Annotated in this window: 58 protein-coding genes (2 of these 58 cut by a window edge); 14 read left to right on the forward strand and 44 right to left on the reverse strand. The window is 71.3% G+C overall.

What is annotated here, in order from left to right; translation table 11 throughout:
* The 3 genes in view from ispG to dxr are tightly spaced (at most 22 nt apart) and all read right to left on the reverse strand, a layout consistent with a single transcriptional unit that may run on beyond the window.
* A protein-coding gene (gene ispG / locus AB0K14_RS15820; protein ID WP_360447288.1) for a flavodoxin-dependent (E)-4-hydroxy-3-methylbut-2-enyl-diphosphate synthase crosses the window boundary here: on the reverse strand, nt 1–811 show its 5' portion. 347 nt of this gene lie to the left of the window's left edge; 811 of the gene's 1,158 nt are visible here — the first part of the coding sequence; the start codon lies at nt 809–811; its stop codon lies beyond the left edge, outside the window.
* 22 nt (nt 812–833) lie between these two features.
* The gene (locus AB0K14_RS15825; RefSeq protein WP_360447286.1) at nt 834–2,036 is read right to left on the reverse strand and encodes a site-2 protease family protein; all 1,203 of its coding nucleotides are present in this window, start codon (nt 2,034–2,036) and stop codon (nt 834–836) included.
* A gap of 1 nt (nt 2,037) precedes the next feature.
* Nucleotides 2,038–3,258: a 1-deoxy-D-xylulose-5-phosphate reductoisomerase gene (gene dxr, locus AB0K14_RS15830; protein ID WP_360447284.1), complete on the reverse strand. Its 1,221-nt coding sequence runs from the start codon at nt 3,256–3,258 to the stop codon at nt 2,038–2,040.
* Between the two features lie 155 nt (nt 3,259–3,413).
* Between dxr and AB0K14_RS15835 the strand changes: the two genes are divergently transcribed.
* On the forward strand, nt 3,414–3,689 hold the full coding sequence (locus AB0K14_RS15835) for a GlsB/YeaQ/YmgE family stress response membrane protein (RefSeq protein ID WP_141981159.1): 276 nt from the start codon (nt 3,414–3,416) through the stop codon (nt 3,687–3,689).
* 71 nt (nt 3,690–3,760) lie between these two features.
* Here the strand turns inward: AB0K14_RS15835 and AB0K14_RS15840 are convergent, their stop codons facing one another.
* Both AB0K14_RS15840 and AB0K14_RS15845 read right to left on the reverse strand, forming a co-directional pair.
* The gene (locus tag AB0K14_RS15840; protein WP_360447282.1) at nt 3,761–4,411 is read right to left on the reverse strand and encodes a response regulator transcription factor; all 651 of its coding nucleotides are present in this window, start codon (nt 4,409–4,411) and stop codon (nt 3,761–3,763) included.
* Between the two features lies 1 nt (nt 4,412).
* Nucleotides 4,413–6,056 (reverse strand): histidine kinase, encoded by a 1,644-nt coding sequence (locus AB0K14_RS15845; RefSeq protein WP_360447280.1) that lies wholly within the window; start codon nt 6,054–6,056, stop codon nt 4,413–4,415.
* Nucleotides 6,057–6,281: 225 nt separating this feature from the next.
* Here AB0K14_RS15845 and AB0K14_RS15850 point away from each other — a divergent pair, with 225 nt between their 5' ends.
* Complete coding sequence (locus AB0K14_RS15850; RefSeq protein WP_360447278.1) at nt 6,282–6,539, forward strand: DUF2631 domain-containing protein; 258 nt, start codon at nt 6,282–6,284, stop codon at nt 6,537–6,539.
* Between the two features lie 77 nt (nt 6,540–6,616).
* Here AB0K14_RS15850 and rlmN read toward each other — a convergent pair whose 3' ends face one another.
* Complete coding sequence (gene rlmN / locus AB0K14_RS15855; protein WP_360447276.1) at nt 6,617–7,723, reverse strand: 23S rRNA (adenine(2503)-C(2))-methyltransferase RlmN; 1,107 nt, start codon at nt 7,721–7,723, stop codon at nt 6,617–6,619.
* A 151-nt stretch (nt 7,724–7,874) separates the two neighbouring features.
* Here rlmN and AB0K14_RS15860 point away from each other — a divergent pair, with 151 nt between their 5' ends.
* A complete protein-coding gene (locus tag AB0K14_RS15860; RefSeq protein ID WP_360447274.1) occupies nt 7,875–8,540 on the forward strand; it encodes a PadR family transcriptional regulator in 666 nt (221 codons plus the stop codon).
* A 1-nt stretch (nt 8,541) separates the two neighbouring features.
* Here AB0K14_RS15860 and AB0K14_RS15865 read toward each other — a convergent pair whose 3' ends face one another.
* Nucleotides 8,542–9,525 carry an aldo/keto reductase gene (locus AB0K14_RS15865; protein WP_360447272.1) on the reverse strand — a complete coding sequence of 328 codons (984 nt, stop codon included), beginning with the start codon at nt 9,523–9,525 and terminating at the stop codon, nt 8,542–8,544.
* A gap of 24 nt (nt 9,526–9,549) precedes the next feature.
* Nucleotides 9,550–10,296: a class I SAM-dependent methyltransferase gene (locus AB0K14_RS15870; protein ID WP_360447270.1), complete on the reverse strand. Its 747-nt coding sequence runs from the start codon at nt 10,294–10,296 to the stop codon at nt 9,550–9,552.
* Between the two features lie 55 nt (nt 10,297–10,351).
* On the opposite strand from AB0K14_RS15870, the gene AB0K14_RS15875 reads away from it, so the two are divergent.
* Nucleotides 10,352–11,170, forward strand: coding sequence for a VOC family protein (locus AB0K14_RS15875; RefSeq protein ID WP_360447268.1), 819 nt, complete (start codon nt 10,352–10,354; stop codon nt 11,168–11,170).
* Nucleotides 11,171–11,309: 139 nt separating this feature from the next.
* On the opposite strand, the gene AB0K14_RS15880 is transcribed toward AB0K14_RS15875, so the two are convergent.
* The 5 genes from AB0K14_RS15880 to rpsB all read right to left on the reverse strand — a co-directional run bounded on the left by AB0K14_RS15880 (nt 11,310) and on the right by rpsB (nt 15,529).
* Entirely contained in the window at nt 11,310–12,155 is an 846-nt protein-coding gene (locus AB0K14_RS15880) for a phosphatidate cytidylyltransferase (protein ID WP_360447266.1), read from the reverse strand.
* Nucleotides 12,156–12,238: 83 nt separating this feature from the next.
* On the reverse strand, nt 12,239–12,796 hold the full coding sequence (gene frr / locus AB0K14_RS15885; protein WP_053721506.1) for a ribosome recycling factor: 558 nt from the start codon (nt 12,794–12,796) through the stop codon (nt 12,239–12,241).
* Between the two features lie 46 nt (nt 12,797–12,842).
* Nucleotides 12,843–13,553, reverse strand: coding sequence for a UMP kinase (pyrH, locus tag AB0K14_RS15890; RefSeq protein WP_236595242.1), 711 nt, complete (start codon nt 13,551–13,553; stop codon nt 12,843–12,845).
* A 139-nt stretch (nt 13,554–13,692) separates the two neighbouring features.
* Nucleotides 13,693–14,508 carry a translation elongation factor Ts gene (tsf, locus tag AB0K14_RS15895; protein WP_360447264.1) on the reverse strand — a complete coding sequence of 272 codons (816 nt, stop codon included), beginning with the start codon at nt 14,506–14,508 and terminating at the stop codon, nt 13,693–13,695.
* Nucleotides 14,509–14,659: 151 nt separating this feature from the next.
* Nucleotides 14,660–15,529 carry a 30S ribosomal protein S2 gene (gene rpsB, locus AB0K14_RS15900; RefSeq protein ID WP_360447262.1) on the reverse strand — a complete coding sequence of 290 codons (870 nt, stop codon included), beginning with the start codon at nt 15,527–15,529 and terminating at the stop codon, nt 14,660–14,662.
* Nucleotides 15,530–15,880: 351 nt separating this feature from the next.
* Here rpsB and AB0K14_RS15905 point away from each other — a divergent pair, with 351 nt between their 5' ends.
* Nucleotides 15,881–16,414 carry a M23 family metallopeptidase gene (locus AB0K14_RS15905; RefSeq protein WP_360447260.1) on the forward strand — a complete coding sequence of 178 codons (534 nt, stop codon included), beginning with the start codon at nt 15,881–15,883 and terminating at the stop codon, nt 16,412–16,414.
* A 351-nt stretch (nt 16,415–16,765) separates the two neighbouring features.
* On the opposite strand, the gene AB0K14_RS15910 is transcribed toward AB0K14_RS15905, so the two are convergent.
* The 26 genes from AB0K14_RS15910 to allB form a co-directional block, all read right to left on the reverse strand.
* Nucleotides 16,766–17,764, reverse strand: coding sequence for a FliA/WhiG family RNA polymerase sigma factor (locus tag AB0K14_RS15910; RefSeq protein WP_360447258.1), 999 nt, complete (start codon nt 17,762–17,764; stop codon nt 16,766–16,768).
* On the reverse strand, nt 17,739–18,716 hold the full coding sequence (locus AB0K14_RS15915; RefSeq protein WP_360447256.1) for a tyrosine recombinase XerC: 978 nt from the start codon (nt 18,714–18,716) through the stop codon (nt 17,739–17,741). The genes AB0K14_RS15910 and AB0K14_RS15915 overlap by 26 nt, the downstream gene beginning before the upstream one ends.
* A 33-nt stretch (nt 18,717–18,749) precedes the next feature.
* Nucleotides 18,750–19,913 carry a DNA-processing protein DprA gene (gene dprA / locus AB0K14_RS15920; RefSeq protein ID WP_360447254.1) on the reverse strand — a complete coding sequence of 388 codons (1,164 nt, stop codon included), beginning with the start codon at nt 19,911–19,913 and terminating at the stop codon, nt 18,750–18,752.
* Between the two features lie 667 nt (nt 19,914–20,580).
* Entirely contained in the window at nt 20,581–22,092 is a 1,512-nt protein-coding gene (locus AB0K14_RS15925; protein ID WP_360447252.1) for a YifB family Mg chelatase-like AAA ATPase, read from the reverse strand.
* Nucleotides 22,092–22,445 carry a YraN family protein gene (locus AB0K14_RS15930; RefSeq protein ID WP_360447250.1) on the reverse strand — a complete coding sequence of 118 codons (354 nt, stop codon included), beginning with the start codon at nt 22,443–22,445 and terminating at the stop codon, nt 22,092–22,094. The genes AB0K14_RS15925 and AB0K14_RS15930 overlap by 1 nt, the downstream gene beginning before the upstream one ends.
* 195 nt (nt 22,446–22,640) lie before the next feature.
* Nucleotides 22,641–22,964, reverse strand: a complete 324-nt coding sequence (locus tag AB0K14_RS15935; protein ID WP_015104440.1) for a DUF2469 domain-containing protein — start codon at nt 22,962–22,964, stop codon at nt 22,641–22,643.
* Nucleotides 22,964–23,758, reverse strand: a complete 795-nt coding sequence (locus tag AB0K14_RS15940; RefSeq protein WP_360447248.1) for a ribonuclease HII — start codon at nt 23,756–23,758, stop codon at nt 22,964–22,966. The genes AB0K14_RS15935 and AB0K14_RS15940 overlap by 1 nt, the downstream gene beginning before the upstream one ends.
* 9 nt (nt 23,759–23,767) lie before the next feature.
* A complete protein-coding gene (gene lepB, locus AB0K14_RS15945; RefSeq protein WP_360447246.1) occupies nt 23,768–24,670 on the reverse strand; it encodes a signal peptidase I in 903 nt (300 codons plus the stop codon).
* Nucleotides 24,671–24,686: 16 nt separating this feature from the next.
* A complete protein-coding gene (gene lepB, locus AB0K14_RS15950; protein ID WP_360447244.1) occupies nt 24,687–25,589 on the reverse strand; it encodes a signal peptidase I in 903 nt (300 codons plus the stop codon).
* Between the two features lie 34 nt (nt 25,590–25,623).
* Nucleotides 25,624–25,983 carry a 50S ribosomal protein L19 gene (rplS, locus tag AB0K14_RS15955; RefSeq protein ID WP_053720493.1) on the reverse strand — a complete coding sequence of 120 codons (360 nt, stop codon included), beginning with the start codon at nt 25,981–25,983 and terminating at the stop codon, nt 25,624–25,626.
* A gap of 165 nt (nt 25,984–26,148) precedes the next feature.
* On the reverse strand, nt 26,149–26,883 hold the full coding sequence (gene trmD / locus AB0K14_RS15960) for a tRNA (guanosine(37)-N1)-methyltransferase TrmD (protein ID WP_360447241.1): 735 nt from the start codon (nt 26,881–26,883) through the stop codon (nt 26,149–26,151).
* Nucleotides 26,873–27,391 (reverse strand): ribosome maturation factor RimM, encoded by a 519-nt coding sequence (gene rimM, locus AB0K14_RS15965; protein ID WP_360447239.1) that lies wholly within the window; start codon nt 27,389–27,391, stop codon nt 26,873–26,875. Before rimM ends, trmD begins: the two co-directional genes overlap by 11 nt.
* Before the next feature lie 8 nt (nt 27,392–27,399).
* Entirely contained in the window at nt 27,400–27,639 is a 240-nt protein-coding gene (locus tag AB0K14_RS15970; protein ID WP_015104447.1) for an RNA-binding protein, read from the reverse strand.
* Nucleotides 27,636–28,076 carry a 30S ribosomal protein S16 gene (rpsP, locus tag AB0K14_RS15975; protein WP_360447237.1) on the reverse strand — a complete coding sequence of 147 codons (441 nt, stop codon included), beginning with the start codon at nt 28,074–28,076 and terminating at the stop codon, nt 27,636–27,638. Before rpsP ends, AB0K14_RS15970 begins: the two co-directional genes overlap by 4 nt.
* A 152-nt stretch (nt 28,077–28,228) precedes the next feature.
* Nucleotides 28,229–28,996 carry a 5-oxoprolinase subunit PxpA gene (locus AB0K14_RS15980; protein WP_360447235.1) on the reverse strand — a complete coding sequence of 256 codons (768 nt, stop codon included), beginning with the start codon at nt 28,994–28,996 and terminating at the stop codon, nt 28,229–28,231.
* On the reverse strand, nt 28,993–29,769 hold the full coding sequence (locus tag AB0K14_RS15985; RefSeq protein WP_360447233.1) for a type II CAAX endopeptidase family protein: 777 nt from the start codon (nt 29,767–29,769) through the stop codon (nt 28,993–28,995). The genes AB0K14_RS15980 and AB0K14_RS15985 overlap by 4 nt, the downstream gene beginning before the upstream one ends.
* A gap of 15 nt (nt 29,770–29,784) precedes the next feature.
* Nucleotides 29,785–30,495, reverse strand: coding sequence for a CPBP family intramembrane glutamic endopeptidase (locus tag AB0K14_RS15990; protein WP_360447231.1), 711 nt, complete (start codon nt 30,493–30,495; stop codon nt 29,785–29,787).
* A gap of 334 nt (nt 30,496–30,829) precedes the next feature.
* On the reverse strand, nt 30,830–31,906 hold the full coding sequence (locus tag AB0K14_RS15995) for an amidohydrolase family protein (protein WP_360447229.1): 1,077 nt from the start codon (nt 31,904–31,906) through the stop codon (nt 30,830–30,832).
* Nucleotides 31,903–33,444 (reverse strand): signal recognition particle protein, encoded by a 1,542-nt coding sequence (gene ffh, locus AB0K14_RS16000; RefSeq protein ID WP_360447227.1) that lies wholly within the window; start codon nt 33,442–33,444, stop codon nt 31,903–31,905. The genes AB0K14_RS15995 and ffh overlap by 4 nt, the downstream gene beginning before the upstream one ends.
* Before the next feature lie 55 nt (nt 33,445–33,499).
* Nucleotides 33,500–34,042, reverse strand: coding sequence for an AAA family ATPase (locus tag AB0K14_RS16005; RefSeq protein ID WP_360447225.1), 543 nt, complete (start codon nt 34,040–34,042; stop codon nt 33,500–33,502).
* A gap of 235 nt (nt 34,043–34,277) precedes the next feature.
* Complete coding sequence (locus AB0K14_RS16010; protein WP_360447223.1) at nt 34,278–36,644, reverse strand: [protein-PII] uridylyltransferase; 2,367 nt, start codon at nt 36,642–36,644, stop codon at nt 34,278–34,280.
* Between the two features lie 30 nt (nt 36,645–36,674).
* Nucleotides 36,675–37,013 carry a P-II family nitrogen regulator gene (locus AB0K14_RS16015; protein WP_123745943.1) on the reverse strand — a complete coding sequence of 113 codons (339 nt, stop codon included), beginning with the start codon at nt 37,011–37,013 and terminating at the stop codon, nt 36,675–36,677.
* Complete coding sequence (locus tag AB0K14_RS16020) at nt 37,010–38,353, reverse strand: ammonium transporter (protein ID WP_360447221.1); 1,344 nt, start codon at nt 38,351–38,353, stop codon at nt 37,010–37,012. The genes AB0K14_RS16015 and AB0K14_RS16020 overlap by 4 nt, the downstream gene beginning before the upstream one ends.
* A gap of 405 nt (nt 38,354–38,758) precedes the next feature.
* Nucleotides 38,759–40,300: an alpha/beta hydrolase gene (locus AB0K14_RS16025; protein ID WP_360447219.1), complete on the reverse strand. Its 1,542-nt coding sequence runs from the start codon at nt 40,298–40,300 to the stop codon at nt 38,759–38,761.
* Nucleotides 40,301–40,424: 124 nt separating this feature from the next.
* On the reverse strand, nt 40,425–41,423 hold the full coding sequence (gene alc / locus AB0K14_RS16030; protein WP_360447217.1) for an allantoicase: 999 nt from the start codon (nt 41,421–41,423) through the stop codon (nt 40,425–40,427).
* Nucleotides 41,424–41,509: 86 nt separating this feature from the next.
* Nucleotides 41,510–42,799: an allantoinase AllB gene (gene allB, locus AB0K14_RS16035; RefSeq protein WP_360447215.1), complete on the reverse strand. Its 1,290-nt coding sequence runs from the start codon at nt 42,797–42,799 to the stop codon at nt 41,510–41,512.
* A 173-nt stretch (nt 42,800–42,972) separates the two neighbouring features.
* On the opposite strand from allB, the gene uraD reads away from it, so the two are divergent.
* The 3 genes from uraD to pucL are packed head-to-tail and all read left to right on the forward strand — an operon-like array spanning nt 42,973 to nt 44,633.
* Nucleotides 42,973–43,458: a 2-oxo-4-hydroxy-4-carboxy-5-ureidoimidazoline decarboxylase gene (gene uraD, locus AB0K14_RS16040; protein WP_360447213.1), complete on the forward strand. Its 486-nt coding sequence runs from the start codon at nt 42,973–42,975 to the stop codon at nt 43,456–43,458.
* Nucleotides 43,459–43,460: 2 nt separating this feature from the next.
* Nucleotides 43,461–43,751, forward strand: a complete 291-nt coding sequence (locus tag AB0K14_RS16045; RefSeq protein ID WP_360447597.1) for a hydroxyisourate hydrolase — start codon at nt 43,461–43,463, stop codon at nt 43,749–43,751.
* A 3-nt stretch (nt 43,752–43,754) separates the two neighbouring features.
* The gene (gene pucL / locus AB0K14_RS16050) at nt 43,755–44,633 is read left to right on the forward strand and encodes a factor-independent urate hydroxylase (RefSeq protein ID WP_360447211.1); all 879 of its coding nucleotides are present in this window, start codon (nt 43,755–43,757) and stop codon (nt 44,631–44,633) included.
* A 53-nt stretch (nt 44,634–44,686) separates the two neighbouring features.
* Here pucL and AB0K14_RS16055 read toward each other — a convergent pair whose 3' ends face one another.
* The 3 genes from AB0K14_RS16055 to aceB all read right to left on the reverse strand — a co-directional run bounded on the left by AB0K14_RS16055 (nt 44,687) and on the right by aceB (nt 47,951).
* On the reverse strand, nt 44,687–45,145 hold the full coding sequence (locus tag AB0K14_RS16055; RefSeq protein ID WP_360447209.1) for an Imm1 family immunity protein: 459 nt from the start codon (nt 45,143–45,145) through the stop codon (nt 44,687–44,689).
* 75 nt (nt 45,146–45,220) lie between these two features.
* Complete coding sequence (locus AB0K14_RS16060) at nt 45,221–46,417, reverse strand: aldolase (protein WP_360447207.1); 1,197 nt, start codon at nt 46,415–46,417, stop codon at nt 45,221–45,223.
* Nucleotide 46,418: 1 nt separating this feature from the next.
* Entirely contained in the window at nt 46,419–47,951 is a 1,533-nt protein-coding gene (aceB, locus tag AB0K14_RS16065; protein WP_360447205.1) for a malate synthase A, read from the reverse strand.
* Nucleotides 47,952–48,034: 83 nt separating this feature from the next.
* Between aceB and AB0K14_RS16070 the strand changes: the two genes are divergently transcribed.
* On the forward strand, nt 48,035–48,787 hold the full coding sequence (locus AB0K14_RS16070) for an IclR family transcriptional regulator (protein WP_360447203.1): 753 nt from the start codon (nt 48,035–48,037) through the stop codon (nt 48,785–48,787).
* A 170-nt stretch (nt 48,788–48,957) separates the two neighbouring features.
* On the opposite strand, the gene ftsY is transcribed toward AB0K14_RS16070, so the two are convergent.
* Entirely contained in the window at nt 48,958–50,391 is a 1,434-nt protein-coding gene (ftsY, locus tag AB0K14_RS16075) for a signal recognition particle-docking protein FtsY (protein ID WP_360447201.1), read from the reverse strand.
* Between the two features lie 114 nt (nt 50,392–50,505).
* Between ftsY and AB0K14_RS16080 the strand changes: the two genes are divergently transcribed.
* Together AB0K14_RS16080 and AB0K14_RS16085 are read left to right on the forward strand one after the other, a co-directional pair.
* Nucleotides 50,506–51,660, forward strand: coding sequence for an anhydro-N-acetylmuramic acid kinase (locus AB0K14_RS16080; RefSeq protein WP_360447199.1), 1,155 nt, complete (start codon nt 50,506–50,508; stop codon nt 51,658–51,660).
* Nucleotides 51,647–53,206 carry a sodium:solute symporter gene (locus AB0K14_RS16085; protein WP_360447197.1) on the forward strand — a complete coding sequence of 520 codons (1,560 nt, stop codon included), beginning with the start codon at nt 51,647–51,649 and terminating at the stop codon, nt 53,204–53,206. Before AB0K14_RS16080 ends, AB0K14_RS16085 begins: the two co-directional genes overlap by 14 nt.
* 10 nt (nt 53,207–53,216) lie before the next feature.
* Here the strand turns inward: AB0K14_RS16085 and AB0K14_RS16090 are convergent, their stop codons facing one another.
* Complete coding sequence (locus AB0K14_RS16090; protein ID WP_360447195.1) at nt 53,217–54,149, reverse strand: GNAT family N-acetyltransferase; 933 nt, start codon at nt 54,147–54,149, stop codon at nt 53,217–53,219.
* 48 nt (nt 54,150–54,197) lie between these two features.
* Between AB0K14_RS16090 and AB0K14_RS16095 the strand changes: the two genes are divergently transcribed.
* From AB0K14_RS16095 to AB0K14_RS16105, 3 genes are all read left to right on the forward strand, one after another.
* Nucleotides 54,198–54,779, forward strand: coding sequence for a maleylpyruvate isomerase N-terminal domain-containing protein (locus AB0K14_RS16095; protein WP_360447193.1), 582 nt, complete (start codon nt 54,198–54,200; stop codon nt 54,777–54,779).
* A gap of 10 nt (nt 54,780–54,789) precedes the next feature.
* The gene (locus tag AB0K14_RS16100; RefSeq protein WP_360447191.1) at nt 54,790–55,956 is read left to right on the forward strand and encodes a cytochrome P450; all 1,167 of its coding nucleotides are present in this window, start codon (nt 54,790–54,792) and stop codon (nt 55,954–55,956) included.
* A gap of 129 nt (nt 55,957–56,085) precedes the next feature.
* Nucleotides 56,086–56,404: the 5' portion of a hypothetical protein gene (locus AB0K14_RS16105; RefSeq protein WP_123745931.1), read on the forward strand. It continues 17 nt past the right edge of the window; the window shows 319 of its 336 coding nt (coding positions 1–319); the start codon lies at nt 56,086–56,088; the stop codon falls past the right edge of the window.

The following is a 56,404-nucleotide window of genomic DNA, read 5'->3' on the forward strand; positions in this document are numbered from 1 at the left end:
TCAGCGACTGCAGGATCTGGTGGCCGACCTTGACCTCTTCGACCGGCGGGGCCGACAGCGAGACGCGGATGGTGTCGCCGATGCCCTGCCTGAGCAGCGCCCCGAACGCGACGGCGGACTTGATCGTGCCCTGGAACGCCGGACCGGCCTCGGTCACACCCAGGTGCAGCGGGTAGTCGCACTGCTCGGCCAGCAGTTCGTAGGCCCGGACCATCACGACCGGGTCGTTGTGCTTCACCGAGATCTTCAGGTCGTGGAAGTCGTGCTCGGCGAACAACGACGCCTCCCACAACGCCGACTCCGCCAGCGCCTCGGGCGTCGCCTTCCCGTACTTCGCCATCAACCGCGGGTCCAGCGACCCGGCGTTGACCCCGATCCGGATCGGGGTGCCGTGGTCACGGGCCGCCGCAGCGATCTCCTTGACCTTGTCGTCGAACTTCTTGATGTTGCCCGGGTTCACCCGCACCGCCGCGCACCCGGCCTCGATCGCCGCGAACACGTACTTCGGCTGGAAGTGGATGTCCGCGATGACCGGGATCTGCGACTTCTTCGCGATCGCCGCCAACGCGTCCGCGTCGTCCTGCGAGGGGCACGCCACCCGGACGATGTCGCACCCCGCCGCGGTCAACTCGGCGATCTGCTGCAACGTCGCGTTGATGTCGGCCGTGACGGTCGTGGTCATCGACTGCACCGACACCGGGAACTCACTGCCGACGCCGACCGAGCCCACCATGAGCTGGCGGGTCTTGCGCCGCTCCGACAACACCGGAGGAGGCATCGCCGGGAGACCGAGCATGACGCCGTCACTCATGAACTGGCACCTCTCACTGTGATCACTGGAAGAGCTTGATGGGGTTGACGATGTCGGCGGTGATCGTCAGCAGCGTGACCGACCCGCCGACGAAGATCACGAAGTAGGTCAGCGGCAATAGTCGCAGGTAGTTGACCGGTGCGCCCGCCGGAAGGCCGCGCAGCTTCCGAATCCAGTCTCGCACCCGTTCGTACAGGTTGACGGCGATGTGACCACCGTCAAGCGGCAGCAGCGGCAGGAGGTTGAACACACCCACGAAGAAGTTCAGCCCCGCCAGCATCAGCCAGAACAGCTGCCACAGGCCCCGGTCGACCGCCTCGCCGCCGAGCCTGCTCGCGCCGACCACGCTGACCGGGCTGTCGATGTCGCGCTCGGCGCCGCCGATGGCCTCGATCACGGCGGGGATCTTCTTCGGGAAGTTGATCAGACCGCGCCAGGTGTTCTCGAACATCGTGCCGGTGAACTGGGTGGCGCCACCGATCGCGGTGAACGCGTTGTACTCGAAGTTGCGCTGCTGGATGACGCCGATCGCGCCGACCTCTTCCTTGTAGCGCGTGCCGTCCTTGCGCTCCAGCTCGCGCTCGACCCGGGCGACGTCGGCGGTGAGGGTCAGCTCCTCGCCGTCGCGCAGCACCTTGAACTCGGTCGTGCCGCTCCGCTCGCGGGTCTTGGTCAGCACGTCGGCCCAGGTCGGCGTGGCCGCGCCGGCCACCGCCACGATCTCGTCGCCGACCTGGAAGCCCGCGTCCTTGGCCGGTGCCGGCGCGCCGGGCGCGCACTCGTCCTGGGCGCTGGTGCTGCTCTGCACGCACGGGGCCACCTCGGCGACCAGCGCGCTGTCGCGCAGGTTCGGGATGCCCATGGTGAAGGCCATGAAGTACAGGATGATGAAGCCCACGATGAAGTGGGTGATGGAGCCCGCGGACAGCACGACCACGCGCTTCCAGGTCTTCTGCTTGTTGAACGCGCGGTGCTGGTCCTCCGGCGCGACGTCCTCCAGCGCGGTCATGCCGGTGATCTCGCAGAAGCCGCCCGCCGGGATGGCCTTGATGCCGTACTCGGTCTCACCGCGGCGGAAGGACCAGATCTTCGGTCCGAACCCGATGAAGTACCGGGTCACCTTCATCCCGAACATCTTCGCCGTGGCCAGGTGCCCCAGCTCGTGCAGCGCGATCGAGATGCCGATGAGCAGGGCGAACAGCAGAATGCCCAAGAAGACGAGCACGTCAGTCCCTTCCAGACCCCACCGAAGTGGCCACGAGTTCCCGCGCCCGCGCCCGGGCCCAATCCTCCGCCGCGAGGACTTCGGCGACGTCGGCCGGCTCGTGCGCCCAGCCGTCCGCCTCCGCGAGCACTCGTTCGACAGTGTCCACGATGGAGGTGAACGACGTGCCGCCGCCGAGGAAGACCGCGACCGCTTCCTCGTTCGCCGCGTTGTAGACCGCCGGCAGGCAGCCCCCGCCGGAGCCCGCCTGCCTGGCCAGTCGCACCGCCGGGAACGTCTCCTGGTCCAGCGGCTCGAACGTCCACGCCGTCGCGACGTCGAAAGTACACGCGGCGGCGGCGCCGGCGATGCGGTCGGGCCAGCCCAGCGCCAGCGCGATCGGCAGCTTCATGTCCGGCGGGCTGGCCTGGGCGAGCGTCGAGCCGTCGGTGAAGGTGACCATCGAGTGCACGACGGACTGGGGGTGCACGACCACGTCGATGCGGTCGTAGGGCACGCCGAACAGCAGCTGCGCCTCGATCAGCTCCAGCCCCTTGTTGACCAGGGTGGCGGAGTTGACGGTGATGACCGGGCCCATCGACCACGTCGGGTGCGCCATGGCCTCACGGGCGGTGACGTCGGCGAGTTCGGCGCGGGTGCGGCCGCGGAACGGACCGCCGGAGGCGGTGAGCACCAGCTTGGCGACCTCGTCGGCCCGGCCGCCGCGCAGGCACTGGGCGAGCGCGGAGTGCTCGGAGTCGACCGGCACGATCTGGCCCGGCCCGGCCGCCTTGAGCACCAGGGGTCCGCCCGCGATCAGCGACTCCTTGTTGGCCAGGGCGAGCGTCGCGCCCGTCTTGAGGGCGTGCAGCGTCGGCGCCAGGCCGATGGAGCCCGTGATGCCGTTGAGGACGACGTCCGCGGGCGTGGAGTCGACCAGGTCGGTCATCGCGGTGGGACCGGCGAGGATGCGCGGCAGCTTGAACGCGCCCTGCGGGTAGCCGCGCCGCTGCGCCTCGGCGTACAGGGCGAGCGTGACGTCCTCGACCGCGGTGGCGCGGGCGACGGCCACGGCTCGCACGCCGAACTCGACGGCCTGCGCCGCCAGGGCGGCCGGGTCCGCGCCGCCCGCAGCCAGTCCGACCACGGTGAACCGGTCGCGGTTGGCGGCGATGACGTCGAGGGCCTGGGTGCCGACCGACCCGGTGGAACCGAGGACCAGGACGGTGCGTGGTGTGCTCATCACCGTCCATTGTCCCCGAGGCGTCCTGATAGCCCGCACAGCGGTACTTCGATAACGGAACGGTAACTAGCGCGTGGTCTCACTCGTCCGTGGGCATTCCTCGATCAAGCGCCCGACGGATCCGCCCGTCGCGGCCATCAGGAAGGAGAGCCCCCGTGGGCATCTTGGGTTGGATCGTCCTCGGCCTCATCGCGGGTGCCATCGCCAAGGCCATCATGCCAGGCCGGGACCCCGGCGGCATCATCATCACGATGTTGCTCGGCATTGTCGGCGCCATCATCGGCGGCTTCGTGGGCCGTGCCATCTTCGGGACCGACATCAACACGTTCTTCGACCTGAGCACTTGGCTGCTCGCCATCCTCGGCTCGCTGATCGTGCTCGGCATCTACCGCATGGTGACCGGCAACCGCGGGAACCGGGCGAGGGCATGACCTCGCGCTAGACGACCAGAGCCGGGCGTGGCCCACCGGGTGACCGGTGGGCCACGCCCGTTTCCGGCTCCTCAGCCGGCCAGCCCGGCGTCCCGCGCGAGCAGGGCCGCCTGGACCCGGTTGGTCAGCCCCAGCTTGGCCAGGAGCCTGCTCACGTAGGTCTTCACGGTCGCCTCGCTCATGTGCAGCCGCTGGCCGACGTCGGCGTTCGACATGCCGAGCCCGAGCAGGGCCAGCACCTCCACCTCGCGCTCGGTCAGCCCTTCGACCTGGCGCATCGCCGCCTGGCGGCGCGGCTGGCCGACCTGCGCCACCATCCCCACCACCCGGCTCGTCACCATGGGTGACAGGTAGGCCTCGCCGGAGTGAACCGCACGGACGGCGCGCAGCAGTTCCTCCGGGGCGGAGTCCTTCAGCAGGAACCCCGCCGCGCCGTCGGACAGCGCCCGGACGATGTTGTCGTCCTCCCCGAACGTGGTGAGCATCACCACCCGCACCGAGGGCGCCGCGGTGCGCAGCTCGCGTGCCGCGGCCAGGCCGTCCAGGCGGGGCATCCGGATGTCGAGCACGGCCACGTCCACCCGCCGTTCCAGGGCGACGCGCACGGCTTCCCGCCCGTCACCGGCCTCGGCGACCAGTTCGATGTCGTCGGCGGTGCCGAGGATGGCCTTGATGCCCGCGCGCATCAGCGGCTCGTCGTCGGCGATGAGGACCCGGATCACGTCACAACTCCTGCAGGTGGGTGTTCTTCTCGACCAGCGTGCCGTTCGCGAAGCAGAACCGCACGATCTTGGTCGCCCGTGAGGAGTACGTCTGGCCGTCGGCCACGCGGTACTCGCACGCCGCCCCGGAGGGCTCCGGCTCGGCGTCGGACCTGATGTCGCCCAGCGGTGGTTCGGCGCCCCCGGGGAGCTTGGCCATCACCTCGGCCTGCGACTGCCCCACCGACACCGAGTCGTACAACTCCTCGGACACCACCTTGGTGACGGGCTGTGACCCGATCCACGTGTAGCCGCCGACGACCACCAGCACCACGATCCCGGCCAGCACGATCGAACCGACGCCCGCCCACTTGCGGATGCCGGTCGGCTTCGCGGGCGCCTCGACGTCCGCGGGCTCGTCGTCGAGCGGCTCGTCGCCCGCCGCGGCGGTGTCCTCGTAGGGCAGCACGGCCGCGATCCGGAAGCCGCCGGTCGGCAGCTCGCCGACGTGCAGCATCCCGCCCGCCAGCCGGACCCGCTCACCCAGCCCGATCAGGCCGGACCCACCGCCGCTGGGCAGCTTGGCGCGGGGCGGGTTGTTGCGCACCTCCACCACCAGCGCGTCCGGCTCGTACTTCACGGTCACCTGCACGCTCGCGCCCGGCGCGTGCTTGTTGGCGTTGGTCAGGCCCTCCTGGGCGATGCGGTACGCGGCGTGGCTGACCTTCGCTGGAAGCGGCACGGACTGGCCGCCGCGGACCAGGCTGACCCGCACACCGGCCCGCCGCGCGCCGTCGACCAGCTCGTCGATCGCCTCCACGGTCCGCCGGACCTGGTCCTCGTCCGGTTCCTCGTCGCGCCGCAGCACGCCGATGACGCCGCGCAGCTCCTCCATCCCGGTGAGGGCCGCGCTGCGCAGCACCTGCACCGCCTCCCGCTGGCGGTCGCCGAGGCCCGCGTCCATGGCCAGGGCGCCCGCGTGCACGGAGATGAGGCTGAGCCGGTGGCCGAGGCTGTCGTGCATGTCCTGGGCGATCCGGTTGCGCTCGCGCAGCCGCACCTGCCGCGACACCATCCGCCGCTCGCGCACGACCCGTTCCTCGCGTTCCTGCAGGGCCGAGACCAGCGCGTTGCGCTGCGCCGCGTACCGGCCGACCAGGAACGGCAGGGCGACGACCATGCAGTAGACGGTCAGCATCACCCACTGGCCGAACGGCCCGGACAGGCCGGGTGCGGACACGCCCCAGGCGAACATGTGCAGGGCCAGCGCGAGGACGGCCGTGAGCAGCGAGCGCTGCCACGCCGCGATCCGGTAGCCGGCGGCGTAGGACAGCATGACCACCATCGCGATCCCGCCGTGCTCGGAGCTGAAGACCACCCAGGTGGCGATCAGCAGGGCGAGCGCGGGGAACAGCAGCCGGGTCAGGTAGATCGCCGCGTACCCGACGCCCAGCGCGATCAGCGTCCACCCGGACAGCCGCCAGTTGCCGGAGATCCAGCCGGGGAACACGTCCAGGCCGAGGAGCACGACCACGGCAAGCACCTCGCGCCCCACGCGCCAGGGCGTGACCTCGCGGAGGCGTTCGCCGTGGGTGCGCAGGAACGCGGCGGGAGCCTCCCGGAGATCCGGCAGGACGGGCCGGAGCCGTTGCACGAGAGACGTCACAGGGCACCACGGTAGGAGACCGACCCCGGCGCCGGCCGCGTTCCTTGGTCTCGACCGGTTCCGACGAAAGTTGACGCAGGTGAAGCAACGCGGGCCCGACCACGGGCACACCCCGCTGTGGCGGCGTGCACCTCACGTCCCGCGTGGCTCGCGCGTGTGCGACGATGACGCCGTCAGTGCACCTGAATGGGGTTGAACGTGATCGGGCAGGAAGGTCGTGCGGCTGTGTCTTCGTCCTCGGAGCTGGACAAGCGTTCGGCGGTCGACACCCACGACGAGCCGTCGGCCGACTGGGGTTGGCACGGCACGTTCCCCAAGGGCATCAAGATCGCGGGCTGGCTGTCCACCTTCGCCGTCTTCGCCCTGCTGATCGGCAACCACCACGGCCAGACCGAGAACATCTGGGTGGTCCTCACCGGCCTCACCATGGCCGCCCTGCTGATCTGGGACCAGGTCCGCAGCCGCACCTCCTGGCGCCGCTAGGTCGCCCGTGACCGGCCCCTCACCGGGGCCGGTCGACAGCCGCGCCCCGGTGGAGGACGAACCAGCCGGTAGGGGAATCAGCCCTCGGCGGCGAGCTGACCGCAGGCGGCGGCGATGTCCTGGCCGCGGGTGTCGCGGACGGTGCAGGCCACGCCCTGGTCGTTGACCCGGCGGACGAACTCCCGTTCCACCGGCTTCGGTGACGCGTCCCACTTCGAGCCGGGCGTGGGGTTCAGCGGGATCACGTTCACGTGCACCAGCTGGCCCAGGTGCCTGCGCAGCAGCTTGCCCAGCATGTCCGCACGCCACGGCTGGTCGTTGATGTCGCGGATCAGGGCGTACTCGATGGACACCCGCCGTCCGGTGCGGTCGGCGTAACCGCGCGCCGCCTCCAGCACCTCGGCCACGTTCCACCGGGTGTTGACCGGCACCAACGTGTCACGCAGCTCGTCGTCCGGCGTGTGCAGCGACACGGCCAGCCTGACCTGCAGGTTCTCCTCGGTCAACTTCCGGATCGCCGGCACCAGGCCCACCGTCGACACCGTCACCGAGCGCTGCGAGATCCCCAGGCCGTCCGGCGTCGGGTCGCAGATGCGGTGCACCGACTCGACCACGCGCTTGTAGTTGGCCAGCGGCTCGCCCATGCCCATGAACACGATGTTCGACAGCCGACCCGGCCCACCGGGCAGCTCGCCGTCGCGCATGGCCGCCGCACCGCGCCGCACCTGGTCCACGATCTCCGCCGTGGACAGGTTGCGGGTCAGCCCGCCCTGCCCGGTGGCGCAGAACGGGCACGCCATGCCGCAGCCCGCCTGCGACGAGATGCACAGCGTGGCGCGGTCGGGGTAGCGCATCAGGACGCTCTCGACCAACGTCCCGTCGTGCGCCCGCAGCAACGTCTTGCGCGTCGAGCCACCGTCGGCCTCGACGCTGCGCAGCTCGGTCCACAACGGCGGCATGAGGTCGGCCACCAGGCGGTCCCGGGCGGCGGCGGGGATGTCGGTCATCGCGTCGGCGTCGACGGTCAACCGGCCGAAGTAGTGGTTCGACAGCTGCGCGGCGCGGAACGGCTTCTCACCGAGCGCGGCGACGGCTTCTCGACGCTGGTCGGCGGAGAGGTCGGCGAGGTGGCGCGGCGGCAGCCCGCGCTTGGGCGCGTCGAAGACGAGGGGGAGGGCAGTCATAGCGCCTTCCAGTGTCCCACGAGCGCGCGGTGCCCAGGACCGCACGGCGGGTGTGCGTGGACACCCCCACCGTTATCGGCATCACCGTTGCATCGCGATACGTTCCGATATATCGTCGACACGTCGCAACCGATCGGAACAAGGAGTAGAGATGTTCAACCACGAACGCAATCACGGACACGGGCACCGCGAGCACAGGCATCACCGCGAGCACGACTTCGGCGGCCCGGGGCACGGCTTCGGCGGCGGTTTCGACCGCGGCGGCCCGTTCCCCGGTCCCCCGGTGGTGCCGCCGGAGCCGCCGGGCTTCTTCGGTCCCGGCCGGGGCCGGGGCAGGGGTCGCGGCGGCAGGCAGCCCAAGGGCAACGTCCGCGCGGCGGTGCTCACGCTGCTCGGCGAACGCCCCATGCACGGCTACGAGATGATCCAGGAGATCGGCCGCCGCACCGACGGCCTCTGGCGGCCCAGCCCGGGTTCGGTCTACCCGACCCTGCAGATGCTGGCCGACGAGGGCCTCGTCGCCTCCACCGAGGAGGCGGGCGGCAAGAAGCTGTTCACGCTGACCGAGACCGGTCGGGCGGAGGCCGCCAAGCTCGAAGGCGTGCCGCCGTGGCAGCAGGTCAACGACGACCTCGACGCGCACGCGGCGAAGCTGCGCACGTCCGCGCGCCACCTCGGCGCGGCGATGCAGCAGATGGCGCACGCGGGCACGCGGGAGCAGCAGGCGCGGGCCGTCGAGGTGCTCGGTGAGGCCCGCCGCAAGCTGTACGCGATCCTCGGCGAGTTCGACGTCGAAGAGGACAACCCGGAGGGCTGACCTACCAGCGGTCGTGGACCAGCGGCCGGATCAGCTCGTCGTACACCGCGCGCACCTCGTCCTGGGCCTGCGCCGACAGCGGGGCGAGGTCCGCGGCGGCCGAGTTGGCGCGAGCCTGCTCGGCGTTGCGGGCGCCGGGGATGACCACGGTGACACCGGGCTGGTCCACGATCCACCGCAGCGCGAACTGCGCCATGGTCGCACCGGCGGGCACCAGGGGCCGCAGTCGCTCGACCGCCTGCAAACCGACCTCGAACGGCACGCCGGAGAACGTCTCGCCGACGTCGAACGCGTCACCGTTGCGGTTGTAGTTGCGGTGGTCGTCGGCGCCGAACGTGGTCGACGCGCTGTACTTGCCCGACAGCAGCCCCGAGGCGAGCGGAACGCGGGCGATGATCGCCACGCCCGCCTCCGCCGCCGCGGGCAGCACCCGCTCCAACGGCTTGAGCCGCAGCGCGTTCAGGATGATCTGGACGCTCGCGACGCCCGGTCGGGCGATGGCGGTCAGCGCCTCCTCGACGGTCTCCACGCTCACGCCGTACGCGGCGATCCGCTCGGTCCGCACCATCTCGTCGAGCGTGTCGAACACCTCGTCGGTCGAGTAGACCGGGGTCGGCGGGCAGTGCAGCTGCACGAGGTCGAGCGTGTCGACGCCCAGGTTGGCGCGCGACCGGTCGTTCCAGGCCAGGAAGTTGGCGCGGGTGTAGTTCTCCGGCGTCTGCTCGACCCGGCGGCCCATCTTGGTGGCCACCGTGATGCCCGCGTCGCCGCGCTCGCGCAGGAACTTGCCGATCAAGGTCTCGCTGCGGCCGTCGCCGTAGACGTCGGCGGTGTCGAAGAAGTTCACCCCGGTGTCGGCGGCGGCGTGCAGCACCGCCAGCGCGTCGGACTCCTCGACCTGGCCCCAGTCCGCGCCCAGCTGCCAGCAGCCGAGCCCCACGACGCCGACCTGCCGACCGACCCTGCCCGCGTTCCTGTTCTCCACGGTCCGAATCCTATGTGAGCGTTCTCAGGGCAGCACGATGCCGGCCGGTTTGCGCCTCACGTGCAGGCGGTAGCCGACCTCGAACGACAGGCCGGGCGTGTACGCGAGGGCTTTCTCCGCGATCGCCTCGGAGAACTCGATGCGCAGCACGGCCTCCAGGTCCGCACGCCGTTCGAACCGCCAGAGCGCGCGCACGCGCCGCAACGAGAACCCCTGAGCGGCGAAGAACCGCTCCACGTCCACCGGGTTGTAGCGGGGTTCGTCGGCGCACAGCCACGGCCCGTACGGCTCGGCGAGGCCGTCGAGGTCCACGATCGCGAGCGCGCCGCCGGGCCGCAGCACCCGTTCGGCCTCGTGGATGCCCGGCTCGCAGCCGGGGCCGAAGAAGTACGCCGTGCGCGCGTGCACCAGGTCGGCGGTCGCGTCGCGCAGCGGCAGGCGTTGCGCGGGGCCGGCCACCGCCTCGGCGTTCGGCACCTCGGCCACCCGTGCCCGGGCACGCCGCACCAGCGGCGGGTGCGGCTCGACACCGATGACCGAGCGCGCCTCCCGGGCGAAGACCGGCAGGTGGAACCCGTCACCGCAGCCGACGTCGACCACGTCCCGCCCGGCCCAGTCGCACTCCTCGCGCAGCGTGTCCCAGATGGCTCCGTCGACGTCCTGGGCGCGGTTCTCGACCTCGTAGACCTCCGGCCAGTGCCAGATGTTCGGGCTCGGCAGCACGTCGACGGGGCGCACGGCGGCCAACGCGGCGCGGACGAATCCCTTCACGGAACGACTCTAGAGCCGTAGCGTGATCGAATAGGCGGCTGGCAGGAGGTATCAGGTGTCGATCGTCCCCAATTCTCCCGCTTTGGCCGAGTTGCACCACGGCGCACCGTGCTGGGTCGACATCGCCACCACGGACCTCCAGGCCACGACCGACTTCTACGCGGGCCTGTTCGGCTGGTACTTCTCGGACTCGGGCGGCAGCACGATCGCGCTGGTGGACGGCTTGCCGGTGGCCGAGTTGGTGGTCGCCGCCGAGCCGAGCGCGTGGACGCTGTACCTGAACACGCCGCACGCCCGGGCCACCGCCGAGAAGGCGCACGCGTTGGGCGGGGTGGTGCTCGGTGAGCCGTCGGACACCGTGACCGTGCTCGCCGACCCCACGGGGGCGGTGGTCGGGTTCCGACACGTTCCACCCGATTGGGTGTTCGGCACCGATGGGCACGGCGCGTACGCGTGGGCCGAGCTGAACACGCGTGACGGGCAGGCCGCGGACGAGTTCTTCGGCGAGCTGTGCGGGTACGAGATCACCCAGATCGGTGACGGTCAGGCGGTCGACTACACGATCTGGGGCGTCCACGGCCACACCGTGCTCGGGCGTCAGCGGATGGGCCGGGCGTTCGCGCCGGACACCCCGGCGCACTGGATGGTCTACTTCACCGCGGCGCCGGAGATCGGCACGGACTCCGCCGCCTCCAGGGTCCTGGAGCTGGGCGGACGCGTCACCGTGGAGCCGTACGACACGCCGTTCGGCCGGATCACCGTCGTGGCCGACCACACGGGCGCCGTGTTCTCGGTGATCGACCCCTCCCGCACCACCCCGCTGTCGGAAGAGGAAGACACCGACAGTCGAGTAGACGACCCCTACGACGACTAATTGGCCCCTGCTCCGCAGATGGCGGCTCGGTCGCCTGGAAGTCGACCGTTCGCGCCTGATTTCCCGACGACCGAAGAGCGTGATCGCCGGGAAATGAGTCACGAACGATCGACGCGACCTCGCGTTGTGCGGGTCGGCACTACACGAATACGTGTAGGAGCAGCCAGGCGACGACGGCCGAGGGCAGCAGCGAGTCCATCCGGTCCATCAGGCCGCCGTGACCGGGCAGGAGCGTGCCCATGTCCTTGATCCCGAGGTCGCGCTTGATCAGCGACTCGACCAGGTCGCCCGCGGTGGCGGTGACGACCAGGGCCGCGCCGAACAGCACGCCCTGCCACCACTGGCCGTCCAGCATCATGCCGACGGTCAGCGCGCCACCGGCCATGCCCGCCACCATCGAGCCCGCGAAGCCCTCCCAGGACTTCTTGGGGCTGATGGTGGGGGCCATCGGGTGCTTGCCGAACAGCACGCCGGCCACGTAGCCGCCGGTGTCGGACAGCACGACGCCGATCAGGAACGCCAGGACGCGGAACACGCCGTCGTCCGGCACGACCAGCATGACCGCGAAGGACGCGAACACGGCCACGTAGGCGACCGTGAAGATGGACGCGGTGACGTCACGCAGGTAGCCGTCCGCGCCGTCCTTGAGCCGCCAGATCAGGCACACCAGGATCGTCACCACGAACGCGCCGAGCACGCCGCCGCGCTCGTACGGCCAGGCCAGCCACACCACGGCCTGCCCGCCCACCAGCACGGGCAGCAGCGCCACCCGGATGCCCGCGCCACGCCGCAACGCGCCTGTGAGCTCGTACATCGAGACGCCGACCGCGACCGCGACGACGCCGACGAACAGCTCGCGCACCGTCAGCAGCGCGACGAGGATGACCGCACCGAGGCCGACGCCCACGGCGATGGCCGCGGGCAGGTTGCGCCCCGCGCGTGACGCGCTCTTCTCCGGCGCGCCCTGGTCACCGCCGCCTGACACCTGTTGTGCTCCTATCACGACCGTCCACCGGCCAAGCAACGCGTGCGGCCGGTGACCCGACCCGCCGAACCCGACGTGACCACCTAGACCTCTAGCAGTTCGGCTTCCTTGTGCTTGACCAGCTCTTCGATCTGGGCGACGTAGCGGTGGGTGACGTTCTCCAGTTCCTTCTCGGCCCTGGTGCCGTCGTCCTCGCCGACCTCGCCGTCCTTGACCAGGCGGTCCAGCTCTTCCTTGGCCTTGCGGCGGATGTTGCGGATGGACACCTTGGCGTCCTCGCCCTTGCCCTTGGCGACCTTGACCATCTCGCGGCGGCGTTCCTCGGACAGCTGCGGGATCACCACGCGGATGATCGAGCCGTCGTTGCTGGGGTTCACGCCCAGGTCGGAGTCGCGGATGGCCTTCTCGACCGCGTTGAGCTGGGTGGCGTCGTAGGGCTTGATCACCGCCATGCGCGCCTCCGGGATGGCGACGCTGGCGAGCTGGTTCAGCGGGGTGGGCGAACCGTAGTACTCCACCACGATGCGGGAGAACATCGAGGGGTTGGCACGGCCGGTGCGCACCGCGGCCAGGTCCTCCTTCGCCACGGACACCGCTTTTTCCATCTTCTCCTCGGCGTCGAGGAGGGTCTCGTCAATCACGACTGACTCCCTTGGTGTGCGCAGTTCGGCTCGAATCCCAGCAGGTCTAGAAGGACGGGCGACCACCGGGGGTGCTCACCAGTGTGCCGATCTTCTCACCACGCACGGCTCGCGCGATGTTCCCCTCGGTGAGCAGGTTGAAGACCATGATCGGCATGTTGTTGTCCATGCACAGGCTGAACGCGGTCGCGTCGGCGACGTTCAGGCCGCGTTCGAGCACTTCCCGGTGGGTGATGTTGTCGAACATCTGCGCGTCCGGGTCGATCTTGGGATCCGCGGTGTAGACGCCGTCCACGGCCTTGGCCATCAGCACGACCTCGCAACCGATCTCCAGCGCGCGCTGCGCGGCGGTGGTGTCGGTGGAGAAGTACGGCATGCCGGCGCCGCCGCCGAAGATCACCACGCGCCCCTTGTCGAGGTGCCGCATGGCCCGGCGGGGGATGTAGGACTCGGCGATCTGGCCCATCGTGATGGCGGTCTGCACCCGGGTCTCGATGCCGTGCTCGCGCTCCAGGAAGTCCTGCAGGGCGAGGCAGTTCATCACGGTGCCGAGCATGCCCATGTAGTCGGCGCGGCTGCGGTCCATGCCGCGCTGCTGCAACTCGGCGCCGCGGAAGAAGTTGCCGCCGCCGATGACGACCGCGACCTGGACCCCGGTCCGGACGACCGCGGCGATCTGGCGCGAGACGGTCTGCACGACGTCGGGGTCGACGCCGACACCGCCGCCGCCGAACATCTCGCCGCCCAGCTTGAGCATCACCCGGCGGTAGCCGTGGATGGGCTCGTCGTCGGCGTGATCCGCTTTCGGGTGATCTACCTCTGCGCTCACAGGTACTCCTCTGGACACGGCAAGGGCGGGGTCGCGACGTCTGCTCGCAACCCCGCCCTCACGCGAATCAGGCCTGGCCGACCTCGAACCGGGCGAAGCGGGTCACGGTGACCCCGGCCTCGTCCAGCACGGCCTTGACGGTCTTCTTGGACTCCGTCACGGACGACTGCTCCAGGAGCACGACGTCCTTGAAGAAGCCGTTCACGCGACCCTCGACGATCTTGGACAGCGCCGCCTCCGGCTTGCCCTCCTCGCGAGCGGTCTCCTCGGCGATGTGGCGCTCGTTGGCCACCACGTCCGCGGGGACCTCGTCGCGGGTGAGGTAGCGGGGACGCATCGCGGCGATCTGCATCGCGGCGCCGCGGGCGGCGTCCTCGTTGTCGCCGGTGTACTCGACCACCACGCCGACGGCGGGCGGCAGGTCGGCGGCACGGCGGTGCAGGTAGGTGGTCACGGTGCCGTCGAAGACGGCGACCTTGGCCAGCTCCAGCTTCTCGCCGATCTTGGCGGAGAACTCCTGGACGACCGCGTCGATGCTCTTGCCGTCGAGCTCGGCGGCCTTGAGGGCCTCGGCGTCCGCCGGACGGGTGGCCTTGGCGACCGCGACGATCCGGGAGGCCAGCTCCTGGAAGTCGGCGTTCTTGGCGACGAAGTCCGTCTCGCAGCGCAGCTCGATCATCACGCCGTCCTCGGCCACGACCAGGCCGTTGGAGGTCGTGCGCTCGGCGCGCTTGTCGACGTCCTTCGCACCCTTGATGCGCAGGAGCTCGACCGCCTTGTCGAAGTCGCCGTCGGTCTCCTCGAGCGCCTTCTTGCAGGCCATCATGCCCGCGGCGGTCAGCTCGCGGAGGCGCTTCACGTCAGCGGCGGTGTAGTTCGCCATCGTGCGATTTCCGTTCCTTCTGCGGTCTGGTCGTCGGCTTCGCTCGCCGACGCGTTTACGCGCTGGGGTGGTGCGGTCTCGAGCTGGTCAGTGCTGGTGCTGTGCGCACGCCGCGCCCGCCGTGATCAGGCAGGCGCGGCGTGCGCGCAGATCAGGACTGGACGGCCTCGGTGCCCTCGGCGGCGGGCGCCTCGGCAGCGGGGGCGTCGGCGGCGGCAGCAGGCGCGGCGGGCGCGTCGGCGCCGACCAGCAGCTCCTGCTCCCACTCGGCCAGCGGCTCGTCCTGGCCCGGCTCGGGCTTGTCAGCGCCGTCGGCGGCCTGGGTGCGGGCGCCGGAGCGCGCCATCAGACCGGCGGCGGCGGCCTCGGCCACCACCTTGGTCAGCAGCGCGGCGGACCGGATCGCGTCGTCGTTGCCCGGGATCGGGTAGTCGACCTCGTCCGGGTCGCAGTTCGTGTCGAGGATCGCCACGATCGGGATGTTCAGCTTGCGCGCCTCGCCGACGGCGATGTGCTCCTTCTTGGTGTCCACGATCCACACGGCGCTGGGCACCTTGGACATGTCGCGGATACCGCCGAGCGTGCGCTCCAGCTTGTCCTTCTCGCGGTTCATCATCAGGATTTCCTTCTTGGTGAAACCCTGGAAACCGCCGGTCTGCTCCATCGACTCCAGCTCCTTGAGCCGCTGGAGGCGCTTGTGCACCGTGGAGAAGTTGGTGAGCATGCCGCCCAGCCACCGCTGGTTCACGAAGGGCATGCCGACGCGGAGGGCCTCGTTGGCGATGGCCTCCTGCGCCTGCTTCTTGGTGCCGATGAACAGGATCGACCCACCGTGCGCGACCGTTTCCCGGACGAACTCGTAAGCCCGGTCGATGTAGGTCAGCGTCTGCTGGAGGTCGATGATGTAGATGCCGTTGCGCTCGGTGAAGATGTAGCGCTTCATCTTCGGGTTCCAGCGGCGGGTCTGGTGCCCGAAGTGCACGCCGCTGTCGAGCAGCTGCTTCATGGTGACGACGGCCATGGCCGGGTTCGCACCTCTTCGTTCAGGCGCGCCTGGCGGGAGGCCGGCGCGCGTTCCGGTTCGTCGCGGCGGGCCGGGTCGGACCGCCGCCCTGGTGCCCCTGCCGCCGTCCGAACCGGAGGACGTGTCGCCTCAGGACCGCCGGACGCCGTGACTCGACCACACCGAAAACCGGTCGAATCTGCATTGGCACGCGAAGTCGCCCCGCAGTCACACGGGCCGCGCACCGAGTGTACGCCGGTGGGGCCGGGAACCACGAACCGGGCCCGGAGTTGTCCACAGCCCTCCGAGTTGTCCACAGTTCCGGAGAACCCACTGGTAGCCCCCGGTCCGCGCCGGAACGCTGGACCCGTGACTCCCACCATGCGAACACTGCTGGTCCTGGCCTTGACAGCGTTGCCGACCCTACCCCTGGTCCTGGTCGCCGCACCCGCCCAGGCGTCCCGCCCGCCGCGCTACGCCTGGCCCCTGGCGCCACCGCACCAGGTGGTCCGCGCCTTCGAATCCCCGGCGACGCAGTACGCCGCCGGCCACCGCGGCGTGGACCTGGCGGCACCGCCCGGCGCCCCGGTCCTGGCCGCGGGGGACGCGGTGGTCGTGCACGCGGGCCCGGTGGCCGACCGCACGGTGGTGTCCCTGCTGCACCAGGGCGGCTTGCGGACCACGTACGAGCCGGTGGACCCCACCGTCCGCCGAGGCCAGCCGGTACGCCGAGGGGACCGCATCGGCACCCTGCGCGCAGGTCACGAGGGCTGCCCGGAGGAGGCCTGCCTCCACTGGGGCGCCGTCCGCACGACCCCACCGAAGTCCCGCGCGTACCTCGACCCGCTGCACCTGCTGACCAACGGCCGCGTCCGCCTGCTGCCCAGGCCAACCCACGGCTGATCCGTCACCGAGCAACCCCAACCCCCGACCCGGCCCGCCGCCCACCCGGGCGGGGCATCAACCCGCCGAGCCCGCGTCCCTGTTCGAGCGAGCACACCGCTCAGCCGCGCCCAGCCACGTGACCCAGCCACCTGACCCAGCCGCTCGACCCAGCCGCTTGAATCCCGACCCACCTGAATCCCGACCCGCCAGATCCCCGCACCCAGCACCCGCACGCCGCCGGCCAAACCGACTGCCACCTTGGTTACCGCATCTCTCACCGCTATTGCTCACCGCTCTGCCGCACTTGTCACCAGCGGCGACACCCGGCACGCGAAGCCTTTCGCACCGAACCTCGGCGGCAGGTCCGGCCTACGCCTCCAGCTGCTCGTTCAGCTTGGTGCGCAGGCGCAGCACCGCTCGGGTGTGCAGCTGGCACACGCGGGACTCCGTGACGCCGAGGACCTTGCCGATCTCGGCCAGCGTCAGGTTCTCGAAGTAGTACAGGGTGACCACGACGCGGTCCCGTTCGGCGAGCTGCGCGATCGCGTCGGCGAGCTGGCGGCGGCTGTCCTGGTCGACCAGGGTCGCGATCGGGTCCTCCGCGCCCTCGTCGGGCAGGGACTCGGCCAGCGACGAGCCCGCGCCACCGGTGTTGCGGCCGGCGGCGATCAGTTCGTCCAGCGCCACCACGCTGGTCAGCTGGAGCTGGGCGTAGAGCTCCCGCAGCTCACCCAGGCCGATCTTCAGCTCGGCGGCGAGCTCGCGGTCGGTCGGGGTGCGTTGCAGGCGACCGCCGAGGCGTTCCAGGGCGCGTTCGACGTCGCGGGCACGGCTGCGGACCGAGCGGGGCACCCAGTCCTGCGAGCGCAGGTCGTCGAGGATCGCGCCGCGGATCCGCTGCATCGCGTAGGTCTCGAACTTCAGGCCGCGCTCGGGCTCGAACTTCTCGATCGCGTCGACCAGGCCGAAGATGCCGGACTGGATCAGGTCCGCCACGTCGACGTGCGCCGGCAGTCCGGTGCCGACCCGGCCCGCGACGTACTTCACCAGCGGCGCGTAGTGCAGCACGAGGCGGTCCCGCAGACCCTGCAGCCGCGACTCGCCGTAGGTGTGCCACAGCGCGATGATCCCGGCTTCCACGTCATCGGCGGTGCGCGACTCGGACGCCGCGTGCGCCGGCCTGCCGACGACCGCGGGCCCGCTGTACCCGTTCGTGCGCAGCGGCTCCTCGCCGACGTGGTGACCGTTCGTCCCAGCCGGGGTGCGCGCCGCCGACGAGGTCCCGACGTGCGCGGCGGAGGGAGAGGTCACGGTTGCGGTCCGCGAACCTCCCCCTGCGACGTCAGGAGCGGGGGTGGGTTCGGTCATGGATCGCCTTCAGCCGTTCGACGGTGACGTGTGTGTAGAGCTGAGTCGTTGCGAGCGTAGCGTGACCAAGGAGCTCCTGGACGGTGCGCAGGTCCGCTCCCCCTTCCAACAGGTGCGTGGCCGCGGAATGGCGTAGGCCGTGGGGACCGGTGTCAGCCGTTCCCGTGACCGCACCCACTACATCGTGGACAACTCTCCTGGCGGTACGCGGGTCGAGCCTGCCGCCACGGGCACCGAGCAGCAGTGCACGGTGTGAACGGTCGTTGACCAGGGCGGATCGGCCATATTCCACCCAGCGCCGTATAGCGCGTTCGGCCGGAACGCCGAACGGCACGGTGCGTTCGCGACTTCCCTTGCCCAGAACCCGAATCACCCTTTGGGAGTAGTCCACGTCGTCGAGGTCGAGACCGCACAACTCGGCGACCCGGACACCTGTTGCGTACAGCAACTCCACCACGGCTTGGTCACGCAGCGCAACCGGATCGCCTTGTTCCGCACCAAGTTCGGCAACGGCCATGGCAGCGCCGGCCTGGTCGGCCCGCAGCACTGCGGGAAGGGTTCGGTGCGGTCTGGGTGCGCTGAGCCGAAGGCCCGGGTCGGTGGGGAGGAGGCCGTTGCGGCAGGCCCACGCGGTGAACGTCCGGGCGGAGGCGGCACGCCGGGCCATCGTCGTGCGGCCGGCGCCGGCCGAGTGCTGGGAGGCCAACCACGACCGCAGCCCGGGCAGGTCGATCGCTTCCACGGTCACGTCGTCGGGGGTGCCGCCGGCTAAGTGGACCAGCAGGGCGACCACGTCACCGAGGTACGCGCGAACGGTGTGCGGCGACAGGCCGCGTTCCATCGCGAGGTGGCGTTCGTAGCGGTCCAGGGACGCCGCCACGTCCGCGGGCAGCGCGCGACGCAGGCGAACCAGGTCGACACGACGTGTCCGGGCGGGCGGCGGCGGGGACATAGCCCCTGACGCTCCGCCCTCAAGCGCTCTTGGTCAAGTATCGCCACGCCAACTCCCCTCCTGGGAGCGCTTCCAACCGGATTCGGACCGTTCGGCGAGACCGGCTAGTTCCAATTGGGGCAGCAAACCGCGCACTCGGGCCAGTTCGACTCCGGATTCCACCGCGATCGCCTCCGGGCTGCACCCGGACGTCAGGCCCAACGCCTCGAAGACCCTCATCGCGTCACCCTGCGGTGGGCCCGTGTCGGTGTTCCTGGTTACCTCGACCAGGTCGACGCCGAGCCGTCCGGTCGACTCGATGACCTCGGCGACGCTGGTCACCGGCAACGCGATGCCCGAGCGCAGCAGTTCGTGGCAGCCCGACGAGCTGACCGACGTAATGGGCCCGGGAACCGCCATGAGCACCCGCCCGAGCGCCGCCGTCGACGCGGCGGTGTTCTTGGCCCCGCTGCGACGGCCCGCTTCGACCACCACGGTCCCCTCGGCGAGGGCCGCGATGAGCCGGTTCCGCGTCAGGAACCGGTGCCGGGCGGGGGTGTGCGTTGGTGGGTACTCACTCACCAGCAGGCCATGGCTCGGGATGCGCTCCAGCAGCGCCCGGTGACCCGCCGGGTAGGCGACGTCGATGCCACAGGCCAGCACGGCGATCGTCAGCCCACCGGCCGTGATGGCACCCCGGTGGGCCGCGCCGTCGATCCCGTAGGCGGCGCCGGACACCACCGTGACCCCGGCTTCGGCCAACCCGAACCCGAACTCGCCCGCGACGTGCTGCCCGTAGCTGGACGACGCCCGACTACCCACGACCGCGACGGCCCGTTCGGTGATCGCGGCCAGGTCGGCATCGCCCCGAACCCACAGCGCCAGGGGCTCCAACCCGCACCGCAAGCCGTTCGCGGCGGCGATGGCCAGGGCGTTGAAGGGCCACCGGGGCCACTCGCCGTCCTCGGGGACCAACAACCGGCCCCCGACCTTCGCGGCGGCTTCCAAGTCCTGCTCGGCCAGGTCCAACGCCCGCCGCGCGGAGGTCTGGCTGTCGACCGCGGCCGGGACTTCGCCTGCCCGAACCAACTCCGCCGCCCGAACCGGCCCGACCTCGGCGACGAACCGGACGAGCGCCGCGGCGGGCGGTTCGGCAACCCGGGAGAGATAGGCCCGCGCCAGCCGGATCTCGTCGGTGCTCACCACCACCGCCACCATTCGCACACCCCGGTACGGGCGGTGGCGGCCGACGCCATGTCCCGATTACGCCCGACACCCGCCCCGACCACTGCCGGCAGGTCAGCGGTCACCGGGAACCCGGCCGAAGTCCGCGCCGTCGGGCCGTGGGTCACGCAGGTTGTCGGCGGTCCGTGCCGGGACGCACTCGAAGCCGATGTCTCCGGAACGCGACCCGCCCCGGCCGGCGCGGCGGCGAGTGCAGGGGACGCCGGCCTGGCCGACGAAGTGCGGACAGCTGCGGAGTCGGGCGGTCCGAGGTGCGGCGATACCGGATCGGGCGACGCAAAGCCGGCCGCTGCGGGGTTGCGCGAGAGCGGGTCGAGCGACGCGGGATCGGCCACCGACAGCTCCGGCGGGACGAGGTGCGCCGACACACGACCGACCGCTCCCAGGTCGGGCTGTGCGGAGTTGGGCAACGCAGGGCCGGGCAACGCGAGATCGGGCGGTGCCGGGTTGGGCGAGGTCGGGTCGGCTGCTGCGAGGCAGGGCGGTGCAGGGGGCGGAGCCGCGGCGGTCGGAGGTGCGGCAGCGGGTGGTGCGGGGTGGGAGGGGGATGTCGGTCGAAGTCGGGTGGGTTGGGGTTCTGGGGTGGTTGGGGTGGCTTGGTGATGCGGTGGCGGTGGGGTGTCGAGGCGGGTTGGAGTGGTCATGACTTCCTGCGCTCTCGGAATTCCAGGGCGGCCGCTACGTGGTCCGCTGTCGGTTGGTCGACCTCCGCCAAGTCGGCGAGGGTCCAGGCGACCCGCAGGCACCGGTCGGCGCCCCGGCCGGTCAGGGCTCCCGTGGTCAGGGCCCGGTCCAGCACCGCGGTCGTCTGCCTGGGCAGGACGTACTCGCGCCGGAGGACGGGGCCGGGCACCTCGGCGTTGGTCAGCCAGCCGTGGTCCGTCCAACGTTCCGTGGCCCTCGTCCTGGCCTTCTGCACCCGCTCGCGGACGGCGGCCGTGGGTTCCGGTGGCCCTGTCTCCGCACCGCTCATGGCGGTCAAGGGGCGCATCACGACCCTGAGGTCGACCCGGTCCAGCAGCGGGCCCGAGAGCTTGCTCTGGTACCTCCTCCGGGCCGCCGGCAGGCAGACGCAGTCGATCTCCTTCGGCGGCGCGCATGGGCACGGGTTGGTCGCCATCACCAGTTGGAACCTGGCCGGGTAGCGGGCGATCCCGTCACGCCGCGCCAGCCGGACCTCGCCCTCCTCCAACGCCGTGCGCAACGCCTCCAGCTTCGCCGCGCCGAACTCCCGCGCCTCGTCCAGGAAGAGCACCCCGCGATGGGCTCGGCTCATCGCCCCCGGCTTCGCGACGCCGGTGCCGCCGCCGATCAGCGCGACCGTCGACGTCGAGTGGTGCAGCGAGATGAACGGCGGCGTGGAGACCAGTGGCGACTCGCGGCTGAGCAGGCCGGCGATGGAGTGCACCGCCGTGACACCCAGGGCCTCCTCCGGCGACAACGGCGGCAGCAGGCCCGCCAGGCGTTGCGCCAGCATGGTCTTGCCCGTGCCCGGCGGACCGGTCAGGAGGATGTGGTGACCACCCGCCGCGGCCACCTCCAGCGCCCACCGCGCCTCCGGCTGGCCGATGACGTCCGCCAGGTCCGGCCCGTCCGGTGGCGGGGCGAGCGCGGGCGGGGTGGTGTGGTGGAGGACGCCCTCGCCGGACAGCCAGGCCAGGACGTCGGACAAGGTCGCCGCGCCGTGGACGGTCATGCCCTCGACCAAGGCGGCTTCCGGCAGCGCGTCCACCGGGACCACGGCCTCGGTCAGACCCGCACGCCGGGCGGCCACCAGGGCGGGCAGGACACCTCGGACGGTCCGCACCCGGCCGTCCAGGGCCAGCTCACCCAGCAGCACGGTGTCGGCGAGCCGCCCGGCCTCGATCGCCTGGGCCGCGGCCAGCACCACGCAGGCGATGGCGAGGTCGTACCCCGAGCCGTTCTTCGGCAGGGTCGCCGGGGACAGGCCCAGGGTCACGCGTTGCGACGGCCAGTCGTGCCCGCTGTTGCGCACGGCCGCCTTCACGCGGTCCTTCGACTCGTGCAGAGCGGCATCGGGCAGGCCCAGGAGCTGGGTCTTCACCGTCCCGACGCCCACGTCGGCCTCGATCTCGACCGGGACGCCGTCCACGCCGAACAACGCCACCGACCACGTGCGCGCGAGCGCCATCACACACCTCGCAGGTGGTGCAGGCGGACCCGGCCGGCGGGCGGCCACTCGATCGAGATCACGTCGAACCGGATCTCCACCCGGCCGAGGCGGTTCGCGCTGAGCCAGCGCAGCGCCGACCTGCGCACCCGGGCCAGCTTCTCCGGCGTCACCGCCTCCAGCGGTGTCCCCCTGGTGGTGCCCGAACGGCACTTGACCTCGACCACCACCAACCGCGCCCCGTCGGTGGCTACGACGTCCAGCTCACCGTCGTCGCACCGCCAGTTGCGCGCCAGGATCGACAGCCCCTGGTGCTCCAGGTACCGGCACGCCGCGTCCTCGCCACGCCTGCCCAGATCGGTCGCCGTGCTCATGCCCCACCCCTTCGCCGCTTCGGTCTCGGTTCGACCTTGCCGGGGGTGGTGCGGGGTGACGAGCGGGAGTTCGCCGACTGTGGACAACCTCAGGGGCTGTGGACAGAGCCGGGCGAATTGTCGGTATCGCGTGGTATCGGCGCGATGAGACGCAAAGGGGCCCGCCCTAGGGCAGGCCCCTGCGACTTGCGGCGATCAGGAGTTGAACGGACCGTCCTCGGGCAGCCTGAGGTCGGGCTTGTCCAGCTCCTCGACGTTGACGTCCTTGAAGGTGATCACGCGGACGTTCTTCACGAAGCGGGCGGGGCGGTACATGTCCCACACCCACGCGTCGGACATCCGCACCTCGAAGTAGACCTCGCCGTCCGCGTTGCGGACCTGCACGTCCACCGAGTTGGCCAGGTAGAACCGCCGCTCGGTCTCCACGACGAACGAGAACTGGCTGACGATGTCGCGGTACTCCTTGTACAGCGACAACTCCATCTCGGTCTCGTACTTCTCGAGATCCTCTGCACTCATTACGCCTCCGCGCGGGTAATCATCGAATCCGCGCCCCTCCTCGTCGCGAGCCTGCCACCGCTGGTCTGCGGGGTTGACCCATTCTGGACCACGGCGGCCGCGACCACGCCGCGCGCCACCCGGTGCGGCGGTTCCAACCCGTGCCGGAGCCCCGCGGCGGCCACATTCGCATACGACCAGCGGTGTTGCGCACTCGGGCCGTGTTCCACCAGCGCGGCGGAGTGCTCGGGGGTGCTGTAGCCCTTGTGCACGTCGAACCCGTAGACGGGCAGTTCCCCGTGCAGACCGGTCATGATCCGGTCCCGGGTGACCTTGGCCAGCACGGACGCCGCCGCGACGCACGCGGCGACCCGGTCGCCCTTGACCACCGGCATGTTCGGCGCCGTGAGGCCCGGCACCGGGAAGCCGTCGGTCAGCACGTACCCGGGGTGCGCGCCCAGTTGCGCGACCGCGCGCCGCATGCCCTCGATGTTCGCCACGTGCACGCCGAGCAGGTCGACCTCGGCGTTCGGGATCACGATCACCGCGTAGTCGAGCGCGCGCTTGAGCACCAGGTCGTACATCCGGTCCCGCGCGGCGGCGGTGAGCAGCTTCGAGTCGGTGAGCCCGTCGAACTTCGCCGCGTCGCCCGGCTTGAGCACGCACGACGCCACGACCAGCGGTCCCGCGCACGCGCCACGCCCGGCCTCGTCGACGCCCGCCACCGGACCGAACCCGCGCCGGTCCAGCGCGGCTTCGAAGGCCCAGATGCCCGCGGTCTGCCGGACCTGGACGCGAGGCGGCTTGCGGATCACCCCTGGACCCTATCCCAGCCGCGAACGGCGCAGCCGCGCCCTCACCCGCCTGCCGAGCACGAGCAGCGGCCAGGCCGCCGCCAGCCCGACACCGGCGGGCAGGGCGTCCTGCCAGGCCGGCGCACCGATGGCCACGACCTGCGGGTCGTGGTCGCCGACGCCCTGCCAGCGCGACGGCGGCAGCACGATCACCCGCGCCTTGCCCACCACGTTGTCCACCGGGACGAGACCGCCCTCGCGGCCGTCGCCCTGGCACCGCGAGTCGCACGAGTCGTTGCGGTTGTCACCCAGCACGAACAGGTAGCCCGCGGGGATCTTCAGCTCGGCGAACGACTCCTGCACCGTGCTGCGCCCGGGCGCCCAGTACACGTACGGCTCGTCCAGCGGCTTGCCGTCGACCACCACCCGGTTGCGGTCGTCGCAGCACTTCACGGTCTGCCCGCCGACCGCGATGACCCGCTTGACGAAGTCCTCCTCGTTCGCCGCCGGGAACCCCAGCAGCGAGCCGACGCCCTGCACCGCGCGGGCCACCGGGTTGGTCGGCTCGGCGGCCACGAAGTCCTGGTTGATCCAGGTGTCCGGGCCGTGGAAGACGACCACGTCACCCGGCTCGGGCTCGCTGAAGTCGTAGGTCAGCTTGTCGACCAGCACCCGGTCGCCGAAGCAGCCGTCGGAGCAGCCGTGCAAGGTCTGCTCCATCGACTCCGACGGGATCATGTAGACCTTCGCCAGGAACGACTGGATCAGCACCGCGAGCAGCACCGCGACGCCGATCAGGATCGGCAGCTCTTTCCAGAACGAGCCCTTGCGCTTGGCCTTCTTGCGCGCGCGGGCACGCCACTGCTCGACCTTTTCCTCGTGCTCCGGGTCGCCCTCGTCGGAGGAGCCCCGGGACGATGCGACGTCCACCACCCGGTCAGCGTACCGATCAGGCCTGTGAGGCCCTGGTCAACCGCCTGCGCAGCTTCCGGCCGAAGAACACCAGCGGCCACGCGGCGGCCAGGCCGGCGCCCGCCGGGACGGCGCTCTGCCACGCGGGCGCGCCGAGCGCGACGGCCTGCGGGTCGTGGTCGCCGATGCCCTGCCAGCGAGACGGCGGCAGCACGATGACCCGCGCCTTGCCGATGACGTTGTCCTCCGGCACGGTGCCCGCCACGCCGCCACCGCCCTGCTTGCGCGAGTCGGTGGAGTTCGTGCGGTTGTCACCCATCACCCAGAGGTGGCCTTCGGGAACCTTGACCGGCTCGAACGGGTCGTGGTTCTCCGGTGACGTGCCCGGCTGCCAGTAGATGTACGGCTCGTCCAGCGGCTTGCCGTCGACCAGCACCCGGTGCTGGTCGTCGCAGCACTGCACGGTCTGCCCGCCGACCGCGATGACCCGCTTCACGAAGTCGCGCTCGTCCGGCGGCGCGAGGCCGACCAGCGAGGCCACCGACTGGATGCCCGCCACGATCGGGTTGTCCGAGCGGCCGGACGTGAAGTCGTTGTTGCCCCAGGTCTCAGGGCCGCGGAAGACCACGACCTCGCCCGGCTCGATGTCGGTGAAGTCGTACACCAGCTTGTCGACCAGCACCCGGTCGTTGTTGCACCCCGGGCAGCCGTGGAGGGTCTCCTCCATCGACTGCGACGGGATCACGTACACCCGTGCGAGGAACGTCTGGATCAGGATGGTGAGGACGAGGGCCGTCGCGCCGAGCACGAGGAGTTCGCGCCACAGCGGGGGCTTCTTCTTGTCCTTCTTCGACTTGCCGCCCGCAGCCGAGTCCGGTGTGGACTCGACTGCGGGATCCTGACCGTCTTCGTCAGCGGAGCGGTGCACGGGATCTGCCACGTGGGCAGGCTACTGGTTCCGCGTGTGCCCGGCGTCAGGAGGCCGGCTTGGCGTCGCGCTTCTCCTTGATCTTGGCGGCCTTGCCGCGCAGGTCGCGGAGGTAGTACAGCTTCGCCCGGCGGACGTCGCCGCGGGAGGCGACCTCGATCTCGGCGATGTTCGGGGAGTGCACCGGGAAGGTGCGCTCGACACCGACACCGAACGAGACCTTGCGGACGGTGAAGGTCTCGCGGATGCCGCCGTTCTGCCGGCGGATCACGACGCCCTGGAACACCTGGACCCGCTCGCGGGAGCCCTCGATGACGCGGACGTGGACCTTCAGCGTGTCGCCCGGCCGGAAGCTGGGGATGTCGGAGCGCAGCGACTGGGCGTCAAGAGCGTCCAGGGTGTTCATCGGTGGTCCGTCCTCGTCCTCACGTGTATTGCGTACTCCCCCAAGGCGCGGCCGAACTCAAGTCACACACGCGCGGGGGCGGGCCTAGCGCACGCCGGATGAGTAGAACCGGGTGCAGCAACCTGTCCAGTGTGCCAGACGAGGGGCGGCACCACGAAATCGCCCCTAGTCGAGCTCGTCGAGCAGCCTGCGGTCGTGCTTGTCCAGCGCGCCCTCGGGCAGGGCGTCGAGCAGCTCGGGACGGCGTTCGCGGGTGCGGCGCAGCGACTGGTCCCGCCGCCAGCGGTCGATCGCCCGGTGGTTGCCCGAGCGCAGGACCTCCGGCACGGCGAGCTCTCGCCAGACCTCCGGGCGGGTGTAGCTGGGCCCCTCCAGCAGGCCGTCGGAGAACGAGTCCTCGGCGGCCGACTTGGGGTTGCCCAGCACGCCCGGCAGCAGCCGGACCACGGCCTCGACCACGACCAGCACGGCCACCTCGCCGCCGACGAGCACGTAGTCGCCGATGGAGACCTCGTCCACGCGCATCCGGCCGGACGCGTCGTCCACGACCCGCTGGTCGATGCCCTCGTACCGGCCGCAGGCGAACACCAGGTGCTCCTCGGCGGCCAGGTCGTGCGCCATCCGCTGGGTGAACGGGCGGCCGGCGGGCGTGGGCACGATCAGGCGGGTGGCCGGGGTGCAGACCGCGTCCAGCGCCTCACCCCACACCTGGGGCTTCATCACCATGCCGGGACCGCCGCCGTACGGGCTGTCGTCGACGGCCTTGTGCACGTCGTGCGTCCAGTCGCGCAGGTCGTGCACGCCGACGCTGATCAGGCCCTTGTCGATCGCCTTGCCCAGCAGGGCGGCGCGCAGCGGGTCCAGGTACTCCGGGAAGATCGTGACGACGTCAATCCGCATCGAGCAGGCCCTCGGGCGGGTCCAGCACGACGCGCTTGCCCGCGATGTCCACCGTGGGCACGATCTCCCGCACGAACGGCACCAGGGTCTCGCTGCCGTCCTCGCGCTTGACCACCAGCAGCTCGCCGCCGGGCCCGTGCACGATCTCCAGCACGGTGCCGACCTTCGTGCCGTCGGCCAGCTCGGCGGTCAGCCCTTCGAGCTCGTGGTCGTAGAACTCGTCGGGGTCGCCGGTCGGCGGCAGGTCCTCGGTGCGGCCGAGCAGCACCGTGCCCCTCAGCGTCTCGGCGACGTCACGGGTCAGCACTTCCTCGAAACGCACCAGCAGCCGCCCGGAGTGGTTCCGGGCGGCTGCGACGGTGAGGTTGCGGGACGTGCCGTCGCGCAGTTTGGCGGCCAGCACCGAGCCCAGCGCGAACCGGGTCTCGGGTGAGTCCGTGCGCACGTCGACCGCGAGCTCGCCGCTGATCCCGTGCGCCTTGGCCACTCGGCCGACGACGACGTCCATGTGCGCGTTCAGCGGTCGGTGTCGACCACGTCGACGCGAACGCCACGACCGCCGATGCCCGCCATCACGGTGCGCAGGGCGGTCGCGGTGCGGCCGCTGCGGCCGATCACCTTGCCGAGGTCGTCCGGGTGGACGTGCACCTCGAGCGTGCGACCACGCCGGGTCGTGACCAGGTTCACCCGGACGTCGTCCGGGTGGTCGACGATGCCCCGAACGAGGTGTTCGAGAGCGTCAGCCAACAAGCTCACGCCTCGTCCTTGGGAGCCTCGGCGGCGGGCTCGGCGTCGGCGACCTTCTTGGCCGACTTCTTCTTCGGGGTCGTCGCCTCGGTGGTCGGCGCGTCGCCCGCGGCGGCCAGCGCGGCGGCGAACAGCTCCGCCTTGCTGGTCTTGGGCTCCTTGACCTTCAGCGTGCCCTCGGCGCCCGGGAGGCCCTTGAACTTCTGCCAGTCACCGGTGATCTCCAGCAGGCGCTGCACCGACTCGGTCGGCTGCGCGCCGACACCCAGCCAGTACTGCGCGCGGTCGCTGTCCACCGCGATGAACGACGGCTCTTCCTTCGGGTGGTACTTGCCGATCGTCTCGATGGCCTTGCCGCTGCGGCGGACGCGGGCGTCGGCGACGACGATCCGGTAGTACGGCTGACGGATCTTGCCAAGCCGCTGAAGCTTGATCTTGACGGCCACGGGTGTGGGTGCTCCTCGTGCTCTGTGTGCTCAGGTGCGGGCAGTCCTCACCCGAGTGGGGCACGGGTGGAGAAAGCCCAGATGTCTGGGGCGCCATGGCACGGTGAGAGGGACCGACCTCGGCGAACAACCAACCATTCTGCCAGACAGGTCTACCCCGAGACGAATCGGGCCACCGCGACGCCCGCGTCCGCCAGCGCGGCGCGGACCTTCGTCGCGTGCTCGACCGCGCCCGGTGTGTCGCCGTGCAGGCAGATCGAGTCGACTTCCACCTTGAGCACGGCGCCGTCCGCGGCGACCAGTTCACCGCGTTCGGCGAGCCTGAGCACCTGGGCGAGCACGGCGTCCGTGCTGGTCAGGACGGCGTCCGGCCGGGTGCGCGGCACGAGGGTGCCGTCCGGGGTGTACGCGCGGTCGGCGAACGCCTCCCGGACCGGGCGCAGCCCCGCCCGTTCGGCGCGGTGGAGCAGGCGTGAGCCGGGCAGCCCGAGGACGGGCAGGTCGCCGAACGCCTTGACCCCGTCCACCACGGCCTGCGCCTGCCGGTCGTGGTGCACGGTGGCGTTGTAGAGCGCGCCGTGCGGCTTGACGTACTCGACCCCGGTCCCGGCCGCCCGGGCGCACGCGTCGAGCGCACCGATCTGGTACAGGACCTCGTCGGCCAACTCGGACGGGTCGACGTCGATGAAGCGGCGGCCGAAGCCGGCCAGGTCGCGGTAGGAGACCTGGGCGCCGACCGCCACACCGGCGGCGGCGGCCTGCCGGCACACCCGGCGCATGGTCGACGGGTCGCCGGCGTGGAAGCCGCAGGCCACGTTCGCGCTGGTCACGATGCCGAGCAGGGCTTCGTCGTCGCCCAGGCGCCAGATGCCGAAGCCCTCGCCGAGGTCGCTGTTGAGGTCGATCACGCCCGCGCTCACGCCGGCATCACCCCGATCGAGACGAGCAGGAGGGTCAGGCCGGGCAGGAAGTTGTTGATCACGTGCGCCACCACGCTCGCGGTGAGCCGGCGCGTGATGAGGCGGGCGATGCCGATGGGCAGCGCGATGACGATGAGCAGCGACGTCCGCAGCGGTTCCAGGTGGCTGGCCGCGAAGATGACGGTGGTCAGCACGAACGCCGCCCACCGGCTCCAGCGCTGGCGCTCGATCGCGCCCCACAGCAGGCCGCGGTAGATGATCTCCTCGCACACCGGGCCGAGGAAGCACACGTAGAGGAACATCGCGAGGGCGGCGGCCAGGGGCAGCCCCGCGCCGTCCACGAGCTCGCCGATCGCGGAGGTGGCGTTGTCGTCGCCGACGAACTCCGACCAGATGACCGCGGCCACGTAGGTCAGCACCAGCCCGAGCGCGCCCAGCTTGAGGCCGATCTTGACGTCCGCCCAGTCCCAGGCGAGCCGCAGGTCCCGGAACGGGCCGTTGCCGCGCAGGTAGGTGACCGCGATCGCGACGCCCGCGGCCAGCACCGTCGGGACCATCGAGCCGATCAGGATGAACGTCACCGAGGAGCCGATGTCCGTGCCCGACGTGCGGGCCACCGCGGTGATGAACACCGCACTGAGAATGAAAACCGCTTCTACCAGCAGGAACGCGCCGAAGCCCCACCGCTGGCCGGCCTGCACCACTTCCGGCTCCCGGCCGACCGCGCGGACGCTCGCGATCAGGCCTGGCGGCGGCTCATCCGGTCTTGTCACAACCATCCACCCTAGTCAGCCGGTGTAGAGGTAGACGGCCGGCAGCAGGTTGTTGGTCGCGTGGGCCACCACGCTGGAGGCAACCCGGCCGGTGATCATGCGGGCCGCGCCGATGGCGAGCCCCTGGGCGAACAGGCTGAGCACCCGCCAGCTCTCCTCGTGCAGGAACGCGAAGACGAGGGCGGTGAGGGCGAGGATGGCGATCCGGGGGATCCGGTAGTGGGCGAGTGCTTGCCACAGGGCTCCCCTGGTGAGGAGTTCCTCGGTCAGCGGCGCGCCGAGGAAGACGAACAGCGCCGCCGCGGCCAGCCAGATCGTGCGGCCGCCGGCCAGGGCCTCGATCTCGTCCAGCGAGCTGGACCGGTCCGGGTTGATGCGCAGCAGCAGCGCGCCGAGCAGCCAGGCGGCCAGCAGCGCCGCGCCGCCCGCGGCCAGGCCCACCTTGAGGTCACGGGCGGTGGGGACCAGGCCGAAGTCCTTGGCGGGCCCGTCGCCCCGGCGCCAGGAGATGACGACGGGGCCGAGGCCGAGCAGGACGTTGGGCAGGAAGACCAGCAGCAGGAGCGGGCCGAGGACCGGCGGGTCGGTGATGTCCACCTCGGCGAAGCGGTCGGCGGTCGCGGCGGTGAAGACGAGGATGGCGAGGTGGTAGCCGCCCAGGCCGGTGAAGAACGCGAGGAAGCCCCAGTGCGCCCGGCCGGTGTCCCGGTCCCGCTGTTCCTCCACTCGTCCGAACGTAGTGGTCTGGCGGGGCGGAGTGCCGCCCGAGCCGGTTCAAGATCACCCTGACGGCGGCAGCGATGACCTCGGGTGGCGGAAGAACTCCTCGCCACGCGTCCCCACCACGGATTTCCTACCGCCGACCGGGTCGTGGGCGGCGGCCGTCAGGGGTGCTCCCGGCGACGGGCGGGCGCGGATCCGACGATGGGCCGGCGCGGATGCAGCAACGGTCAAGCCTGCCTTCGGCGGCGGTCAGGCGCGAATGCCGCAACGGCCAGGCCTGGTCCCGGCGACGGGCAGGCGTGGATGCCGCAACGACCAGGCATGGTCCCGGCGGCGGTCAGGCGTGGATCCGGCCGCGCAGCATGACCAGCGCGGGGTGGCGCAGGGCGTCGAGGTCTTCGCGCGGGTCGGTGTCGTAGACCACGATGTCGGCCGCCGCGCCCTCGGTCAGAGACGGGAAGCCGAGCCACTCGCGGGCGGCCCAGGAGGCCGCGCCGAGGGCCTGGGTGGCCGTCATGCCGACCCCGTGGAGGGCCTTGATCTCGTCCACGATCCGGCCGTGCTCGATGCCGCCGCCCGCGTCCGTGCCCGCGAACACCGGCACGCCCGCCTCGACGGCCTTGGCGATGGTCCCGGTGTTGCGCGCGTACAGCTCGCGCATGTGCCCCTGGTAGACCGGGTACTTCTCCGCGCCGGCCGCGATGGACGGGAAGTTCTCGATGTTGATCAACGTCGGCACGAGCGCGGTCCCCGTGCGGGCCATCTGCGCGATCGTGTCGTCGGTCAGGCCCGTGCCGTGCTCGATGCAGTCGATACCCGCGTTGAGCAGGGCGGGCAGGGCGTCTTCGCCGAACACGTGCGCGGTGACCCTGGCCTTGTTCTCGTGCGCGACCTTGATCGCCTCGGTGAGCACGTCCTCGGTCCACAGCGGCGCGAGGTCGCCCGTGCCGCGGTCGATCCAGTCGCCGACCAGCTTGACCCAGCCGTCGCCGGCGGCGACCTGCTCGGCCACGGCGGACGGCAGGTCGGCCGGGTCCTCGATCTCCACGCCCAGGTACTTGATGTACCGCTTGGGCCTGGCCAGGTGCCTGCCCGCGCGGATGATCCGCGGCAGGTCCAGCCGCTCCTGCAACGGGCGGGTGTCCACCGGCGAGCCGCAGTCGCGGATGAGCAGCGTGCCCGCCCGCCGGTCGGCGAGGGCCTGGTCGACCGCCTCGGGCAGGTCGACCGCGCCCTTGGCGCCCAGACCGACGTGGCAGTGCGCGTCGACCAGGCCGGGCACCAGGTAGCCACCGGTGCTGACGGTGGTCGCGCCGGGCACCGGCCGGGTGCGGATCCGGCCGTTGACCACCCAGACGTCCTGCGGGTCGCCGCCGTCGGGCAGCACCACACCCCGCAGGTGCAGGCCGGTCACTTGCCGAACTTCAGCTTCGACGGGTCGAAGCCGGGTGGGAGCTGGTCGAGGCCACCGATGCCGGGCGGCAGCTCGTGCCCGCCGCCCTGGGGCGGCATGCCGGGCATGCCGGGCATGCCGGGCATGCCGGGGAACCCGCCGCGCACCTTCGGCGGCGTCGGGCCGCGGCCCTTGCCCTTCTTGCCCTTCTTCCCCTTGCCCTTGCGGTTGTTCTTGCCGCCCGCGCCCGGCAGGCCGAAGCGGCCGGCCATCTGGCTCATCATCTTGCGGGCTTCGAAGAACCGGTTGACCAGGTCGTTCACGTCGCTGACCTTGACGCCCGAGCCGTTGGCGATGCGCAGCCGGCGGGACGCGTTGATGATCTTCGGGTCGTCGCGTTCGGCCGGGGTCATGCCGCGGATGATCGCCTGCACCCGGTCGAGGTGCTTCTCGTCCAGGTTGGCCAGCTGGTCCTTCATCTGGCCCGCGCCGGGCAGCATGCCGAGCAGGTTCGCGATCGGGCCCATCTTGCGCAGCGCGAGCATCTGCTCCAGGAAGTCCTCCAGCGTGAGCTGGCCGGACCCCATCTTGACCGCGGCGGCCTCGGCCTGGTCGGCGTCGAACGCCTGCTCGGCCTGCTCGATCAGGGTGAGCATGTCGCCCATGCCCAGGATCCGGCTCGCCATCCGGTCCGGGTGGAAGACGTCGAAGTCCTCCAGCTTCTCCCCGTTCGAGGCGAACAGGATGGGTTGGCCGGTGACCTCGCGGACGCTGAGCGCGGCGCCACCGCGGGCGTCGCCGTCGAGCTTGGTGAGCACCACGCCGGTGAAGCCGACGCCCTCGGAGAACGCGGTCGCGGTGTTCACCGCGTCCTGGCCGATCATCGCGTCGACCACGAACAGCACCTCGTCGGGCTGCACGGCGGCACGGATGTCGACGGCCTGGCGCATCATCTCCTCGTCGACGCCGAGGCGGCCCGCGGTGTCGACCAGCACGATGTCGTGCTGGGCCCGCTTGGCCTCCTCGATGCCCTTGCGGGCCACGTCGACCGGGTCGCCGACGCCGTTGCCGGGCTCGGGTGCGAACACGGGCACGCCCGCGCGCTCGCCGACCACCTGGAGCTGGGTCACCGCGTTGGGCCGCTGGAGGTCGCAGGCCACCAGGATCGGCGTGTGGCCCTGGCCCTTGAGCCACTTGGCGAGCTTGCCCGCCAGGGTGGTCTTACCGGCGCCCTGCAGACCCGCGAGCATGATCACGCTGGGCGGGTTCTTGGCCAGGTTGAGCCTGCGGGTCTCCCCGCCGAGGATGTTGACCAGTTCCTCGTTGACGATCTTGACGACCTGCTGGGCCGGGTTCAGGGCCTGGCTGACCTCGGCGCCCTTGGCGCGCTCCTTGACCTTCGCGATGAACGTCCGCACCACGGGCAGCGCGACGTCGGCCTCCAGCAGCGCGACCCGGATCTCGCGCGCGGTCGCGTCGATGTCGGCCTCGGACAGCCGCCCCTTGCCCCGCAGGTTCTGCAGGACCGAGGTGAGCCGGTCGGAAAGGGTGTTGAACACGTTGCCGCCAGACCTCGCACGTCGTCGGTGGGTTCTCGGTTCTTAGGGTAGCCGTTCACGCCGACGTCACGGACAGCCGCAGGTGGTCCCGGCGGGTCAGCAGGGTCAGGCCCTGCCAGCCGCGCGGTGGCACCCCCGCGGTGAAGCGGGCGCGCAGCCGGGCCGCGCGGCGCACGTGCCGGGCGAACGACCGGGACCGGATCAGCCTGCCCCGCGTGACCTGGCCGGACAGCGCTTCCTCCGGGCTCGCGTCCAGCCACAGGAAGTGCCTCGGCCGGTTGGTCAGCACGCCGACCGCGACCAGGCCGGCCCGGGTGGTCGGGCGGGTGGACGGCTCGTGCACCAGCAGCAGGCCGCCCGCGGTGATCGCGAACCACAGGATGCGGGCGCGGTGCACCAGGTGCACCAACGGGCGGTAGAGGCGGTACGGCAGGGCTTTCGGGAAGAGGGTCCGGAGCTTGGTCCGCACCTGGTCGGAATCCAGCACGACGGCGGGCGCGCCACCCGTGTCGGCGGCGGCGAGCAGCGTCGACTTACCCGCTCCCGGCAGTCCGGCCAGCACGACCAGCGAGCGCGGCCTCACGGCGACAGCGGTCATCGCATCCATACTAAAGAGACGTTCCGGGCGAGCACGAGTTCCGGCGTGATCGGGAGCGGCCCAACCCCTCGATGGGCCGCTCCCGCCTCCCCCCGTGGCGAGGTTCCCCCCGGCTCGCCCCCTCCCCTGGCGAGCCCCCCGTGCCACGGCTCAAAGCTTGCCTTGGCACGGGGTCCGCGGGCAGCGTGAGCACCCGCGATCGGTTGTGCGTAGACCTACGCAAGTCCCGGCGCCGTCACCGGGCGGCCAGCAGCACGGCCCGTTCGATCCGGCGCTGGTCGACGCTCATGCCGTCGGGAACCGTGAGGGCGAACGAGTCCACCACCGTGGAGCCCAATGTGGACACCCGCGCCCACACGATGTCCACACCGGACTGCTCAAGGGCGTCGGCGACGTGGTGCAGCAGCCCGATCCGGTCCGCCGCGCGCAGCTCCAGCACCACCGCGCCGGTCGACTCGTCGTCGAACCACAGCACCTTCGGCGGTGGCGGGTCCTGCGGCGGGCCGCCGTAGTCGCGCTCCTTCGCGGCGAGCTTGTCGGCCAGCGCGAGGGAGCCGTCCACGGCCCTGGTGAGCTGTTCGCGCAACAGGGTCACGTCCGGCAGCGAGCCGAACCTGGGCGAGACGGTGAACACGTCGACCGCCGCCACCCCGAGAGAGGGGTCGTCGTGGGAACGCAGGGTGGCGGCGTGCACTTCGAGGGAGTTGAGCGCGAGCACCCCGGCGGCCCGCGACAGCAGTCCCGGCCGGTCGGGCGCGACCACCGTGATGGTGGCCGTGTGGTCGGCCCGGTCGATCAGCACGTCCGGTTTGCCGCTGGCCAGCACGGTCCGGGCGAGGTCCTGCTGGCGCTGGTCCAGCGGCTCCGGCTTGGGCAGCGGGTCGCCCGCCATCGCGGTGCGGCAGCGCGCGACCAGGTCGCTGATCAGCGAGGCCTTCCAGTCCGACCACACGCCCGGCCCGGTGGCCACCGCGTCGGCCTCGGCCAGCGCGTAGAGCAGCTCCAACAGCACCGGGTCGCCGCCGAGGGTGTCCACCACGCGGCGCACGGTGGCCTCGTCCTCCACGTCACGGCGGGTGGCCGTGTGCGGGAGCAGGAGGTGGTGACGCACCAGCGCGGTGAGCGTGGCCACGTCCTGCGGCCACAGGCCGAGCCGTTCGGCGATCTGCGTGGTGATCGCCGCGCCGACCTCCGAGTGGTCGGCCTGCCTGCCCTTGCCGATGTCGTGCACCAGGGTGCCGAGCAGCAGCAGGTCCGGCCGGGACACCCTGGTGACCAGGCGGGCCGCGTGCGCGGTGGCCTGCACCAGGTGGCGGTCGACGGTCCAGGTGTGCGCGGCGTCGCGGGGCGGCAGGTCGCGCACCGCGCCCCACTCCGGGAAGAGCCTGCCCCACAGGCCGGTGCGGTCCAGCGCCTCGACCACGTCGATCAGGCCCGTGCCGGTGCCCAGCAGGGCCAGCAGCTCGTCGCGGGCCTCCCTCGGCCACGGTTGCCGCAGCTCCGGGGCCGAGTCGGCGAGCTTGGCCAACGTGCCCGGTGCGATCGGGTGCTTGCTGCGGGCGGCGGCCGTGGCGACCCGCAGCAGCAGGGCCGGGTCACGGCTCGGCGTCGCGTCACGCGCCAACGCCACCTCGGAGCCGTGCAGCACGACACCCTCGTCCAGCGGCCGCCGCGCGGGCGTGCGCCTGAGCGGGGAGCGGGCGAACACGCCCAGTCCGCGCTTGGGCACCGCGGCCCGCGCCGTGCGCATGGCCACGTCCACCGCGTAGACGATCGTGCGCGCGGCCGACGACATCGAGCGGGCCAGCGTGAAGCGGTCCTGCAGGCCCAGCGCGGTGGCGACCTCGTCGCCGTCCTGCGCACGGAGCACGTCGCGCGGCTTGCCCGCCACCCGGCGCAGCTCCGTGCGCACGTCCAGCAGCAGCTTGCGCGCCTCGTTGACCTCGGCGGACGGCCGGTCGGTCAGCTGCGCCGCGCTCAGCGCGTCCAGCAGCGTCACGTCCCGCAGCCCGCCACGGCCGTGCTTGAGGTCGGGCTCGACGCGGTGCGCGATCTCGCCGCTGCGCGCCCAGCGCCGCGACGCCGACTCGGCCATCTCGTCCAGCCTCGTGCGCACCCCCGTGCGCCACGCCTGACGGGCGCTGTCGGCCAGCCGCTGGCTGATCTCCTGGTCGCCCGCGATGTGGCGGATGTCCAGCAGCCCCAACGCGGTGCGCAGGTCACCGGCGGCGACGCGCAGCGCCTCGCCGACCGTGCGCACCGAGTGGTCCAGGCCGATGCCGGAGTTCCACAGCGGGTACCAGAGCTTCTCGGCGATCGCGTCCACGCCCTTGTGCCCGTTGTGCACCAAGAGCAGGTCCAGATCGGAATAGGGCACCAGCTCGCGCCTGCCCAAACCCCCCACGGCGACCAGCGCGACCCCGCTGCCCGGTCCGCCGACGCCCGCCTGCGAGGCGTGCGCGGTGAGCCAGAACTCGTGCAGGTCCACCAGCGCCTCGCGCAGCGACTCCCCCGTCAAACGGCGCCGACCTGGCGCGAGCAGCCGATCGCGTGCTCGCACCAGGTCGTCAGCCGTGACGACGGCCGTCTCGGCGTTATCCATACGGCCGTCTCCCATTCCTACTTCGGATCCCTATAGGGCATCCGAGCCGCGCTCCCCGGTGCGGACCCGGATGACCGTGTCGACCGGGGTCACCCAGACCTTGCCGTCACCGATCTTGCCGGTGCGGGCGGCCTCCACGACGGCGTCGAGGACCTTCTCCACGGCGGCGTCGTCGATCAGGACCTCGATGCGCAGCTTGGGCACGAAGTCCACGGCGTACTCGGCGCCGCGGTAGACCTCGGTGTGGCCCTTCTGCCTGCCGTACCCCTGGACCTCGCTGACGGTCATGCCCAGCACGCCCAGCTGCTCCAGGGATGCCTTCACGTCGTCCAGGGTGAAGGGCTTGATGATCGCGGTGACCAACTTCATGACTTGTTGCTCCCCTCGAGAACCGCAGTGGCGCCGGCGGCGACACTGGGCTTGCTGCTGCCACGGGCGCCGATGCCGCCACCGAACTCGTACGCCGTCTCCGCGTGCTCGGCCTCGTCGATGCCGGCGACCTCGGCCTCCTCGTCGGCGCGGAAGCCGACGGTGATCTTGACCAGGTAACCGAGGATGAGGCTGAGCACGAAGGAGTAGGCGAGCACGGCGAGGGCGCCGACGGCCTGTCGCCACAGCTGGTCCACGCCGCCACCGTAGAAGAGGCCGTCGATGCCCGCCGGGGCGGAGGAGCTGGCGAAGAAGCCGATCAGGATGGTGCCGGAGAGTCCGCCCACCAGGTGCACGCCGACCACGTCGAGCGAGTCGTCGAAGCCGAAGCGGTACTTCAAGCTGACTGCCAGGGCGCACAGCGCGCCGGTGATCGCGCCGATCGCGATGGCGCCGACCGGGGTGACCGCGGAGCACGCCGGGGTGATGGCGACCAGACCCGCGACGATGCCGGACGCGGCGCCGAGCGTGGTGGCGTTGCCGTCGCGGACGCGTTCCACGACCAGCCAGGCGAGCATCGCGGCGCAGGTGGCGACCAGGGTGTTGATGAACGCGACGCCCGCGGTGCCGTTCGCGGCGACGGCGGAGCCCGCGTTGAAGCCGAACCAGCCGAACCACAGCAGACCGGCGCCGAGCACGACCAGCGGCAGGCTGTGCGGCTTCATCCGGTCCTTCGGCCAACCGACGCGCTTGCCGAGGACGAGCGCCAGCGCGAGGCCCGCCGCACCGGCGTTGATGTGCACCGCCGTGCCGCCCGCGAAGTCGATGGCGAGCAGCTTGTTGGCGATCCAGCCGCCCGGGTCGATGACGTTGCCGTCAGCGTCCTTGCCGTCGAAGTCGAACACCCAGTGCGCGACCGGGAAGTACACCAGCAGGGCCCACAGGCCCGCGAACAGCAGCCACGGCCCGAAGCGGGCGCGGTCGGCGATCGCACCCGAGATCAGCGCCACCGTGATGATGGCGAACATCGCCTGGAAGGCGACGAAGACGGTGGTCGGGATGGTCCCGAACGCCGACTCCTTGCCGAGCAGGCCGTCCAGGCCGAAGAACTCGAACGGCTTGCCGAGCAGACCGGCGCCGACATCGGTGCCGAACGCCGTGGAATAGCCGACCAACACCCAGAGCACACCGACCACGGCGATTGCGCCCAGGCTCATCATCATCATGTTGAGCACACTCTTCGACCGGACCATGCCCCCGTAGAAGAAGGCAAGTCCCGGCGTCATCAACAGCACCAGTGCGGCACTGGTGAGCACCCAGGCGGTGTCCCCTGTATCCACGTCGACCTCCACTGCACGTCGGTTGCAGGGAGCATCGAGATGTCCTGTTTCGCGCGGTTGCGCCTCAGGTTTCGCGGAGGTGAACTGTCCGGGCCCTGGTGTTACGGGCACGTTTCGTCGACTTGAAGCAAGCAGTTCCGCCCGCAATCAGCACGGGCGGCGGCGGATTTCGCGGTGACGGACCGTGCGAGCGGGTCTCGTCTTTGCGGTGGTTCGTGTGATCCTGCGCAGCGCCCCGACGACGCTCGGTCACCGACTCGGGACGTCTGCCGCACCGGTCGGCCACCTCGGCTCCGGCGTGCCGCGGCGGGACGTGCCCCGGTTCGTCGCCCTGTACCGCGGTCGAGCCTGCCAGACCGGCCGGGACCGCCTCCGCCGGGTGGCGGAGGCGGTCCTCCGGCCGCGTTAGCCCAGCCAGCCCGGGATGGCCGGGGTCGGGCCTGCCGGGAGGGGCTTCGCGTCGAGCGTCGCGACCGACTGCGGCGCGGGCTCCACGGCCGCGCACCGGGCGCCCGGGCGCGGGGTCTTCAGGCTGACCAGGTAGTCGTCCGTCGCACGACGCGTGCAGTCGCTGCGGTCGTAGACGCCGTGGCCCCAGCCCTCGTAGGTCAGCAGGACCGTGGTGTCGCGGCTCTGCCGGTGGGCGTTGGCCGCCCACTCGTAGCCGGTCGCGGGGTCGTGCAGCGCGTTCATCATGAGGATCTTCGGCGCGTGCTCGATCCTGAGCCGGTGCTGCGGGTTGTTCACCTTCTCCGGCAGGCCGACGCAGCCCGCCATCGCGGTGTGCCCGAGCGCCGAGCCGCGCATGTGCGGCGCGATCTGCCGGGCCCGGTCGACCAGGGCGGAGAACTCGCGGTGGTCGCGCACCCGGATCGCCCAGTCCTGGCAGAACACCGCCGCGAACGGGTTGCGGGCGGTCTCCGCCGCGAACGCGACCGGTGCCGGCGCCGCCGTGCCCGCGCCGAGCTCCACCAGCCACTCCGACAGCCGCTGCCAGTCCGGGCCGTAGAACGCGCCGAACGCGTTGCCGATGATGTCGTCGGCGGGCACCTTGCGGCTCGGGTCGAGCGGGTCGACGATCTCGCCCCGGTCGGCGCGGGCCAGCAGGTCGTCCCACACCTCCGCCACGTCCTGGCCGTGCAGGGCGCACGACTCGGCGCGGTCGCACCACTTCACGAACTCGCGGAACGAGTCCTCGGCGGTCTCGGCCTCCGTCTCGTTGAACCGCCGCGTGCCGAGGCTGTGGTCCATGTTGGAGTCGATCACCATGGCGCGGATGTCGCGCCCGAACTCCTCGGCGTACTGCTGGCCGATGAGCGTGCCGTAGGAGACGCCGTAGTAGTTGATCTTGCGCTCGCCGAGGGCCTTGCGCAGCGCGTCGATGTCCTTGACGACCGCGCCGGTGTCGGCGTGGTCGAAGATCGGGCCGCTGTGCTCGCGGCAGTCGGCCGCCAGCTCGCGGTTGTACGCGGCGAGGGCGTCGAACTCCCGCTGGTCGGTCGGGTAGAGGGACGGTTGTGCGCGCAGCAGGTCGAGCGAGCACTGCACCGGTTGGCTGCGCGCCACGCCACGCGGGTCGAAGCCGATGATGTCGAAGCGCTGCTGGACCTCGGGGCTGAAGTAGCCGTCCGCCCCCAGCGCGAAGTTCACGCCCGAGCCGCCGGGGCCGCCCGGGTTTATGACCATGACGCCGATCCGCTTGGCCGGGTCGGTGGCCTTGCGGCGGGCCACGGCGAGGTCGAACCTCTCGCCGCGCGGGTTCGCCCAGTCGATGGGCAGGCTCAGCGTGCCGCACTCCACCTCGGCCAGTTCCGGACACGGTTTCCAGTCGATGCGCGCGTGGCCCTGCGCCTGCGGCTCTGTTTCGGCCGACGCCAACGACGTCGTCCCCGTGACGAGCGCGAGGGCGGTGACCACTCCGCCGAGCGCCCTGGTGATCGGTCGCACAGGTTCCTCCCTAGTTCCTGTTCACCCAATCGGGTTTCCGCAGGTTTCCAGGGCGGTTGAACACGCCACAACCGACTGAAGTCTTAGCCGCAATCAGCCCATGGGCTGACAACTTTTCCCCATGTCAGCGCAAGTCCTGGTAGCGCTGGGTGATTACCCTGAGACCGTCGGCGGTCAATCGGCCGAACAGCCGCAGCCGTGCCATCCCGCCGTCCGGGTAGATGTCGAGCCGCGCGTGGGTGGTCTCGGCGGTCTGCTCGACGCGGAAGCGGTGCCGGGTGTCGGGCTGCAAGCGGGTGCGGGGCAGCACGTCGAACTCCGCGCCGGTGCGCGCGTCGCGGCCCCGGATCGACGCCCAGCCCGGCGCGTTGCCCTTGAAGTGGCTGGTGTCCAGTTCGGCGAGCCGGATGACGCCGGGCGCGGCCAGTTCGACCTCCACCCAGTCGTTGCCGTCGTCGCGCCTGCGCGCGGTCTCCCAGCCCTCGCCCATGAGCGTGGCCTGACCGGGCGCGATCAGGTTGCCCGGGTCGCTGTAGAACCTGTTGCTGCACCCGGTGATCGACGCGCCGTTCTCCACCGCGGCCAGGTCCAGCGCGTCGGGCACGATCAGGTCGGGATCGGCCACCGGGTTGCCGAACACGCGCAGCCGGGCCACGCCGCCGTCCGGGTAGATGGTCAGCCGCACGTGGGTGTACCGGCGGTGGGCGGAGACCTCGAAGTAGTGCTTGCGGTCGCCTTCGAGCGGCGACCTGGGCACCACGGTCTCCCAGCCGGTCAGCTCGTCGGGCGCCGGGTAGCCCTCGGCGGAGGTGGCCTCGACCGACGCGAACGGCGGGTAGTTGCCCTTGAAGAACGCGGTGTCGACCACCACGCCCCTGATCACGCCCGGCAGACCGAGGCGGACGATCGCGCGGTCCTCGCCGCCCTCACGCCGGCGGCGGGTCTCCCACCCGTCGTAGAGCTGGCCCTTGTGGCCGAACGTGTAGGTCCGGTACTCCGGCTCGGGCTTGCGGATCAGGTTCTCGCGCTCGGCGAACGACTCGTCGTTGGCCCACACCACGCCGCCGCCCACCGAGCGGCAGGCCAGGTCGGGCAGGCGGGTCCACTCGGGGGCCTCGGTCATGCGTCTCCTCCGCTCGGTGCTCGGCTCCCGCCGAGGTCGTCCCACGCTCGGCTCCGCCGAGGTCGTCCCAGGCCCGGGTCGGCAACTCAGGTCCGGGTCAGCAACCGCCCACGTGGTCGGTCGTCGATCGGCTGCCCGCGCAGCCACGTGCGGCGCACCACGCCCGCCAGCGGACGGCCGTGGTAGGGCGTGACGGGGTTGCGGTGGTGCAACGCGGCGCGGTCCACCACGAACGCGTCGTCCGGGGCGAACACGCAGAAGTCCGCGTCCGCGCCGGGTGCGATGCGCCCCTTGGTGGTCAGCCCGACCAGGTCGGCGGGCCGGGTGGCCATCCACCGGACCACGTCGGTCAGCCCGTGACCGCGCTGCCTGGCCTGGGTCCACACCGCGGGCAGACCCAGTTGCAGGCTCGCGATCCCGCCCCAGGCGGTGGCGAAGTCGCCCTGCTTCAGCTCCGGCGTGCACGGCGAGTGGTCGGTGACGACCAGGTCGATCAGGCCGTCGCCCAACGCGCGCCACAGCTGCTCGCGGTTGGCCGCGTCGCGGATCGGCGGGCAGCACTTGAACTCCGTCGCCGTGTCGCCGATCTCCTCCGCGGTGAAGGTCAGGTAGTGCGGGCAGGTCTCGGCGGTGAGCCGCAGGCCGAGTTCCTTGGCGGTCCTCACCTGCCGCACGGCCTCGGCGCTGGACAGGTGCAGCACGTGCAATCTGGCCCTGGTCTCGTTGGCCAGGTCCACCACCGCGGCGACGGCGTGCGACTCGGCCCGGTGCGGCCGGGAGTCGAGGAACGCGCGGTAGTCGGGACCGGGCTCGGTGACCTCGTGAGGGTCCTCGGCGTGCACGATCGTGAGGGCGTCGCGCGAGCGCAGCCGGGCCAGCGCGGCGCGCAGCTCACCCTCGGTGACGTGCGGGAACTCGTCCACGCCCGAGTGGATCAGGAAGCACTTGAAGCCGAACACGCCCGCGTCGTGCAGCCCGGGCAGGTCGTCGAGGTTGGACGGCACGATGCCGCCCCAGAACCCGACGTCGACGTGCGCCTGGTCCCGCGCCGCCTCCCGCTTGGCCTCCAGCGCCGCGACCGTGGTGGTCGGCGGCAGGCTGTTGAGCGGCATGTCGACGATCGTGGTGACGCCGCCGGCCGCCGCCGCCCTGGTGGCGCTCGCGAAGCCCTCCCAGTCGCTGCGGCCCGGGTCGTTCACGTGCACGTGCGTGTCGACCAGGCCGGGGAGCAGCACCTCGTCGTCGGCCAACTCCACGACGGTCCCGGCGTCCAGCCGGTCGGCCACGGCGACGATCCGACCGCCTTCGACGCCGACGTCGGCACGGCGTTCACCATCGGGGGTGATCACTCGGGCAGCGCGCAGCACCAGGTCCATGGCCGTCACTCTCCCAGCCGGTCGGCGGCGATGCGACCGGCACACCGCCCGGTACGTCCAGCAACAAAGCAGGTCTCCAGGCCTCGCGCAAGACTGTTGACACGCTTCGAGGGCGCTCGTAGCGTCCCCCTCTGCGGAAAAGAGATTCCGCGATACAGAAAAGGAAAGCTTCTGTGCCCGATCTGGAAGGGTTCAACTCCGCGCCGGCGGCTGAGCTCCGCCCCCTGCTCTCCGAATGCCTCACGGTGCCGCGCTGGGTCGACGCGCTGCTGGCCGGCCGCCCGTACGCCGACGTGGACGCCCTCCTCGCCGCGTCCGACCGGCACGCGGACCTGAGCGACGAAGAGGTCCACGGCGCCATCGCGGGTCACCCCCGCATCGGCGAGAGCGCCCCGGGAGGCGGTGCGTCGGCGAAGTGGTCGGCCGACGAGCAGTCCGGCGTCACGGCGCCGCTCGCCGACCGGCTGCTCGCCGCCAACGCCGCCTACGAGGACCGGTTCGGGCACATCTACCTGGTGTGCGCGACCGGGTTGAGCGGCGAGCGGATGCTGGAGGACCTCGTCGCCCGGATGGCCAACCCACCGGACGTGGAACTGCGCGTGGTGAACCGGGAGCTGGCGAAGATCGCGGCGCTGCGGCTGAGGAAGGTGCTGGCATGACGGTGTCGCTGTCCACCCACGTGCTGGACGCCGAGGCCGGTCGGCCGCGCGTCGGCGTGCCGGTCCGGTTGGAGCGCGACGGCGCGGTGCTGGCCGACGGCGTCACCGACGACGACGGCAGGCTGCGGTTCGCGGCGGAGCTGTCGCCCGGCGTGCACCGGCTGGTCTTCCTCGTCGACACGCCGTTCTACCCGGAGATCACCGTGACGTTCCGGGTTACCGGCGACCCGAAGCACCTGCACGTGCCGATCCTGTTGAGCCCGTTCGCCTTCACGACCTACCGAGGGAGCTGACCGATGGCCATCGTCCTGGGGCCGAACCAGTACGGGAAGGCGGAGAACCGCCTCGTCACGGTGACCCGCGACGGCGCCGTGCACACGATCAGGGACCTCACGGTCAGCACCTCCCTGCGCGGCGACCTGGCGGACACCCACCTCACCGGCGACAACGCGAAGGTGCTGGCGACCGACACGCAGAAGAACACCGTCTACGCGTTCGCCAAGCAGTCCCCGGTCGGTGAGATCGAGGACTTCGCCCTGCGCCTCGGCCGGCACTTCGTCTCGTCACAGGAGGCGATCAGCGGGGCCCGCGTGCTCGTCAACGAGCACTCGTGGGAGCGCATCGAGGGCCACGACCACTCGTTCGTGCAAGGCGGCAACGAGAAGCGCACGACCGCCGTGACCGTCGACGGCGAGCGCGCGTGGGTGGTGTCGGGCGTGCGCGACGTGGTCGTGCTGAAGTCGACCGGGTCGGAGTTCCACGGTTTCCCGCGCGACGAGTACACGACGTTGAAGGAGACCGACGACCGGATCCTGGCCACGTCGGTGACCGCGCGGTGGCGGTACCAGGGCACCGGGATCGACTGGGCGGAGAGCTTCACCGCGATCCGGCGGCTGCTGCTGACCACGTTCGCGGCCAAGCACAGCCTGTCGTTGCAGCAGACGCTGTACGCCATGGGCGAGGCGGTCCTGCGGGCCCGGCCCGAGGTGGCCGAGGTGCGGCTGTCGATGCCGAACAAGCACCACTTCGCGGTCGACCTCTCGCCGTTCGGGCTGGAGAACGACAACGAGGTGTTCTACGCCGCCGACCGGCCGTACGGGCTCATCGAGGGGTCCGTGCTGCGGGACGACGCCGAGGACGCCGGGTCCGCCTGGTACACGCTGCCGTCGTTCTGAGTGGCGCCGACCGTGCTCCCGGGCCGGGGAGCACGGTCACTCCTGGCTGCCCGTCACTTCCGGTGCAGGGCCATCCGCTGCAACCGCCACTCGTGGAACAGGTCGGCCTCCTCGTACCAGTCCACGACGGTCGGCCGGCGGGCGGTGGACATGAACTCCACCAAGATCTCGCGGTAGGTCGTCAGCGGTACGCCCACTCCCGGCGGGAAGTCGGTGTAGGTCTCGTCCACGTACGGCGCGTCCGGTTCGCCCTTCGGCCAGCCGGTGAACTCGTCGTCCACGTAGTTGAGGTAGCCCCACCGGCCGCGCACGGCCAGCACCAGGTTGTGGTCGCTCTCCCCTTCGGCGTCGGGCGCGCGGCCGAAGTGCTCCAGCATCCCGTCATTGCACTCGGGCCGCGCCAAGGCGGCGATGAGCACGTCCACGTCCGCCGCGCACGCCACCACCTGGTAGCGGAACTCCGCCCGCTCCAGGTCCGGCAGCCCGGTCCACAAGCCGGCCCGCATGGTCATGCACACACCCTGGCCGGTGTCGCACGGTCCGGCCGCTCGCCGGTTGGAGAATCACCCCATCAAGCGATGCCGTGATCACTCCCTTCTAGCTAGTGCCTGAAGATCGGTCACGCTGAGTCCCGTCGCGCGGTGGATCTCGTCCACGTCCAGGGCACCGCAGTCCAAGGCACGCAGGAACGACGTGGACAGCGCCTGAGCGGTCGCGGGCTCGTCCAGCACCGAACCGCCCGCCCGTTCCACGTACGCCCGCAGCCGGCGCGCGTCCGCCTCCACGCCTTCCAGGTAGAACGCGTGCACCGCCGCGTACCTGGTCACCAGCTGCGCGGGGTGCAGGTCCCAGCCCTGGTAGAAGCCGTGCGCCAACGACCGCCGCACCAGCCGGTAGTGCGTGCGCCAGCCCTCGTGCACGTGGTCGCCGACCGGCAGCACGTTGGTGGAGCCGTCGGACAGCGCGACGCCGGTGCCCGCCGCCGAGACCTGCATGACGTTGCGGGCGAAGTCGCACGCGCCGTGCGCCAGGTGCTGGTGCGCCGCACCCAGGCCGCAGCCCGCCGTGTAGTCGTACGTGCCGAAGTGCAGGCCGCTGACCCGCCCTCGGCCCGCCTCGATGAACCGAGGCAGGGCCAGCCTGCCCTGCGGGTCCACGATCGACCGGGTCGTCTCGACCTGGATCTCGAACCGCAGCGGCAGCCCGAACAGGTCCAGCACGTCGCCGAGCACCTCCACCTGCGCCACGGAGGTGACCTTCGGGAACGTGATCACGAAGCCCTCGGGCGCGCCGCCCAACGCGGTGAGGAAGACGTCCAGCGTCCGGATGCCGCGCTCGCGCAACGCCCTGGTGTCGAACGACTTCATCCGCAGCCCGAACCTCGGCGGTGCCACGCCGTCCCGCACCCAGTCCCGCACCACGAGCGCGGTGCGCTCGGCGTCGGAGTCCTCGTCCTCGTCGGACCGGACCCCGTAGCCGTCCTCGAAGTCGACGCGGAGGTCCTCCACCGGTTCGACGCCGAGCTTCGCCCGCACCCGACCGTGCACGACCTCCGCCACGTCCGGTGTCAGGTCGAGCACGTCGGCCAAGCCGCCCGGCGCGTGCGCGTCCAGCGCCGCAAGCGCTTGCGCACCCCAGTCGCCCGGCGTGGACGACGTCACCCGGTCGGCGGGCACGTAGCAGGTGTGCACCGGCTGCCTGCCCGCCGGCGGGTGCGGCTCCACATCGGACAGCCGTGCGGTGACCGCCCGCACCGCGTCGGCCGACAACGACGTCCGCGGCACGTCAGCCGATCCGCTCGTAGGCGGGCAGGGTCAGGAAGTCCACGAACTCGTCGGCCAGCGCGACCTGCTCGAACAGCTCCACGGCCAGGTCGAGGTGCTCGCCCTCCAGGTCCTCCTTCACCCGCGCCAGCACACCGCGCACCAGCTCGGCGGTGACCGGCGTGCCGTCGTCCAGCACGACGTCGTTGTGCACCCACTGCCACAGCTGCGAGCGGGAGATCTCGGCGGTGGCGGCGTCCTCCATCAGGTTGTGGATGGCCGCCGCGCCGTTGCCGCCCAGCCAGGACAGCAGGTACCGCACGCCGACGTCCACGGCGGACTCCACGCCCGCCCGGGTCGCGCTACCGCCGGTCGACTTGAAGTCCAGCAGCTGCTCGGCGGTGACGGACACCTCGGGCCGCAGCTCGTCGAGCTGGTTCGGCTTGTCCGACAACCTGTCGTCGAAGATCTCCCGGCACACCGGAACCAGGTCCGGGTGGGCCACCCACGAGCCGTCGAACCCGTCGTCCGCCTCACGGGTCTTGTCCGCGTGCACCTTCTCCAACGCCTGCGCGGTGACCTCCGGGTCACGCCGGTTCGGGATGAACGCCGCCATGCCGCCCATCGCGAACGCGCCGCGCTTGTGGCACGTGCGCACCAGCAGTTCGGTGTAGGCGCGCATGAACGGCGCGGTCATCGTGATGCTGTTGCGGTCGGGCAGCACGAAGTCCGCGCCCCCGTCGCGGAAGTACTTGATGACGCTGAACAGGTAGTCCCAGCGGCCCGCGTTCAGGCCCGACGCGTGCTCGCGCAGCTCGTAGAGGATCTCCTCCATCTCGAACGCGGCGGGGATCGTCTCGATCAGCACGGTCGCGCGGACCGTGCCGTGCGGGACGCCCAGCCGTTGCTGCGCGGCGGTGAACACGTCGTTCCACAGCCTGGCTTCGAGGTGGCTCTCCATCTTGGGCAGGTAGTAGTACGGCACGCCCAGCTCGGCGTTGTGGAAGAAGTGCAGGCCGAAGTCGACCAGTGCGCCCACGGCGGGCTTGCCGTCGATCTCCAGGTGCCGCTCGGGCAGGTGCCAACCGCGCGGCCGGACCACGATGGTGGGTCGGGCCACGTCGTCGCGCAGGGCGTAGCGCTTGCCCTCCGGTGAGGTGTGCTCGATCGTGCCGCGGGCCGCGTCGTAGAGGTTGACCTGGCCGGAGACCACGTTGTGCCAGTGCGGGGTGTTGGCGTCCTCCAGGTCGGCCAGCCACACCTTCGCGCCGGAGTTCAACGCGTTGACGGTCATCTTCCGCTCGGTCGGCCCGGTGATCTCCACCCGCCGGTCGCGCAACGGCTCGGGCGCCTCGGCGACCTTCCAGTCACCCTCTCGCACCGCCTGCGTCTCCGGCAGGAAACCCAACCGGCGGCGCTGCGCCCGGCGGGCGATCAGCTCGTCGCGGGTGGCGGCGAAGTCGCGGTGCAGCCCGGCGACGAACTCCAGCGCGTCCGGCGTGAGGATCTCGTCCCCGCGCTCCACTTCGCCCCCGAGGACGCGAACACCGGACATGGAAGTCCACCTCGATTCCGATCGGTTTCTACTTCGCGGACTATAGTTTTCACCACGCGGAACGGCAACGAAGGAGTGTGACGGTGGCACAGGAGTCCACGGGCGGCGTCCAGTCGCTGCGACGCGCCTTCGACCTGCTCGAACGCCTGGCCGACGCGGGTGGCGAGGCGAGCCTGTCCGAGCTCGCCGCCACCTCCGGCCTGCCCCTGCCGACCATCCACCGGTTGATCCGCACCCTGGTCACGCTGGGGTACGTGCGGCAGAACAGCAACCGCCGCTACACGCTCGGGTCGAGGTTGATCCGGCTCGGGGAGAGCGCGTCGCGGCAGTTCGGCACGTGGGCGCGGCCGTTCCTGGCGCGGTTGGTGGACCAGGTGGAGGAGACCGCGAACCTGGCCGTGCTCGACGGCGACGAGGTGGTGTACGTGGCGCAGGTGCCGTCACGGCACTCGATGCGGATGTTCACCGAGGTGGGTCGCCGGCTGCTGCCGCACGGCACGGGCGTGGGCAAGGCGATGCTGTCCCAGCTGCCGCGCGACGAGGTGCGCGCCCTGCTGGCCCGCACCGGCCTGCCCGCGTACACGCCGAACACGATCACCGACCCGGACGAGCTGCTGGCGTCCCTGGACCGGATCGCCGAGCAGGGCTACGCGCTGGACGAGAGCGAGCAGGAGCTGGGCGTGCGCTGCATCGCCGTCCCCCTGCACGGCGCCCCGACCCTGGCCGCCGTCTCGATCTCGGGCCCCGACAGCCGCCTGACCAAGGACTCGCTGACCCGGATCATCCCCGAGGTCCTGGCCACCGCCACCCGCCTCTCCACCCAATCCCGCCGCTGACCAACCGCGCGTGTCGAACCTCCAGGTCCCGCGTGTCGAACGCCCAGGACCCCCGAGTTCGACGTTCGCGTCGCGCTGGTGCGACCTGAGCGTTGAACTCGGGGGTCCTGGAGGTTCGACTCGCGAGACCTGAGTGTTCGACTCGCGGGGCTTGAGGGTTCGACTCGCGGTTAGGTGAGGAGGGCGTCGACGAAGGCGGTCGGTTCGAACGGGGCCAGGTGGTCGGCGCCCTCGCCCAGGCCGACGAGCTTGACGGGGACGCCCAGCTCGCGCTGGACCTGGAACACGATGCCGCCCTTGGCGGTGCCGTCGAGCTTGGTCAGCACGATGCCGGTCACGTCGACCACCTCGGCGAACACCCGCGCCTGGGTCAGGCCGTTCTGGCCGGTGGTGGCGTCGAGCACGAGGAGCACCTCGTCGACCTTCGCCTGCTTCTCCACCACCCGCTTGACCTTGCCCAACTCGTCCATCAGGCCGGTCTTGGTGTGCAGCCGGCCCGCGGTGTCGATCAGCACCGTGTCGACGCCGTCGGAGACGCCCTGCTTCACCGCCTCGAACGCCACCGACGCCGGGTCCGCGCCCTCGGCACCCCGGACGGTCGACGCGCCCACGCGCGAGCCCCAAGTCTCCAACTGGTCGGCCGCGGCGGCACGGAAGGTGTCCGCCGCACCCAGCAGCACGGTGCGACCGTCGGCCACCAGCACGCGGGCCAGCTTGCCGGTCGTGGTGGTCTTGCCGACGCCGTTCACGCCGACCACCAGCACGACGGCCGGCTTCACCCCACCGGAGCCGTTGGCGTGCGGCAACGCGTTCACCGCGCGACCCATCTCCGGGTGCAACGCCCCCACCAGCACGTCCCGCAGCAACGCGCGGGCGTCGTCGGACGTGCGCACACCGCGCGCCACGATCTGCTCCCGCAGCGCCGTGACGATCTGGTCCGTGATCGCCGCACCCAGGTCCGCCATCAGCAGCGTGTCCTCGATGTCGGTCCACGAGTCCTCATCCAGGTCACCCGCGCCCAGGAGCCCCAGCACGCTCTGGCCGAACGTCGACCGCGACCGGGAGAGCCGTCCGCGCAGCCGCTCCAGCCGACCGGCCGTCGGCTCGATCTCCTCGATCTCGGAGGCCGCCTCGGGCAGGTCGACCTCGACGAACCCGCGCTTGACCGAGTCACGGGGCACGGCGGCGTCGTCACCGACACCCGGCTGACCGTCGACCTCGGTGCGCTCGGCGACGGGGTGCTCGACGGGCTGGGCGGGCTCGACGGGCTTGGCGGGCTCGACCGGCTTGGCGGGCTCGACCGGCTTGGTGGGCTCGACCGGCGCGGGAGCGGGCGACGCCCCGGCACGCTCGACCGGCTTGGTGCGCTCGACTGGCTTGGTGCGCTCGACCGGCTCGGCCGGTCTGGTCGGTTCGGCCACCGGCGGCGCGGGCGCGCTGAACGAGATCGCGCCACCGGCCTGGTAACCCTTGGCGGGCTTGTCCTGCTCGGGCTCGATGATGCTGATCCGCCGGCGCCGCGCCAGCACGACGCCCGTCACGAGGGCGACCGCGAGCAGTGCCGCGACGACGACGATGATCCAGATCAGGGACGTGGTGGACACGGCGCAATCCTCGCACGCCACCACATGTTGACGATCGACGAACCAGATTGATTTCCGGCAACTTTCCCACGAACACTCTTGCGCCGGCGGTCTGTGTGGAATAGACCACAGGGCGTGAGGGTGATCGGGCTCATTTCGGGCACCTCGATGGACGCCATCGACGTGGCCGTGGCCGACCTGTCCCTGGACGGCCCTACCGTCGTGCTCGTCCCGGTGGAGCACGCCGAGTACCCGTTCCCGGAAGACCTGCGCAGACCACCGACCAGTGCCGCGGAGCTGTGCGTGCTCGACACGCGGCTGGGCCAGGCGTTCGCCGAGGCCGCTGCAAGGCACCGGGGCGACCTCGTGGCCTCGCTCGGCCAGACCGTGCACCACTGGGTCGAGGACGGCCGCTGCCTCGGCACGCTGCAACTCGGCCAGCCCGCGTGGATAGCCGAAGCCACCGGCCTGCCCGTGGTGGCCGACCTGCGCGTCCGGGACGTCGCCGCGGGCGGTCACGGCGCCCCGCTGGCCAGCACGCTGGACGCCCTCTGGCTGGCCGGGTTCGACGGACCCGCCACCGCGCTGAACATCGGCGGCATCGCCAACGTCACCAAGGTCTCGCCCGGTGGTGTGGTCGCCTACGACACCGGACCGGGCAACGCGCTCATGGACGCGGCGATGACCGTGCTGTCCGGCGGCCTGCGCAACCAGGACACCGACGGCGAGTTCGCCCGCCGCGGCCGGATCCACGCCGAGCTGCTCGACCGCCTGCTCGCCGACCCGTACTACGCCCGACCCGCGCCCAAGTCGACCGGCAAGGAGCACTTCGACCGCTCCTACCTCGACCGCGTCACCGAGGGCCTGACCATGCCCGCCGAGGACCTGCTGGCCACGCTGACCGAGCTCACCGCGCGCACGATCGCCGCCGAGTGCGAGGGCACCGTCATCGGCTCCGGCGGCGGGATGCGCAACCCCGTGCTGGTCGAGTCGTTGGGCCGACGCGTGGACCTGCGCACGAGCGACGAACTGGGGCTGCCCGCCGCGGCCAAGGAGGCCTACCTCACCGCCCTGCTCGGCTTCCTGACCTGGCACGGCCTGCCCGCGAACGTGCCGTCCGCCACCGGCGCCGCCGGCCCGCGCCCGCTGGGGTCGATCACCCCCGGCCGCTACCCGCTGCGCCTGCCCGAGCCGGCGCTCACCGCCGTGACCGGACTGACGGTCAGCCGCCACCGGCCACCGTCGGGCGAAGAGTTCCAGGGAGATGGAGGAGACCGTGCGCGCACTTGATGTCGGCATCATCGTGCTGTTCCTGGTGGGCATGCCGCTGCTGGGCGTGTGGATCGCCGGGCGCCAGCGCTCCGCCACCGACTACTTCGTCAGCGAGCGCCGCATCTCGTGGTGGGTGGTGTGCGTCTCGGTGGTGTCGGCCGAGACGTCCACGCTGACCGTGCTGAGCGTGCCGACGGTCGCCTACTTGGGCACGACGACGTTCCTGTCACTGGCGATCGGCTACCTCATCGGCCGGATCGTGGTGTCGTTCGTGCTGCTGCCCAAGTACATCGCGGGCGAGCTGATCACCGCGTACGGGTTCCTCGGCAAGCGGTTCGGGCGCAACATCCAGAGCACGGCGTCGCTGACGTTCCTGGTCACCCGGCTGCTCGCGGACGGCCTGCGCCTGTTCGCCACCGCCATCCCGATCAAGGTGGTGCTCGTCGCGTACGGCGTGGACGTGTCGTACTGGGTGATCGTGGCGGCGCTCGGCGTCGCGATGGTCGTCTACAGCTTCCTCGGCGGCGTGCGGGCCGTGGTGTGGGTCGACGCGATCCAGATGCTCTGGTACGTCATCGGCGCGTTCGCGGTCATCCTGGTGCTGAACGGGAAGCTGCCCGACGGCTGGTTCACCGGCGCCGCCGACGCGGGCAAGTTCCAGGTCCTCGACTTCAACGCCAGTGCTTTCACCTCGCCGTACGCGATCGTGACCGCGTTCATCGGCGGCGCGGTGCTGTCCATGGCCTCGCACGGCGCCGACCAGCTCATCGTGCAGCGGCTGATGGCCACCAAGGACGTGCGGGCGGCGCAGAAGGCGTTGATCACCAGCGGCGTGGTGGTGTTCTTCCAGTTCGCCCTGTTCCTGTTCATCGGCGTGATGCTGTGGGCGTTCTACAAGGGGGCCAACCCGGTCAAGGACCTCAAGCTCAACAACAACGACGAGCTGTTCGCGAACTTCATCGTCAACGACATGCCGTCGGGGCTGTCCGGGTTCGTGATCGCGGGCATCCTGGCGGCGGCGCTGTCGTCCTCGTTGGGCGCGCTGGCGTCCTCGACCGTGACCGACGTCGTGCAGCGGGTGGTGCGGCGGCCGATGACCGAGGCGGAGGTGTTCCGCCAGGGCCGGATCTGGACGGTGGCGTGGGCCGGTCTGCTGATCGTGTGCGCCGGGCTGTTCGCCACGTTGACCCGCCGCGGCAACCCGATCGTCGAGCAGGGCCTGTCGATCGCCGGGTTCACCTACGGCGCGCTGCTCGGCGCGTTCCTGCTGGGCCTGGTGTTCCGCAAGGCCAAGGAGCTCGACGCGGTGGTGGCGTTCGCGGTGACGGTGGTGGTCATGGCGTTCGTGATCCTGGGCGTGAAGTTCGTCGGACCGGACGCGACCCTGGCGATCGACTTCTCGCCCGCGGCGCCCGCGCAGAAGGTCGTGGCGCTCGCGTACCCCTGGTACACGGTGTTGGGCGTGCTCGTGACGTTGATCGTGGGTGGGTTGATGTCGTTGCGGCACAAGGGTTACCAGCCGCCGGACGTGCAGGACGACGCGGTGCCGGCCAAGGCGGCGTGACCGCCGGGGTTCAGGCGGCGTTGGCGCGGTAGGCGACCAGTTCCAGGTGGAGGTGGAAACCGAGCCGGTCGAAGAGCCGTTGGGAGGAGCGGTTGCCGGCCAGTATCGCGGCGGCCACCTGTGGTCGCGCGCCGGCGGACGCGGCGAGCTTCCAGACCAGCTCGGTGACCAGCGCCGCGCCGACGCCCTGCCCGCGCACGTCGGGCTCCACGGCCACGAAGTCCAGGTAGAACTCGCCCGGCTCGGCCTTGCCCGAGGCGTACCCGAGGACGCGGTCGCCGTCCACGGCGACCACCACGGTGTGCCGACGGCTGCCGTCCACGAGTTTCCGCCCGGACAGGTAGGTCTTGGGGAAGCACCGCTCGTGCAGCACGGCCACCGCCTCGTGCACGGCCGGGTCGGTCGGCAGCACGCGCATCTCGCGGGCGGGCCCCGTGCGCGGGCAGCCCGCCTCGCGCAGCAGCAGGCCGCGCAGGCCGTCGCCGTCGAGCACGTGGATGCCGCACGCGCGGGCGGCGGCGAAGCGGTGCCGTTCGGCGAACGCGGCCAGCCGCCGGTGCCCGGTGTGGCCCAGCAGCTCGCGGTCGGCGATCCCGTCGAGCAGCGGCGCGGCGGCCGCGTAGAGCGCGTCGGCGGTCTGGTCCCAGATCCGGCTGCCCGCCGGGTGGTTGACCGGCACGTCGACGAACGGTCCGTGCAGGTAGGCGCGGCCTGATTCGGCGTCGGCCTCGACGCTGAGCGCGCCGACGACCCAGCCCGAGTCGTCGGTGGCGACCAGCGTGCAGGAGGCCCAGTCGGGTTCGAACTCGGACAGCTCCGCGGCGATGTCGCCGAGCGTCTCGCCGAGGTAGCCGATGTGGTGCGCGTCGTCGGCCTGCAACCGCAGGACCAATGCGAGCACGGCGTCCAGGTCGTCCTGGGCGGCGGGACGGATGTCGTACATGTCTGGAATGGTCACCCGCGAGGACGGGCGAATGCGAGGGAGTTTTCGGTGCTGGACGAACGGGACGTGACCGAGGTCGCCGAGCGGTGCGCGTCGTTCCTCGAAGGGGCGCTGGACTCGGACTGGACGGCGGTCGTGCCGGAGATGGGCTGGACGGTCTCGAAGACCGTGGCGCACATCTCGGACTGCATGCTCTGGTACTCCACCGATCTCCTCAGCGGGACGAGCGAGCTGAGCACGGCCGACATCGCGGTGCGGCCGGACTCGTCACCGGCCGACCTGGTGCGCACGCTGCGGGCGTTCGCGTCCGTGCTGGCGGCGGTGGTGGCGCGGGCGGCCGCGGCGGACCTCCGGGGCTGGCACCCGTGGGGTCTGGCGGACGCGGCCGGGTTCGCCGGGATGGGCTGCGACGAGATGCTGGTGCACACCCACGACGCCGCGCGCGGCCTGGGGCTGGAGTTCGCGATGCCGGCCGGGTCGGCGCGAAGGGTGCTGGCCCGGATGTTCCCCGAGGCGCCGACCGACCGGGACCCGGTCGACACTCTGCTCTGGGCGAACGGCCGCATCGCGCTCGGCGACCTGCCCAGGCGCACCGGATGGCGCTGGCACTGCGCTCCCCTGGGCTCCTAGCGTCGAGGTCATGACCGACGACGTCCTCGACATCCCCTTCGCCGACGCCTTCGCCTTCGACCCGTCGCCCACGTGGGCGCGACTGCGGGACGAGGCGCCGGTCGCCCGGGTCCGCACGCTCGCGGGCGCCGAGGTGTGGCTGGTGACCCGCTACGACGACGTGAAGCTGGTGCTGGCCGACCCGCGGTTCTCCCGGGCGGGGGTGGTGGCGGCGGGCGCGCCCCGCGTGGGCGTGTCCCGGCCGCTGCCCGGCACCCTGCCGACCACCGACCCGCCCGAGCACACCCGGCTGCGCAAGCTGGTGTCCGGCGCGTTCTCGCACCGGCGGATCGAGCGGACCCGGTCGTGGGTGCGCGAGCTGTGCGAACGGCTGGCGGACGACGTGGTGGACGGCGCCGACCTGCGGCAGGTGTACGCGCTGCCGCTGCCGATCCAGGTGATCTGCACGCTGCTCGGCGTGCCCTACGCCGACCGCGAGCGGTTCCGCGAGTGGGTGGAACTCGCGTACAGCCTGGAGATGTCCGAGCAGCCGCGGGTCGAGGCGGCGATGGCGAGCCTGCTGGAGTACATGGGCGCGCTGGTCGCCGTGAAACGGCGCGACCCCCGCTCGGACGACCTGCTGGACGAGCTGTGCGCGACGCCGCTGACGCACGACGAGCTGGTCGCGTTCGCGTTGAACCTGCTGGTCGCGGGACACGAGACGTCGGCCAACCAGATCACCAGCTTCGTCGCCACCCTGCTGCGCGAGCGGTCGCAGTGGGATCGGCTGGTGCGCGACCCGGCCCTGGTGCCGAGCGCGGTGGAGGAGCTGATGAGGTTCACCCGGCTCAGTGAGGTCGGCCAGCTGCGGGTGGCGCTGGAGGACGTGGAGCTCGCGGGTGTGGTCGTCCGGGCGGGCGAGGGCGTGATGGCGTCCATCGGTTCGGCCAACCGCGACCCGCGCGCGTTCGCGTCACCGGACGCGCTGGACCTCGCGCGCACGCCCAACCAGCACCTCGCGCTCGGCATCGGCCCTCATTTCTGCCTGGGTGCGCAGTTGGCGCGCATCGAACTCCAGGAAGCGCTGCTGGTGTTGCTGCGGCGATTCCCGGGGCTGCGCGCGGCCCGGCCGATCGAGGAGCTCGCGTGGCGGAAGGTGCTGGTCAGCGGCCTGGCCGAGCTGCCGGTCCGGGTCTGACGGCACGGGTGTGCGGACCGTGACACCCCGGTTTCGCAGGGTGGCGCCCGCGGCCGGGGGAGTTCGACACGACATCACCGATGACCGACATCTATTGCCGCGCGTTTCGCGTTGGGGAACCCTGGGAGGGTGAGCGAGGAAACGATCCAACTCGAACTCAACGACAGCGGGGTGGCGGTAGACCTACCGATGCCTGCCAACCAGCGGGACCAGGTCCAGGAGGTCCCCTACCGGCCGGTCGAGTTCCGTGACGACGACCTGCCCAACGCGTTGGAGCGCGCGGCCTCCTGGCTGCGGCAAACACAGGACTGGCTCGGTGAAGCGGTCGACGTGATCGCGGTCCACCTGGACTACGACGACACCAAGGGCTCGCCTTATTACGCCCTGAAGCTGCTGTGCAATGAGGAGGACCTGGCCGGCGTTCCCAAGGTGGTGCGCGAGCACGATC

The sequence above is a fragment of the Actinosynnema sp. NPDC050801 genome (genome assembly GCF_040673975.1).
Lineage (GTDB): Bacteria > Actinomycetota > Actinomycetes > Mycobacteriales > Pseudonocardiaceae > Actinosynnema.

What these genes read in the sequence shown, in the direction of transcription:
- dxr (WP_360447284.1), bottom strand. Translation starts at nt 3,258, where the DNA reads ATGAGCACACCACGCACCGTCCTGGTCCTCGGTTCCACCGGGTCGGTC.
- rlmN (WP_360447276.1), bottom strand. Translation starts at nt 7,723, where the DNA reads ATGACTGCCCTCCCCCTCGTCTTCGACGCGCCCAAGCGCGGGCTGCCG.
- AB0K14_RS15860 (WP_360447274.1), top strand. Translation starts at nt 7,875, where the DNA reads ATGTTCAACCACGAACGCAATCACGGACACGGGCACCGCGAGCACAGG.
- pyrH (WP_236595242.1), bottom strand. Translation starts at nt 13,553, where the DNA reads ATGCTCAAGCTGGGCGGCGAGATGTTCGGCGGCGGCGGTGTCGGCGTC.
- tsf (WP_360447264.1), bottom strand. Translation starts at nt 14,508, where the DNA reads ATGGCGAACTACACCGCCGCTGACGTGAAGCGCCTCCGCGAGCTGACC.
- rpsB (WP_360447262.1), bottom strand. Translation starts at nt 15,529, where the DNA reads ATGGCCGTCGTCACCATGAAGCAGCTGCTCGACAGCGGCGTGCACTTC.
- AB0K14_RS15910 (WP_360447258.1), bottom strand. Translation starts at nt 17,764, where the DNA reads ATGACCGAACCCACCCCCGCTCCTGACGTCGCAGGGGGAGGTTCGCGG.
- AB0K14_RS15915 (WP_360447256.1), bottom strand. Translation starts at nt 18,716, where the DNA reads ATGTCCCCGCCGCCGCCCGCCCGGACACGTCGTGTCGACCTGGTTCGC.
- dprA (WP_360447254.1), bottom strand. Translation starts at nt 19,913, where the DNA reads ATGGTGGCGGTGGTGGTGAGCACCGACGAGATCCGGCTGGCGCGGGCC.
- AB0K14_RS15925 (WP_360447252.1), bottom strand. Translation starts at nt 22,092, where the DNA reads ATGGCGCTCGCGCGCACGTGGTCGGTGGCGTTGTTCGGCGTGGACGGC.
- AB0K14_RS15930 (WP_360447250.1), bottom strand. Translation starts at nt 22,445, where the DNA reads ATGAGCACGGCGACCGATCTGGGCAGGCGTGGCGAGGACGCGGCGTGC.
- AB0K14_RS15935 (WP_015104440.1), bottom strand. Translation starts at nt 22,964, where the DNA reads ATGAGTGCAGAGGATCTCGAGAAGTACGAGACCGAGATGGAGTTGTCG.
- rplS (WP_053720493.1), bottom strand. Translation starts at nt 25,983, where the DNA reads ATGAACACCCTGGACGCTCTTGACGCCCAGTCGCTGCGCTCCGACATC.
- trmD (WP_360447241.1), bottom strand. Translation starts at nt 26,883, where the DNA reads ATGCGGATTGACGTCGTCACGATCTTCCCGGAGTACCTGGACCCGCTG.
- rimM (WP_360447239.1), bottom strand. Translation starts at nt 27,391, where the DNA reads ATGGACGTCGTCGTCGGCCGAGTGGCCAAGGCGCACGGGATCAGCGGC.
- AB0K14_RS16005 (WP_360447225.1), bottom strand. Translation starts at nt 34,042, where the DNA reads ATGACCGCTGTCGCCGTGAGGCCGCGCTCGCTGGTCGTGCTGGCCGGA.
- AB0K14_RS16010 (WP_360447223.1), bottom strand. Translation starts at nt 36,644, where the DNA reads ATGGATAACGCCGAGACGGCCGTCGTCACGGCTGACGACCTGGTGCGA.
- AB0K14_RS16015 (WP_123745943.1), bottom strand. Translation starts at nt 37,013, where the DNA reads ATGAAGTTGGTCACCGCGATCATCAAGCCCTTCACCCTGGACGACGTG.
- alc (WP_360447217.1), bottom strand. Translation starts at nt 41,423, where the DNA reads ATGACCGAGGCCCCCGAGTGGACCCGCCTGCCCGACCTGGCCTGCCGC.
- allB (WP_360447215.1), bottom strand. Translation starts at nt 42,799, where the DNA reads ATGGACCTGGTGCTGCGCGCTGCCCGAGTGATCACCCCCGATGGTGAA.
- pucL (WP_360447211.1), top strand. Translation starts at nt 43,755, where the DNA reads ATGGCCATCGTCCTGGGGCCGAACCAGTACGGGAAGGCGGAGAACCGC.
- AB0K14_RS16055 (WP_360447209.1), bottom strand. Translation starts at nt 45,145, where the DNA reads ATGACCATGCGGGCCGGCTTGTGGACCGGGCTGCCGGACCTGGAGCGG.
- aceB (WP_360447205.1), bottom strand. Translation starts at nt 47,951, where the DNA reads ATGTCCGGTGTTCGCGTCCTCGGGGGCGAAGTGGAGCGCGGGGACGAG.
- AB0K14_RS16090 (WP_360447195.1), bottom strand. Translation starts at nt 54,149, where the DNA reads ATGTACGACATCCGTCCCGCCGCCCAGGACGACCTGGACGCCGTGCTC.
- AB0K14_RS16100 (WP_360447191.1), top strand. Translation starts at nt 54,790, where the DNA reads ATGACCGACGACGTCCTCGACATCCCCTTCGCCGACGCCTTCGCCTTC.